The sequence below is a fragment of the Microcoleus sp. S1D4 genome, assembly GCF_036700765.1.
In the GTDB taxonomy this organism is placed as follows: domain Bacteria; phylum Cyanobacteriota; class Cyanobacteriia; order Cyanobacteriales; family Microcoleaceae; genus Microcoleus.
Genome location: NZ_JAUBPP010000004.1, coordinates 1 through 57,671, shown reverse-complemented (window position 1 = coordinate 57,671; position 57,671 = coordinate 1). Strand labels below are relative to the sequence as shown.

At 46.1% G+C, this 57,671-nt stretch carries 48 protein-coding genes and 4 pseudogenes (1 of these 52 running past the window's edge); 19 read left to right on the top strand and 33 right to left on the bottom strand.

Annotated elements, in window-relative coordinates; all coding sequences use genetic code 11:
• From QT998_RS05855 to QT998_RS05845, 3 genes are all read left to right on the top strand, one after another.
• Positions 1-79: the final stretch of a bifunctional pantoate--beta-alanine ligase/(d)CMP kinase gene (locus tag QT998_RS05855; protein WP_333117817.1), read on the top strand. Its footprint begins 1,544 nt before the window's first position; only the last 79 of its 1,623 coding nucleotides appear in the window; the start codon falls outside the window, past its left edge; it ends in the stop codon at positions 77-79.
• A 967-nt stretch (positions 80-1,046) separates the two neighbouring features.
• Complete coding sequence (locus tag QT998_RS05850; RefSeq protein WP_333089159.1) at positions 1,047-1,982, top strand: polysaccharide deacetylase family protein; 936 nt, start codon at positions 1,047-1,049, stop codon at positions 1,980-1,982.
• An 82-nt stretch (positions 1,983-2,064) separates the two neighbouring features.
• Complete coding sequence (locus QT998_RS05845; RefSeq protein WP_333089160.1) at positions 2,065-2,193, top strand: hypothetical protein; 129 nt, start codon at positions 2,065-2,067, stop codon at positions 2,191-2,193.
• Positions 2,194-2,209: 16 nt separating this feature from the next.
• Here the strand turns inward: QT998_RS05845 and QT998_RS05840 are convergent, their stop codons facing one another.
• A complete protein-coding gene (locus QT998_RS05840) occupies positions 2,210-3,274 on the bottom strand; it encodes an NAD(P)/FAD-dependent oxidoreductase (RefSeq protein WP_333089163.1) in 1,065 nt (354 codons plus the stop codon).
• Between the two features lie 359 nt (positions 3,275-3,633).
• On the opposite strand from QT998_RS05840, the gene QT998_RS05835 reads away from it, so the two are divergent.
• The gene (locus QT998_RS05835; protein WP_333089165.1) at positions 3,634-4,479 is read left to right on the top strand and encodes a YaaW family protein; all 846 of its coding nucleotides are present in this window, start codon (positions 3,634-3,636) and stop codon (positions 4,477-4,479) included.
• 53 nt (positions 4,480-4,532) lie between these two features.
• Positions 4,533-6,074 carry an O-antigen ligase family protein gene (locus QT998_RS05830; protein ID WP_333089167.1) on the top strand — a complete coding sequence of 514 codons (1,542 nt, stop codon included), beginning with the start codon at positions 4,533-4,535 and terminating at the stop codon, positions 6,072-6,074.
• Positions 6,075-6,235: 161 nt separating this feature from the next.
• Here QT998_RS05830 and glmS read toward each other — a convergent pair whose 3' ends face one another.
• The 5 genes from glmS to QT998_RS05805 form a co-directional block, all read right to left on the bottom strand.
• Entirely contained in the window at positions 6,236-8,179 is a 1,944-nt protein-coding gene (glmS, locus tag QT998_RS05825) for a glutamine--fructose-6-phosphate transaminase (isomerizing) (RefSeq protein WP_333089170.1), read from the bottom strand.
• Between the two features lie 161 nt (positions 8,180-8,340).
• On the bottom strand, positions 8,341-8,586 hold the full coding sequence (gene psaC / locus QT998_RS05820; RefSeq protein ID WP_015175986.1) for a photosystem I iron-sulfur center protein PsaC: 246 nt from the start codon (positions 8,584-8,586) through the stop codon (positions 8,341-8,343).
• 596 nt (positions 8,587-9,182) lie between these two features.
• Positions 9,183-10,397 (bottom strand): chloride channel protein, encoded by a 1,215-nt coding sequence (locus tag QT998_RS05815; RefSeq protein ID WP_333117815.1) that lies wholly within the window; start codon positions 10,395-10,397, stop codon positions 9,183-9,185.
• 338 nt (positions 10,398-10,735) lie between these two features.
• A complete protein-coding gene (locus QT998_RS05810) occupies positions 10,736-11,641 on the bottom strand; it encodes a CoB--CoM heterodisulfide reductase iron-sulfur subunit B family protein (protein WP_333117814.1) in 906 nt (301 codons plus the stop codon).
• Positions 11,642-12,022: 381 nt separating this feature from the next.
• On the bottom strand, positions 12,023-12,238 hold the full coding sequence (locus QT998_RS05805; RefSeq protein WP_333089175.1) for a hypothetical protein: 216 nt from the start codon (positions 12,236-12,238) through the stop codon (positions 12,023-12,025).
• A 105-nt stretch (positions 12,239-12,343) separates the two neighbouring features.
• Between QT998_RS05805 and acpP the strand changes: the two genes are divergently transcribed.
• From acpP to QT998_RS27420, 3 genes are all read left to right on the top strand, one after another.
• Complete coding sequence (gene acpP, locus QT998_RS05800) at positions 12,344-12,598, top strand: acyl carrier protein (RefSeq protein ID WP_194068168.1); 255 nt, start codon at positions 12,344-12,346, stop codon at positions 12,596-12,598.
• A gap of 97 nt (positions 12,599-12,695) precedes the next feature.
• Positions 12,696-13,949: a beta-ketoacyl-ACP synthase II gene (gene fabF / locus QT998_RS05795; RefSeq protein ID WP_333089177.1), complete on the top strand. Its 1,254-nt coding sequence runs from the start codon at positions 12,696-12,698 to the stop codon at positions 13,947-13,949.
• A 209-nt stretch (positions 13,950-14,158) separates the two neighbouring features.
• Complete coding sequence (locus QT998_RS27420; RefSeq protein ID WP_442921536.1) at positions 14,159-14,497, top strand: papain fold toxin domain-containing protein; 339 nt, start codon at positions 14,159-14,161, stop codon at positions 14,495-14,497.
• Here the strand turns inward: QT998_RS27420 and QT998_RS05790 are convergent.
• The 6 genes from QT998_RS05790 to QT998_RS05765 all read right to left on the bottom strand — a co-directional run bounded on the left by QT998_RS05790 (position 14,428) and on the right by QT998_RS05765 (position 19,918).
• Complete coding sequence (locus QT998_RS05790; RefSeq protein WP_333089179.1) at positions 14,428-15,207, bottom strand: DUF6816 family protein; 780 nt, start codon at positions 15,205-15,207, stop codon at positions 14,428-14,430. The genes QT998_RS27420 and QT998_RS05790 overlap by 70 nt on opposite strands.
• A 178-nt stretch (positions 15,208-15,385) precedes the next feature.
• Positions 15,386-15,793, bottom strand: coding sequence for a ChuX/HutX family heme-like substrate-binding protein (locus QT998_RS05785; RefSeq protein ID WP_333089181.1), 408 nt, complete (start codon positions 15,791-15,793; stop codon positions 15,386-15,388).
• Between the two features lie 144 nt (positions 15,794-15,937).
• The gene (locus QT998_RS05780; RefSeq protein WP_194010207.1) at positions 15,938-16,891 is read right to left on the bottom strand and encodes a PhoH family protein; all 954 of its coding nucleotides are present in this window, start codon (positions 16,889-16,891) and stop codon (positions 15,938-15,940) included.
• 623 nt (positions 16,892-17,514) lie between these two features.
• A complete protein-coding gene (locus QT998_RS05775; RefSeq protein WP_194010206.1) occupies positions 17,515-18,006 on the bottom strand; it encodes a KH domain-containing protein in 492 nt (163 codons plus the stop codon).
• Complete coding sequence (rpsP, locus tag QT998_RS05770; RefSeq protein ID WP_194010205.1) at positions 17,942-18,229, bottom strand: 30S ribosomal protein S16; 288 nt, start codon at positions 18,227-18,229, stop codon at positions 17,942-17,944. Before rpsP ends, QT998_RS05775 begins: the two co-directional genes overlap by 65 nt.
• Positions 18,230-18,583: 354 nt before the next feature.
• Positions 18,584-19,918, bottom strand: coding sequence for a D-alanyl-D-alanine carboxypeptidase (locus QT998_RS05765; protein WP_333089189.1), 1,335 nt, complete (start codon positions 19,916-19,918; stop codon positions 18,584-18,586).
• Positions 19,919-20,398: 480 nt separating this feature from the next.
• On the opposite strand from QT998_RS05765, the gene plsX reads away from it, so the two are divergent.
• The 7 genes and pseudogenes from plsX (at position 20,399) to QT998_RS05730 (ending at position 26,823) form a co-directional block, all read left to right on the top strand.
• Positions 20,399-21,448, top strand: a complete 1,050-nt coding sequence (gene plsX / locus QT998_RS05760) for a phosphate acyltransferase PlsX (protein WP_194010202.1) — start codon at positions 20,399-20,401, stop codon at positions 21,446-21,448.
• A gap of 158 nt (positions 21,449-21,606) precedes the next feature.
• Positions 21,607-22,608, top strand: a complete 1,002-nt coding sequence (locus QT998_RS05755) for a beta-ketoacyl-ACP synthase 3 (protein WP_333089191.1) — start codon at positions 21,607-21,609, stop codon at positions 22,606-22,608.
• A gap of 544 nt (positions 22,609-23,152) precedes the next feature.
• On the top strand, positions 23,153-24,034 hold the full coding sequence (gene fabD / locus QT998_RS05750; RefSeq protein WP_194010200.1) for an ACP S-malonyltransferase: 882 nt from the start codon (positions 23,153-23,155) through the stop codon (positions 24,032-24,034).
• A gap of 402 nt (positions 24,035-24,436) precedes the next feature.
• Positions 24,437-25,015: pseudogene (locus QT998_RS05745) on the top strand (IS607 family transposase).
• A pseudogene (locus QT998_RS27415) lies at positions 24,993-25,040 on the top strand (hypothetical protein); the annotation flags it as partial. The pseudogenes QT998_RS05745 and QT998_RS27415, both read left to right, overlap by 23 nt.
• A 327-nt stretch (positions 25,041-25,367) precedes the next feature.
• Positions 25,368-26,134 (top strand): annotated as a pseudogene (locus QT998_RS27410) (RNA-guided endonuclease InsQ/TnpB family protein).
• Between the two features lie 50 nt (positions 26,135-26,184).
• A complete protein-coding gene (locus QT998_RS05730) occupies positions 26,185-26,823 on the top strand; it encodes a lysophospholipid acyltransferase family protein (protein ID WP_333089192.1) in 639 nt (212 codons plus the stop codon).
• Positions 26,824-26,901: 78 nt separating this feature from the next.
• Here the strand turns inward: QT998_RS05730 and QT998_RS05725 are convergent, their stop codons facing one another.
• The 11 genes from QT998_RS05725 to QT998_RS05675 all read right to left on the bottom strand — a co-directional run bounded on the left by QT998_RS05725 (position 26,902) and on the right by QT998_RS05675 (position 40,469).
• Positions 26,902-27,438 (bottom strand): GAF domain-containing protein, encoded by a 537-nt coding sequence (locus QT998_RS05725; RefSeq protein ID WP_333089194.1) that lies wholly within the window; start codon positions 27,436-27,438, stop codon positions 26,902-26,904.
• A gap of 422 nt (positions 27,439-27,860) precedes the next feature.
• Positions 27,861-28,451 carry a YdcF family protein gene (locus QT998_RS05720; RefSeq protein WP_333117810.1) on the bottom strand — a complete coding sequence of 197 codons (591 nt, stop codon included), beginning with the start codon at positions 28,449-28,451 and terminating at the stop codon, positions 27,861-27,863.
• Positions 28,452-29,140: 689 nt separating this feature from the next.
• Positions 29,141-30,025: an RNA-guided endonuclease InsQ/TnpB family protein gene (locus QT998_RS05715; RefSeq protein ID WP_333117808.1), complete on the bottom strand. Its 885-nt coding sequence runs from the start codon at positions 30,023-30,025 to the stop codon at positions 29,141-29,143.
• A complete protein-coding gene (locus tag QT998_RS05710) occupies positions 30,018-30,464 on the bottom strand; it encodes a transposase (protein WP_333117806.1) in 447 nt (148 codons plus the stop codon). Before QT998_RS05710 ends, QT998_RS05715 begins: the two co-directional genes overlap by 8 nt.
• A gap of 172 nt (positions 30,465-30,636) precedes the next feature.
• Positions 30,637-31,467: a GUN4 domain-containing protein gene (locus tag QT998_RS05705; RefSeq protein WP_333089199.1), complete on the bottom strand. Its 831-nt coding sequence runs from the start codon at positions 31,465-31,467 to the stop codon at positions 30,637-30,639.
• Positions 31,468-31,618: 151 nt separating this feature from the next.
• The gene (locus tag QT998_RS05700) at positions 31,619-32,761 is read right to left on the bottom strand and encodes a sensor histidine kinase (protein WP_333089201.1); all 1,143 of its coding nucleotides are present in this window, start codon (positions 32,759-32,761) and stop codon (positions 31,619-31,621) included.
• Positions 32,762-32,914: 153 nt separating this feature from the next.
• The gene (locus QT998_RS05695; RefSeq protein ID WP_333089240.1) at positions 32,915-35,575 is read right to left on the bottom strand and encodes a GAF domain-containing protein; all 2,661 of its coding nucleotides are present in this window, start codon (positions 35,573-35,575) and stop codon (positions 32,915-32,917) included.
• 708 nt (positions 35,576-36,283) lie between these two features.
• Entirely contained in the window at positions 36,284-37,417 is a 1,134-nt protein-coding gene (locus QT998_RS05690; protein ID WP_333117804.1) for a glycosyltransferase, read from the bottom strand.
• A 13-nt stretch (positions 37,418-37,430) separates the two neighbouring features.
• On the bottom strand, positions 37,431-38,072 hold the full coding sequence (locus QT998_RS05685) for a DUF4291 domain-containing protein (RefSeq protein WP_333117802.1): 642 nt from the start codon (positions 38,070-38,072) through the stop codon (positions 37,431-37,433).
• 198 nt (positions 38,073-38,270) lie between these two features.
• Positions 38,271-39,422 carry an NAD-dependent epimerase/dehydratase family protein gene (locus QT998_RS05680; protein WP_333089210.1) on the bottom strand — a complete coding sequence of 384 codons (1,152 nt, stop codon included), beginning with the start codon at positions 39,420-39,422 and terminating at the stop codon, positions 38,271-38,273.
• Positions 39,423-39,878: 456 nt separating this feature from the next.
• Positions 39,879-40,469, bottom strand: coding sequence for a chromophore lyase CpcT/CpeT (locus QT998_RS05675; RefSeq protein ID WP_194010190.1), 591 nt, complete (start codon positions 40,467-40,469; stop codon positions 39,879-39,881).
• Positions 40,470-41,592: 1,123 nt separating this feature from the next.
• Between QT998_RS05675 and QT998_RS05670 the strand changes: the two genes are divergently transcribed.
• The gene (locus QT998_RS05670; protein WP_333089212.1) at positions 41,593-42,810 is read left to right on the top strand and encodes a sensor histidine kinase; all 1,218 of its coding nucleotides are present in this window, start codon (positions 41,593-41,595) and stop codon (positions 42,808-42,810) included.
• Between the two features lie 325 nt (positions 42,811-43,135).
• Here the strand turns inward: QT998_RS05670 and petL are convergent, their stop codons facing one another.
• Entirely contained in the window at positions 43,136-43,237 is a 102-nt protein-coding gene (petL, locus tag QT998_RS05665) for a cytochrome b6-f complex subunit PetL (protein ID WP_194010188.1), read from the bottom strand.
• 80 nt (positions 43,238-43,317) lie between these two features.
• On the opposite strand from petL, the gene aroB reads away from it, so the two are divergent.
• Positions 43,318-44,412, top strand: a complete 1,095-nt coding sequence (gene aroB, locus QT998_RS05660; protein WP_333117800.1) for a 3-dehydroquinate synthase — start codon at positions 43,318-43,320, stop codon at positions 44,410-44,412.
• A gap of 340 nt (positions 44,413-44,752) precedes the next feature.
• On the opposite strand, the gene QT998_RS05655 is transcribed toward aroB, so the two are convergent.
• Positions 44,753-45,559 (bottom strand): tetratricopeptide repeat protein, encoded by an 807-nt coding sequence (locus QT998_RS05655; RefSeq protein ID WP_333217949.1) that lies wholly within the window; start codon positions 45,557-45,559, stop codon positions 44,753-44,755.
• Between the two features lie 159 nt (positions 45,560-45,718).
• Between QT998_RS05655 and QT998_RS05650 the strand changes: the two genes are divergently transcribed.
• Positions 45,719-46,558 carry an SPFH domain-containing protein gene (locus tag QT998_RS05650; RefSeq protein WP_194068148.1) on the top strand — a complete coding sequence of 280 codons (840 nt, stop codon included), beginning with the start codon at positions 45,719-45,721 and terminating at the stop codon, positions 46,556-46,558.
• Here the strand turns inward: QT998_RS05650 and folP are convergent.
• The 4 genes from folP to QT998_RS05630 form a co-directional block, all read right to left on the bottom strand.
• Positions 46,549-47,418, bottom strand: coding sequence for a dihydropteroate synthase (gene folP, locus QT998_RS05645; RefSeq protein ID WP_194068147.1), 870 nt, complete (start codon positions 47,416-47,418; stop codon positions 46,549-46,551). The genes QT998_RS05650 and folP overlap by 10 nt on opposite strands.
• Before the next feature lie 179 nt (positions 47,419-47,597).
• Complete coding sequence (locus QT998_RS05640) at positions 47,598-48,158, bottom strand: Uma2 family endonuclease (RefSeq protein ID WP_194068169.1); 561 nt, start codon at positions 48,156-48,158, stop codon at positions 47,598-47,600.
• A gap of 269 nt (positions 48,159-48,427) precedes the next feature.
• The gene (gene tpiA, locus QT998_RS05635; RefSeq protein ID WP_194010184.1) at positions 48,428-49,153 is read right to left on the bottom strand and encodes a triose-phosphate isomerase; all 726 of its coding nucleotides are present in this window, start codon (positions 49,151-49,153) and stop codon (positions 48,428-48,430) included.
• A 68-nt stretch (positions 49,154-49,221) separates the two neighbouring features.
• A complete protein-coding gene (locus tag QT998_RS05630) occupies positions 49,222-49,407 on the bottom strand; it encodes a PCP reductase family protein (protein ID WP_194010183.1) in 186 nt (61 codons plus the stop codon).
• A 420-nt stretch (positions 49,408-49,827) separates the two neighbouring features.
• On the opposite strand from QT998_RS05630, the gene QT998_RS05625 reads away from it, so the two are divergent.
• A complete protein-coding gene (locus QT998_RS05625) occupies positions 49,828-50,574 on the top strand; it encodes a uracil-DNA glycosylase family protein (RefSeq protein ID WP_333117797.1) in 747 nt (248 codons plus the stop codon).
• Between the two features lie 759 nt (positions 50,575-51,333).
• Here QT998_RS05625 and QT998_RS05620 read toward each other — a convergent pair.
• From QT998_RS05620 to QT998_RS05605, 4 genes and pseudogenes are all read right to left on the bottom strand, one after another.
• Positions 51,334-55,149 carry a GAF domain-containing protein gene (locus QT998_RS05620; RefSeq protein WP_333117795.1) on the bottom strand — a complete coding sequence of 1,272 codons (3,816 nt, stop codon included), beginning with the start codon at positions 55,147-55,149 and terminating at the stop codon, positions 51,334-51,336.
• Positions 55,150-55,397: 248 nt separating this feature from the next.
• Positions 55,398-55,568 (bottom strand): hypothetical protein, encoded by a 171-nt coding sequence (locus tag QT998_RS05615; RefSeq protein ID WP_333117794.1) that lies wholly within the window; start codon positions 55,566-55,568, stop codon positions 55,398-55,400.
• 126 nt (positions 55,569-55,694) lie between these two features.
• Positions 55,695-57,074, bottom strand: a complete 1,380-nt coding sequence (gene psbC, locus QT998_RS05610; protein ID WP_333117793.1) for a photosystem II reaction center protein CP43 — start codon at positions 57,072-57,074, stop codon at positions 55,695-55,697.
• A 156-nt stretch (positions 57,075-57,230) separates the two neighbouring features.
• A pseudogene (locus QT998_RS05605) lies at positions 57,231-57,671 on the bottom strand (photosystem II D2 protein (photosystem q(a) protein)); the annotation flags it as partial.

The window sequence follows — 57,671 nt, the reverse complement described above, 5'->3', positions numbered from 1 at the left end:
GACTGCTGACGAAGTGATCGATCGGATTGTCGGCTTGTACAAACAGAGAATCGGCCCCCCACTCACAAAAAGACTTTGATTGATATATAGCCTTTCAATCTCTCATATGAGGTACTATCCGGTATAGGGCATAGGGCATAGGCCTCCGTGGGCATAGGGCATTGGGCATTGGCCCGCGCAGCGCATAGGGCATTGGCCCGCGCAGCGCATAGGGCATTGGGCAAGGCTTCCGTGGGCATACCTCACCACGCTTGAGAACCGCTATAGGTGCAATATTTGAAGTTGAATCAACTTGTAGCGTCAGGAAAAGAGAAGAGTCCGCCTCGTGAGTCCCCCAGAATATAACGAAGACAGTCCAGAATGCTAGTGTCACCTTGAAATCAACTTGTAGGGTGCGTCAGGTGCAACGATCGATATAATTTCGGCTTTCGTGTCTGACGCACCCTAGTAATTGTGCTTAGGAATGAAAATTTAATAACTTAAGCGATTGGCTCGTTACCAGGAAGAGCCTGGTAATGCAGATAGGCGAGGCTCTGCCTCTCTTTAGCCCTGAGCTTCTGGAGAGAGAGAAGTGTGGCAGATGTTTAAGTTATTAAGTTTTCGATCCTTATTTGATGTCGGGTCAGATTACCATAAAAAAAGCGGTTCGTAGTGCGGACTTAAGTCCGCAACATGAGATCGTACTACATGGGACACGCGCGATCGAATCTTATCGCTGTAAACCGTTGATTGGAGACGATATTAAGCATGAGGACTCTTAAACCGGGTTTAGATCTAGTTTTTTAGTTGAGAAACCCAGATTTTTCAAATAAACCCGGTTTAAGAGCGTAAATCCTGTTAAAATTTCGCCGATTTTTATTGGTTTGGTGGCTTTTTGTACACAAGTCTTAAATTTTTTTATCCTGTCGGAGTTCTGCGCGATCGGTTATTTGCAGTATTAGCATTTTTAGACGCAATCCGATTTAAGATAATTCTCTTAAGTGGATTACTAGGACATAGACATAAAATCTCAAATTAACTGTGCAAGGTGCGAAGGAGAGAATGACGTGACAAAATTGAAACGGCTGTTGAGGCGGCGCAAAAATTTAATCGTTGCTTTTACGGCCGCGGCCGCCAGTTTTTTACTGGGCGTGACGTTGCCAATGAACTTGCGGGCTACTGGGCCAGTGACACCGATGCAGTCGCAAGTGTTGGCGGTATCCGAACCCTCAGAACAAAAGCCGATCGCCAATGTTAACGGAATCAAAGGGGCGATCGCCAGTCGAGTTGAGTTTTCCCAAAAGGCGATCGCCTCTTTGGAGGAAAAGCGCTTTCAATCAAGCCTGCCCTCCGAGTTGAAAGGTGCAACCATCCGTCAGGCGAAACTCGACTCGCGGCACAAAGCGATCGCCCTGACATTTGACGACGGCCCCTGGCCGACAACAACTACACAAATCCTAGATATTCTCAAGAAAAACAATATTAAAGCTACATTCTTCTGGGTAGGAAGGTATCTGCACACTTATCCCGAACTTGGCAAACAAGTAGTGGCTGCAGGTCACGCGATCGGCAACCACAGTTGGAACCACCAATACATTAAGTACAACAAAAACAGTGCAGCTCGGGAGATCGATCGCACGTCATCGTTAATTGAAGAATTGACCGGGGTAAAAACATCGCTTTTCCGCCCGCCGGGAGGCATTTTAAACAATGGATTAGCAGCTTACGCACAGAAGAAAAATTATACAATTGTGATGTGGTCGGCCGATTCTTTAGATTGGCGGAGTGCTACGCAATCGTTGATGGACAACGTACTGCGGCAAGCAAGTTCCGGCGGCATTGTGTTGATGCACGACGGCGGCGGCAATCGATCAAAGACTGTACAAGCTTTGCCCAATATTATTGCTAAATTGAAAAAGCAAGGGTACAAATTTGTAACGGTTCCTGAGTTATTGGAGATGCAAGAAGAAGAGTTAAAGGAGCAAAAAACAGCAAAAAAATAAAAAATTGGGAGAGTGGAATTAAGCGCCATTTTCCCTTTTTTTGTAAGTAGTACGATCGATTTTTCAGAAGGATGCCTATCCTGTGCCACACAAATCGATCGACAATCGCTATGCTGTAACAGAGCATCAGTTCGATCGCGTACCAGCTATGACTGCAGAACCCAACCTAACATCAAGCTTAATTTTGATTGTCCTCCCAGCCGCGCCTTAATTTCGGTGTTAATCACCTATTGAAAGTTTGCATCTAACGGCAAATTCTGTAACTGAGAATTTATCCAAGCAGCCGCCGCCACTCCCGATCGCAAAGCAGCATCAATTTGACCTTCGCCGCACAAATCCCCCGCACAAACCAGCGGCAAAGTCCCTGCCGCAGGCAAACAATCAACAGGCAAAGGATTTCGACAAAAAGCATAGCGCCAGCGGTGAACTTGCAACCATTCCGGCTGATTCAGCCAAGGCATTAAATATTCAGAAGTGCGATCGAGCAATTCCCCGCCAACAGTATTCAAATCACTAGCTTCTAAATAACGTTCCGCAAAATTAGCGCTGCTGTGAACCACAAACACAGGCTGCTGCGGATTGATTCGCTTGCTGCTGTCGAGGCCAACCCAAGCTAAATCAGAATCATCGGGAAAAGAAACAGATTTCCACTGCGGATTGAGATCGCTCAACTCTGAATTTCGTGCTGCAGGATAGCCAGCCATAACTGTAATGCAAGGGTCGTACTCCACAGAACGCAATTTGTCAATAGAATCAGGCGACAAACCGATTTCCGAATCCAAAAACATTAAAGCTTGAGGAGCAGGAATTGCTACAACCACAGCCTTAGCAAACAATTCTTGAGGTATCTCTAAATTGTCGTCCGTAACTTCCAGAGAAAGATGCCACATTTGATTGTCGGTACGAGCAATAGCTTTGACTCGGCGGCCGTACCAAATATCTAAACCCTCTGCGATATACTTACCGACAGTATTCATCCCAGCAGGTGCGACATAATAAGAACAGGGAATAGCAGATATTTCTCCTTGTCGGAATTCTGCCACACTATCCGTCCAGAGTTTCAGGATCTGTCGATCGACCAAAACATCAATTAACGCCTGCACCGCCTCTCCCTGCGGCTCCAGATAGCGAGCCCCGTGATCGGCCCTAGCGCCCTGTACGCGGCGAGTAGCGACTCGTCCGCCGGGGCCGCGAGATTTCTCAACAACAGCCACAGAATAGCCAGCGAGGCGCAACTGCCGAGCGCAAATCAGCCCCGCCATCCCCGCACCGATCGCCACAACATCGAACATAATTAGTCAGTGGTCAGTTGTCAGTGGTCAGTTGTCAGTTGTCAGTTGTCAGTTGTCATTAATAATTAGTCAACAGTCAACACTCAACAGTCAATACTTATCAGTTTAAAGCTGCGGGGGAAGTTTCTGTGCAGTGTTTCAGTTTGCGGCCAAACCCTGAGAGCCGTAGCACAGGTTGCAAGCCCAACGCCATCGCCCTGCACCAAGTAGTAGAATAAGGGACAGCAGGAATCTGTGATTGAGATTAGCTTAAAAAAAATGCCACTGCAGGCAAATTCCCAACCCCGATGGTTGTCAAGCAGCAACAATCTAAAATCTAAAATCTAAAATCTAAAATAACTTTAGCGGAGGGCAAAATCTTGGACGAACTCAGAGCAGCATTAGAATTGACAACAGAAGAAGAATTGCAGCAACTAACAGAACTCTTGTTCAGCCGCAAGTTTAACCCCTTAGATTACGTGCAAACCCCCGCACCCACAGACGTACAAAGCCGCGATCGCGAAGCATGGCTAGACGCCGTAGAACAGCGGTTTCGGTATCTTGCAGCCGACGGGGTGACGGTACTCAGAGGGCGAACCGAACAAGTAACCTACAGACAAGCACTAATTCAAGTTTGTCGCTATCTCAAAATTCCTTATCCCAAACAGTTGTCAACCACCGACTTAGAAGCCGAAGTATTTCTGCATTTAATGGGCCGCGCTTGGAAGCGCTTACCCGCCGACGAACAGCAAGCGCTAACACTGCGCGTACAGCGAGCAATTGTTGATTCTAAACTCTCCCAACCCCTGCCAATTTCTGCAGAAAAAGACCCGCTGGGTTTGCTGTTCAAAGGTGGCAGCGCTTTAGCTGTGAGTTCTATCTTAAAACCCATGTTGCTCAAACTGATGGCCAATCAATTTGCGCTGCATTTTGCCACCTATCAAATGGCCAGACAAGGAGTGCTTGCAGGGAGTGCAACCGCAGCCACCCAGTTTCAAAATTATGTCGCAATTCAGGCGGCGCGGCGCGGGATGGCCGTCAGTGCTGCTCGTTACGGTGCGACGCGGAGCGTGTTTTCGCTGCTCGGCCCGGTGATGTGGACTTGGTTTGTGGCGGATTTGGGTTGGCGATCAATTTCCACGAATTACGGGCGGATTATCCCGACCATTTTTGCCTTAGCTCAAATTCGATTAACGCGATCGGAATGCGCTTGGGAACTAGCCTAACGATTTTGGATTGAAGAATTGAAGAATTGAAGAATTGAAGAATTGGAGTGTGAGTGAATATAAAAAATCGGTGCAAATTAGCTGTTAAACAGACAGCAAAAAATATCAAATCTCGCCTCCAAAAACATCCCGACAGCCGCTTGGTAATTCCTTGGAATTTCGCTCAAATCGGGATGCTGATTTTTCCCTTAATTCCAATATTGGGAGGTTTAGGAATATTCTTAGGATTGGCGGGTACTTGCAAACAAAAAATCCGCCAAATTAGCCGCCGCCCGCTGAATCGAGGATTCGCCATCCTCTTTGCGGTGCTAGTCATCACAACAATTTTTGCTAACAACCGCATCGATGCTGTTTTAGGCTTGTGCAATTTTTGGCCTTACTTTATATTTTTTGCCATTTTCAGCAGTTTAATTCAAACTCCTGCTCAGTTGCGACAAATGTCTTGGACGATCGCAATTAGTGCAGTGCCCGTAATAATTTTAGGTTTGGGACAGCAATTTTTAGGTTGGAGTGGCATCGATTTATTGCAGCCTGTTTTTGGCTGGGTACTCGAACCCAAAGGCAATCCCCCCGGCCGCATGGCTTCTGTATTTATGTACGCTAATATTTTAGCTTGCTATCTGACAATTGCTCTTATTTTAACACTCGGATTGTGGATGGAAGAAGTCAGTTGGCAGTTGTCAGTTGGCAGTTGTCAGTCGTCAGTTGTAAGTCGTCACCAATTCGCGATGCCCAATTCGCGATTCCCAATGCCCACTACCCAATTGCTATTTCTAAGTTTGGCTGTGCTGGGAAATGCTGTTGCTTTGATTTTTACTAATTCTCGAAATGCGTGGGGATTGGCTGTTTTGGCTGTTTTGAGCTTTGCATTTTATGCGGGTTATAAAAAAATATTAGCTGCGGTATTTAGTGGGGTTGGTGCAGTGTTTTTGTCGGCGTTTGGGCCGGAACCGCTGCGACAATATTTACGAAGAATTATCCCGGCTTTTTTCTGGGCGAGACTTACCGATGAGATGTTTCCAAATCGGCCTACTGGTACTTTGAGAACTACTCAGTGGGAGTTTGCTTGGTCGATGACTCAGCAGCGTCCTTGGACTGGTTGGGGACTGCGAAATTTCACTCCTCTCTACGAAGCTCAAATGCACGAATGGCTCGGTCATCCTCACAGTTTGATATTGATGCTGACTGCGGAAACGGGAATACCGGCAACGCTTTTATTTTTGGGTTTAGTTGGCTGGGTTTTGGCTAGAGGTGTTTTGTTGTTGATGAATTGGCCTGTTTCTGCTGCGGACATCCAACAAGAGCAAATAGCAACAAAGGAAGTAGGGGAAAATACTTTATTGCTCAATCAAAACTCTCTAGTTAACAGCACAATTCAGGTATTTTGTCAAGAAGAAAAAACGGACGATCGCCTAATTTTCTTCAGTTATTTATTAGCCTTCGCCGCCTGTACGCTGTTTAACACTGTAGACGTGACGCTGTTTGATTTCCGAGTCAATACAATAAGCTGGTTGCTGTTAGCGGCGATTTGCGGAGTTGGGAATTGGGAATGGGGAATTGGGCATCGGGCATCGGGAATAGGGCATCGGGAATAGGGCATTGGGCATTGGGAATTGGGCATTGGGAATTGGGCATTGGGCATTGGGAATTGGGCATTGGGAATTGGGAATTGGGCGTTGGGCATTGGTAACAGCCAACAGCCAACAGTCAACTGCCAACTGCCAACTGCCAACTGCCAACTGCCAACTAACTTCCCTTATTCCACCGTCACCGACTTCGCCAAATTTCGCGGCTGATCCACATCCAAACCCCGACGTGCCGCAATGTGATAGGCCAACAATTGCAGCGGAATTACTGTCACAATCGGTGACAACAATTCATCCACCAAAGGTACCGGCAAAACGTGGTCAAAAATCTCGGCTTCCGCTGCGCCCTGCTTCGGGGTAACGCCAATTAAACGTGCGTCGCGCGCCTTGGCTTCCTGAGCGTTGGAAAGCACTTTTTCGTAGACGCTTCCGGGCATGGCGATTGCCACTACAGGCACTTTAGCATCCAAAAGGGCGATCGGGCCGTGTTTCATTTCTCCCGCCGGATATCCTTCAGCGTGAATGTAGCTAATTTCCTTCAATTTCAGCGCCCCTTCCAAAGCAATCGGAAAGTTAATTCCCCGCCCCAAAAATATAAAATCTTGGGTATCGGTAAACTGGTGGGACAATTCCTCTACATACTGTTCTTGAATCTCCAAAAACTTCTCAATTTGCCCTGGCAAATGGCGCAAACCAGCAATAATTTCTGTCAATCTCTCCGTGCTGATTGTTTGTCGCCGGTGCGCTAAATCCAAAGCTAATAAATAGAATGCCATCAACTGAGTGACAAAAGTTTTAGTGGCAGCCACACCAATTTCAATACCGGCGTGGGTGCTGATTACGTGCGGCATCATGTGGGCGATCGAGCTTTCTGTTCCGTTAGTAATGCCCAACATTCTCGCGCGAAATTTATCGGTAAAACCCGCACGGCGCTGCTGTTCCATCCCCAAAGCAGCCAGGGTGTCCGCCGTTTCTCCCGACTGCGTTACCCCAATAATTAAAGTATTTGCTGTCAGCGGTGCCGGTGCGTAACGGTACTCAGAAGCGTACTGCACCGCAGTAGGAATATTCGCTAACTGTTCCAACAAATATTTGCCAATTAGCGAGGCGTGCCAGCTCGTTCCGCAGGCTAGAATTGAAATTTGTTCAACATCGGCGCAAAGTTCTTCGGGCAAGTTGAGATTGATGGGAGAGCCCAGATTTCCCGGCTGCCAATCGCTGTCTAAATAAGCATCCAAACAAGCTCGAACTACGGCTGGCTGTTCGTAAATCTCCTTGTGCATGAAGTGTTTGAAGCCTTGTTTTTCGACTAAAACCGGACTCCAACCAAGGATGCGCGGGCTTTTTTTCAGCCTTTCCCCTGTAAAGTTGTAAACTTCGACTCCCATTGGAGTTAGCCTAGCCAATTCGCCATTTTCCAAGGACAAAACGGTGCGGGTGTGAGATATTAAGGCCGGCGTGTCGGAAGCGCAGAAAAATTCACCAGCACCAAAGCCGATAACCAAAGGAGCTTGCTGTCTGGCAACAATTATTTCGTCTGGAAAGTCGGCGCAAATCGCAGCGATCGCAAAAGCTCCTTCTAACCGATTGACAACCTTGGAAACCACTTCCAAAAACGACAAATCAGCAATTTCCTCTGCTGTGGGATCTTTTTCTTCTTCCTTCTGCCTTCTGCCTTCTGCCTTCTGCCTTCTTTCTTCCGCAAAAAAATCAGCTATTAAATGAGGAATAACTTCTGTATCGGTATCCGAGACAAATTTATGTCCCTTCGCTGTCAATTCTTTCCGCAACTCGCGATAATTTTCGACAATTCCATTTTGAACTACCGCAATTCGCCCACTATTATCTAGGTGAGGGTGAGCGTTATATTCCTCTGGTTTGCCGTGAGTTGCCCAGCGGGTGTGTCCGATGCCGATGGTAGCCGGAGAGTCTATCTCTGCTAGCTTTTCCCGGAGGTTGTGCAACTTGCCCTTTGCTCGGATGCAGGTAATTTCTCCTTCGGAGATGGTAGCCAGGCCCGCTGAATCGTAGCCCCGGTATTCTAGTTTCTCCAATCCTGCTAGCAAAATCTCGCTTGCTGTTTGCGTGCCGATATAGCCAACGATTCCGCACATTTAAGGTAAAACTCCTGCTTAGCGATCGCCATAAAACCCAAGTTTTATCATTTTTAGCTTCTTCGTGCCACAAAATGCAGATTTTGCGACTAAAAGAGAGGGGGCAATTTAATCGCCCCCTCTATACGTGCCCGTAATTCGATCGGCGTGTCGATCGATATTTAGTAGGCTAGACCCATACTGCGAGTAGTTTCTGCTCCCAGGTAAACCCGGATGCTCAGAAAATCGGTAGGGCAAGCAGTTTCGCAACGCTTGCAACCTACACAGTCTTCTGTGCGCGGAGATGAGGCAATCTGAGCCGCTTTGCAGCCATCCCAGGGCACCATCTCCAAAACATCAGTCGGACAAGCGCGGACGCATTGAGTGCAGCCGATGCAGGTATCGTAAATTTTGACTGAATGAGACATTGAATAAAGGCTCCCAACGAGTCACTAAAAATTTGCTAGCTCTGCGGATTAACAGATTTGACGGCGACGTGCCACCGCTATAGCCTGCACAGAGAGTTAAGCGTTAGTTTACCGCAGTGGCTGGAAGCACTTCCCCAAAAAGCGACAAAACTTCACAGTTATTCACGCTTCCAGTCCCATAGAAGTAGCTTGAAGAGCGCCCTAGGGAGCTTGCGTGCCCGAGTTCCAGCACTAGGGTATGATTGCGATCGCCGGATTCGGTCTTAACGTGACCGGGGACAGCACTACGGTATGATTTCGATCCGTCGGATTGGATCAGAGCAAAAACTCAAATTCTGACTGCCAAACCGTGCCAATCGATCGACTCAAAGCCGAATTCCTCGAAACTTGTATCCGTTTTTAGGCGGACTCGGCGGAAACAGTGGCTTTTGTGAAGATAAAAAACCGCAAATTGACGAATATCAACGGCGAGATGTTGTTTAATGCAAACATTTTATTTGTAATGGCATAAACTTTGAAGCCTTGAGACTCTAAACTCTCAATTTGCAAGCATTGCTTACCGCTACACGAGCTATAAGAGGAATTGTACCCGTTTGTCAATCTACTTTACGCTGTGAGGCAATGAAGGGAGATCGAGGAGCCAAGAAGAAACCCACGAGACTAGCAAATAGAATCGGTGTAAAAGTGCTTAACCCTGTCAACTTCGCGAGGAGCAGAGTTGTACTAATTGGAGTGCGAGTAACCGTTGAATTCAGAGCAGCCATTACACAAATCATTGCCAAAGTCTCATTCGATCCGATGGGATTCATGATGGTGATTGCCTTTCCTAAACAGGCTCCTATAAAAAATAGCGGAATGATTATTCCCCCTCGCCAGCCCCCATTGATGGTCACACTAATGGCCAATACTTTAACAACAACTAAAGTCAAGAGAAATGTCAAAGAAAAGTTTCCCTCAACAATTTTTTCTATTTGATGTTCCCCAAAGAAACGTGTGAGCGGAAAGTAAGCTGAGAAACCACCAAGTGCTAGTCCGGCTAAAGTAGTTCGCACATAAATGGGACTGCGTATCGAATCAAACAAGCGACCAACACTGCGAAATACAGCGATAAAAAACCACCCCATAATCGCCCCTACAATTCCATAAGCAATCGCTGCGCCAAAGTCATAAAGGCTGTCCACATTGTACTGAGGAAAATTCCAGGTAGGCCCAAGTCCAAGCTGAGTAATTGCGACAAAGATGGTGTAACTTGCACAACTTGCCACTACCGCAGGCAATATTGCTTCAAAATACTCTACAACATTCTGATGATGCAGGATTTCTAAAGCAAAAAAAGTACCGCCTAAAGGAGCACCGAACAAAACTGTAAACCCAGATGCCATACCAGCAAGACTCAAAGTTCGTAGTGCTTCTCCGCTTAAATTAAAACGATCGGCTAACCAGGTACCAATTGAACCTGTGACTTGCACCATTGGCGATTCTGGGCCAGCACTGCCTCCACTGGCAATACTGAGTAGCGACGACAGAATCATCGAAGGATTTTCATTCATTGGTAATCGCCCACCCTTGAGATGAATGTTGTCAATAATCAACCCAATTTCTCCAGGATTTCCCAGCCAATGAATGATCAAACCGATGAGCAAACCAGCAAGGGGCATGACGATTAGTAGAGAACCTCCACTAAAATTTTCAAATCCCCGCATCAGGTAAGACAAACATATCCAATAACTTGCAGCAAATAAACCACAAATTATTCCTAGCATTGCCCATATTAATACCGAACGTGTGAGATTTATTGGGTTTCGTTTCATTGCTTGTTCCTTGTCTCTAACTAGGAAGTTAGGAAGTCTTAAAACTATTTTGTATAATAGTATACTGTTTTTTTGTCTGTATCTTGTATTGACTCAAAAATGTATGAGCCCGATCGGGCTTTCGGCTCGCGGGCTCTGTATAATTCCGATCTAACCGGATTTGATTTGAGTAAAAACTCAAGTTTTTATGCTAATTTCCCAAACTGGTGCAACAGTTGCAAAGGCTTGTTATTTGAGATTCTGGCTTTTAGCAAAATTTTGGGTGAGCCAGATCCTATACCAACTGTTGCAATTTTTTTGATAATTAGTATTGCTGCAAACTGGTGCAAATCGATCGACTAAAAGCCTAATTTTTCTAACACGGGCTTTGTGGAAACAATATGCCGATCGAGTCCTAGTTTTTTTGGTTCCACGCCCAAAGCCAAAGCCACCAATTGCGGCAAATGCAGCACCGGCAAACCCAATTTGCGATCGATAGCTTTTTCCACCTCCGGCTGTCGCGAATCCAAATTTAAATGACAAAGCGGACAAGGAGTTACCATACAATCAGCGCCATTGTCAAGAGCATCTTGAATGTGTTTTCCAGCCATCTGAAATGATTGGTTAGTGGCATAACTCGCCAGCGGCCAGCCGCAGCACTGTGTCCGCCCTCGATAGTAAACGGGAGTTGCCCCGATCGCCCGAAATACATTTTCCATCGATTCCGGTTGGTGCGGGTCATCGTAAGCCAAATGTTCCTGAGCTCGCAGCAGATAGCATCCGTAAAAAGACGCGCACTTCAAACCGGAAAGCTTGCGGGTGACTCGGTTCTGCACTTCCTCCAAACCGTAATCGGCAACGATCGCCCACAACAGATGTTTTACCTCCGTACTGCCTTGATAAGGCGAACAGCCTTGTTTTTCGAGCAAACCGTTGACTTTTTCGAGGTAAGGTCGATCGGTCTTTTGGGATTGCTTGAGGCGATCGTCCACATGACCGATTACCCCTTGACAAGTGCTGCAATGTGTGAGTAAAGGCAAATTCAGTTGCTCGGCCAAAGCAATATTCCGGGCGTTGACAGTATCTTCCAGCAACTGCGAATCTTCCTTAAAAGTACCAGAACCGCAGCAGGAAGCTTTTTTGAGTTCCACCAGCTCAATGCCCAAGGCTTGAGTCAGCGCTTGGGTAGACTGGTAAAGTTCGCGGGCGGCCCCTTGGGCTACGCAACCGGGAAAGTAAGCATATTTGAGAGTTGGGGATGGCATAATTGTTTCTGCTGGGGAGACAAGGCAAGGGACAAAAAAGGAGGGCGATCCTCTTCGAGGGCTGCGCTAACGGATTTCCTCTCCACAATTACCGCATCAGAGGCTAGCTAGGGGTGAATTGTCAGCTTTTCTCAAGAATTTTCAGACCGATTTACCCAAAAGATGCAACTGTAAAAAAACTTAAAACCCGTATCCAGCAGTAATCCCAATCTCAAATATCAAATCTCAAATGGTATGAGTAAGTTGCTACTATAGCCTTTCGAGATCTCATTTATGAGGTACTATCCGGGATAGGGCAGGGCATCGGGCATGGGGCATCGGCCAAACAGGGCATCGGGCATAGGGAATGGGCATAGGGCATGGCACCACGCGATCGAACCGCTATAGATTGAAATTGTATATTTCGATGACTTTAGCAAAAATCATCTCCCCATCTCCCCCTCTCTCCCCATCTCCCCATCCCCCCCTCTCTCCCCATCTCCCCTCTTCCTCTCTCCCCATCTCCCGATTTCCCCATCTCCCCATCTCCCCATCTCCCCATCTCCCGATTTCCCCATCTCCCCATCTCCCGATTTCCCCATCTCCCCATCTCCCCATCTCCCCATCTCCCTCGTGTCACTTAGAAAAGCGGCAACCCTTTCTCCTGCCGATCCCCCTTTCGGATAAGATTAGATACGCAGCAACCAATGAGGACAGGATGTTATGAGTCAAGACGACATTTTTGCCAGAGTCAAGAAAATTGTGGCCGATCAACTCGAAGTCGATCCGAGCGAAGTCAAGCCCGAAGCCAACTTTGCTAACGATTTAGGAGCAGATTCCCTAGATACTGTAGAGCTGGTCATGGCTTTGGAAGAAGAGTTTGATATTGAAATTCCCGACGAAGCAGCCGAAGCAATTACCACGGTTCAAGCTTCTGTAGATTTCATCAGCAGCAAACTTGCAGCTCCAAAAGCATAAAATACCTGTCTTTTCCCCTAAGAGGAGAGAAATTTAAAAACTAAAAACTCCTCTTTTGTTCTGCGTTCTGGGTGTTTAATTTTTTGAAACTGAAATCATGACAAATTTAGAGCGTAAGCGCGTTGTTATCACGGGTCTCGGCGCGATTACACCGATCGGCAATACCTTGTCCGAATATTGGGACGGTTTGCTGGCCGGGAAAAATGGCATCGGCCCGATTACTTTGTTCGATGCGTCGCGGCACGACTGCCGGATTGCTGGAGAGGTGAAGGGTTTTAACCCACACGACTATTTAGAGCGCAAGGAAGCAAAGCGGATGGATCGCTTTGCTCAATTTGGGGTATCAGCGAGCAAACAAGCTCTAGCTGATGCAAAGTTTGAGATTAACGACCTGAACGCAGAACAGGTGGGTGTCATTCTTGGCACTGGCATTGGCGGGCTGAAGGTTCTGGAAGACCAGCAAGAGATCTATTTGACTCGCGGCCCCGATCGGTGCAGCCCGTTTATGATTCCCATGATGATTGCGAATATGGCCGCGGGCCTGACGGCGATTCAAACGGGTGCTAAAGGTCCAAACTCTTGCACTGTGACAGCCTGCGCTGCTGGGTCGAATGCCGTGGGCGATGCGTTTCGCATGGTTCAGGGCGGTTACGCGCAAGCGATGATTTGCGGTGGTACGGAAGCTGCGGTGACACCTTTGTGCGTGGCGGGTTTTGCGGCGGCGAGGGCGCTTTCGACTCGCAACGATGACCCGACTCATGCTTGCCGTCCGTTCGATCGCGATCGTGATGGTTTTGTCGTCGGCGAAGGCGCTGGCATTCTGATTTTAGAAGAAATGGAGTACGCTCTGGCGCGCGGCGCGAGAATTTACGCAGAAATCGTTGGCTACGGTTTAACCTGCGATGCGTATCACATGACATCCCCAGTACCGGGGGGCGAGGGTGCCTCGCGGGCGATCGCTTTAGCGCTCAAGGATGCTGGTTTGACACCGGATATGGTGAGTTATATCAACGCCCACGGCACGAGTACGCTTCCCAACGACTCTACTGAAACGAAGGCGATTAAGAAGGTTTTGGGGGAAAGCGCTTACAAAGTAGCAATTAGTTCTACCAAGTCAATGACCGGCCATCTTTTGGGCGGTTCTGGGGGAATTGAGGCGGTGGCTGCGGTAATGGCGATCGCCAATGACAAAATTCCGCCGACAATCAATCTGGAGAATCCCGATCCAGAGTGCGATTTAGACTATGTTCCGCATACAAGTCGCGATCTAAAAGTTGATGTGGCGCTGTCGAATTCCTTTGGATTTGGCGGCCACAACGTGACGCTGGCCTTCAAGAAGTTTGTTCCGTAACCGGAAGTCAGAAAGTCGCAAGTTAGAAGGTGAAAAATTAATTTTTCACCTTTTATTTTTTTGAGATCAATTTTAGATTGGGCGCACTGCGACGAAGAAACCAGGTTTTTCACCAAATCTGCTGGCTACAGCGAATTATTTTCGTCAAAAACCCGGTTTCTGGCCACCCGCGCGTAAGTCATAAATTTGTTGGCATTGGGGGGATATGAGTGAAATTACTGCTGAGCAAATACTGCAAATTAAAGCTATTTCACTATGAAAATTTTAAATGTGTTGAGTGTGGCAGCAATATCAAAGATTACTTGACAAGTCAAGGAATTCATGGAAAGCGCATAAAAATGTACACAGGAGAGGCAATAGTTTGGAACGGCAACATTTACGATCGTAGCGTGCCGGGAGAGGCTATTTCAGTGAATGGTTGTCATGAAGGAATCGCTATTATCAACAACATAGAAACTATTTTTGACAACCATTTAGCTTATTCTGCCGGCAATAACTCCAGCCGATATCGGTACAAAGCGACAGGATGCCCCCCAGCAGCAAAATAATCCGGGTCTTGCGGCGACAAATAAATCGCTGTTACCTGATCTGCCTCGATTCTTTTACTCGCAGAATCGCCTTTTTCCCCGCCTCCAACCACTCGATAAGCCGTTGTTGTTTCCACCTCGTTTAAATAAATATCCGTCTCTCCCCGAAATACTTGCTGAGAAATTTCTGCAGACACAAACTCATCGGGATTCGACGTTTGGGTGCCGCGACTGGTAACAATCGAGATTAGTTGGCGATCGCCTTTGAGTATGGTAATCTGGCGGTTGGGATTGTTCGGATCGACTTTCACCGAAAGTACGCCGCCGTCGCCTAAATAGGCTTTGGCGATGTTCAAACCGTTAAAAGTGCGATCGGCCACAATCTTCTTAGCTAGCTTAGATTTATAATTAGAAAAAAAACCAGTATTTATTTCTGGTTGAAATCGCACTTTAAATAATACTGGCTGCTGCAAATACTGGCGGTTGCTTTCAAATCCGGGCGTGACAATATTTGGCGCTAAAGGAGCGGCTAAATCTACTAAAGTGCTAGCAACATTCCACTCGCCAGCCATCCAGTCTGGATACACTAAATCTCCCTTAGCAGCAGCAATAGCAGGTTTGCTTTCCCAATGGGGAAAACTGGAAATGCGATCGCCCAAAACTCCCGCCTGCGCGCTGCTACCCCACAAAATTAACGCGCAAACCAAACAAAAACCCCAAATTAATTTCATACTAAATGATATTCAAACAGCTAATTATATTTTTTAATCAAAAAGGTTCGTAGTGAGGAGTTTAGTCTTAATTTTTGCGAACTAAATTCCTCACTATGAACCTTTTTTAGTCAGGAGTTTTGGGCTGTTTTACAGACTAAAGTCCGAACGATCGAACCTTTTTTATTGTTGTTTAGCTTTAAAGTGTTTCAACCGGTGCTGGCTCCCAAACTTCACCGTATTGTTCTTTCAATTCGTGCCAATTTTCTACTTGTCCCGGTTCATATTCTCCCGGCTTTCCCCACTGCAAAAATGCGCTCAAAGCAGCATCATTTTGTTCGTCTAAAAAACGAATTGCATAGGTGGTGAAATTGCCTCTTTTTGCCTCACCAGTCTCAAATTTTACTTGTTTGATTTTGTCCATATTCAAGTGAAATTCAAATATTTCGGCGTGCATATTTGCATACTTACCCTTGGGCAACTCTGCGTAAAACAGCTTGTGTATTGAACCGCGCACTTCCAGCACTGCGGCGCTGCTAGTCACGATTAAACGCAGTGTCCCCAATTTTTCGCAAGCTTCTAAGAATTCTTTAAGAGTCGCAGTCATATCACTTTGGGATTTTGGATTTTGGATTTTGGATTAAATCGACAAGAAGCAAAGGTTAGTTGGAAAGCAGGAAAATTAATTAGATAAAAAAGGATAATTCTTTGTTCTTCCTTCTTCCTTCTTCCTTCTTCCTTCTTCCTTCATTCATTTTTCGTACATTTCGTAAGCAGCGACAATCCGCTGTACTAACGGGTGTCTCACCACGTCCGCTTGAGTGAATTCGCAGAAAGCTATGCCTTCAACGTTTCCCAGAATATTTTGAGCAACTGACAATCCCGACTGTTGGTGTGCGGGCAAATCTGTTTGAGTTAGATCACCGGTGACTACCATTCTCGATCGAAAGCCGAGACGAGTCAACACCATTTTCATTTGAGCCGGAGTCGTATTTTGAGCTTCGTCCAAAATGACGAAAGCATTGCTGAGAGTGCGCCCCCGCATATAAGCTAAAGGAGCTACTTCGATCAGGCCTCTTTCCATTAAATCGGCCATTTTGTCGGGTTCGATCATTTCTTGCAAGGCGTCGTAAAGCGGACGCAAGTAGGGATCGACTTTTTGCTGCAAATCTCCGGGCAAAAATCCTAATTTTTCGCCAGCTTCTACGGCTGGCCTGGTTAAAATCAGCCGTTCGTATTGCTTGCTTAATAGCGCTTGTACGGCGAAAATGGCTGCTAGAAATGTTTTGCCAGTACCCGCCGGGCCGATGCAAAATGTCAGGTCGTGGGTGCGTACTGCTTGGACGTACTGGCGCTGCTTGAAGGTTTTGGCTCTGATTTCTTCGCCGCGGCGGGTTTTGGCGAGCACGTCTCGCTGCAAGTTTTGTAAATCTTCTTGGCGGTTGCTATCCAAAGCTTGGCGCGCTGTTTGGATTTCTACTCCGGTAATGGTTTTGCCGGCTTTCCAGAAGTCGGAGAGCGATCGCACTAATTGATGACACAATTCTACTTGAGTTTTTGTGCCAGAAATCAGCAGTTCTTGCCCTCGCATTACCAGGTTAGCGCCGGTTTGCTTAGAGATAATTTTCAAGTTTTCTTCTTGATTGCCGGCCAGCGAGATAGCGCTTTGAGTGTTCGGCAACTCAATTGTTAGTTTTTCAGTCATGCCAGCATGAGCTCCTCCAAATAAGCAATTGTAGCAGTGGATAGCAAACAGCAAACAGTAAACAGTTATGTATGGGAATCAAACCATTTATCTGTAACGATTATAGTTGTGATTCGTGAGGTTATATCAATTCCGGTTGCACACCTCATGATGTTAACGGTTAACGGTTAACAGTCAACTGTCAACAGTGAATTTACTATTCTGATGCTAACAGATTTGATAGATATTATTTACGTTCGCGCCAGATTTAACGGTTGCTAGAAATTTTAACTATCGATGGTTAAATTAGCTGGCTTTGGCGAACAAAAAGACGCCAGGTACTAAGTTTTACCTAGTATCTAAGGCGTCTTTTCTGTTTAAATGAATGAGTTTGGTGCTTGGGGCACAAATCAAATCTCCCTTCTTTGAAGTCACACAACTTGAGATTTTAGATTGTAGATTCTTCGACTTCGCTCGCGAACAAGTTTTAGATTTTAGATTTACCTGATGCTGCTGAAATTTGAGATTGAAAATTTTAGATTTGTGTCCGATCGCAAAATCGGCAATCTAAAATCACAGGGGGCTTGTAATACCAAGCCTACAACAGGCAATCTAAAACCTAAAATTGTTTTTGGATTTTGCAGTTAATAACCGGGAGTATTTCTGCTCGTTCTAAACGTAGGTGTGTTAGTACGGCGAGGTTGTTCTCTCGGAGCTCTGCTAGGTAAGGGAGTAGGCGAGGGAGGCGAAGTTCGGGGTCGGAAATCTCCTCGATCGCGCATACCGCGATCGCCCCTAGGTGGCCCGGAGCCTCGATCGCCTCCTTCGCTATCGTATACGTCTAAGTAGAGCGACTGACCTACAGTTTGCGCCACCGCTTCGAGGGTAGTTCTAATTGCCTGAATATTGCGTCCGCCCCTACCATAAACCCGCCCCTTGTCAGGATCTTCAAAAGCGAGCCTTACCCAGACGCGAGATTGGCGGGGGTGCAGTTCGCAATCAACCCGCAAAGAGTCCGGCGACTCCAGAAAAGGTGCAATTAAAAACTGTATCAGTCCAGCATAGTTAGGGCTAGCTGACTGCTGTTGTGCTGCTGGACTCAACGTTGGCTCCGGCTCCGACTTGTTCAAATACATTAGCTTTTCTCAGGATGTCACGCACGGTGTCAGTTGGCTGAGCGCCTTGTTGGAGGCGCTTGACAATCGCTGGAACATCCAGCCTGGTTTCGTTATTTCTGGGGTTGTAGAAGCCGAGTTCTTCTAGGGGACGGCCGTCGCGGCGGGTAGAACTGTTCATCGCTACAATCCGGTAGCTGGTCTCGCGTTTTTTCCCGTATCTTTTCAATCGCAGTTTGATCATCTTCTTGCACAATAGTCCTGGCTCAATTGTGACATACTCCAGGCGAGAAATCTCACATTATGCTCTGGGGCATTCACCGCAACTGTTGACTGTTGACTGCTGACTGCTGACTGTTGACTGCTGACTGCTGACTGTTGACTGTTGACTGCTGACTGTTGACTGCTGACTGCTGACTGTTGACTGTTAACTGTTAAGAGGGCTGACTGTTGACTGTTAACTGCTGACTGTTAACTGTTAAGAGGGCTGGCACTCTTGGCACCGCCCCTACCTACCTACTGACTACTAACTACTAACTACTGACTACTGACTACTGACTACTGACTACTGACTACTGACTACTGACTAAGGACTTCTTCAACCTCCAAGCAAAATATCGCTGCGATTTGCCGCCCCTAGGGCCGGTCTGGCACCGTCTATATGCGGTGTGATTGCTATAGGTAAAGCCGTTGCAGTGCCCCACTGCTGCACCAGCTTTTGCAAAAATATATCTTGCTGCTCTCTCAAAGAGTCCCAATCGGTGCCGCGATTGATAATTGCAAACCAAACTAAGCCCCGATCGCGCGTGGGTATGGCTCCGGCCAAAGCAATCACCGTGTTCAAAGTACCAGTTTTCACCACAGCCGATCGCGGAATGTGTCGGTGTTCTAGAGTTCCTTTATCGCGCCCGGACACCGGAAACAAGTCAGCAATCGTCAGCCCTGTAGTCTGAAGGTTGCGCCCGATCGCCTGCATCATCGCGCAAGCCGCCCTCGGAGACATTTGATTTTCGACTCCCAAGCCCGAACCGTTAATTAATTGCAGTTCCGCCTGCGGCACCCCAGCAGCCCAAGTCGCTTGTTGCTGAACAACTTTTGCCCCGCCCAAATTGTCGGCCAGCATTTGGGCAATTTCATTGTCGCTGTGGACATTCATCTGCTTGAGAATTTCGGCTAAAGGAAGCGATCGGCGCTTCAACAGCAAACGCCCGGAAGCAGGAATTTTTTGAGCGATCGGGCTGCCGGCGATCGTTACTTGTGGCTTTCGGGTGCCCGGAGCCATCTTAGAATAGATTGCCAGCAGGTCTGGCGACCAACTGCGACTATCGAGAGCTTGTCGCATACCCTCCCCCGCAACCAGAGGATCGGACTGGTAGTTCATGGGAAAATTGCCAGTTACCACCAAATTTCCCGCCACGCGATTGATACCCATTTGATTGAGAGCATTACCCACCGCGATCGCCTCCTCCCACACAAACAGCGGATCGCCCCCGCCAGCGATCACCAAATCCCCCTGCAACACCCCATTCCTAATGGGCCCCGTTCCCCAAAACCGCGTTTCAAACTGATGATCCGCGCCCCAAGTTTCTAGGGAAGCCAGAGAAGTCGCAATCTTAGTCAGGGAAGCCCCAGGCATCAGCACCGTCCCCTGCTGACTTACCAGCGGCAGCATTCCCGCTTGCACCCAAATTCCCTGATTGCCGTCGATGAGATGCTTCGCCTTCAAATCTTTTAAATATTCCTGCACGGCAGCTTCTGCGGGCAAGTCTGAATTTGCCGCATCTATTTTCCCAAAAGCCAGCTCTTCGGCCACCACTAACCCGGGCATCCCTCCCCGCCAAGCCAGCACCGACACGGCGTTGGGTGCGGCACTGCGTACCCCAGCCATGTCCAGCCACAGAGACATGATTCCCGAGCTAAATAAATCCAGCATTTTTTACTCCTAAGTCAGTCAGTCGATTTTAGATTTTAGATTTTAGATTTTAGATTTAGTCCACAACTCAATCTGGGAGATTGAACAAAAGTCTAAAATTGTGGGCGGCTCACCACGAGTGGAAGCAAGTATCCGTTTTTCGGCGGGGCGCACAGTAAACTATTCGGTTGAGTTTTTCAATTTGCAGTCAAAAAAGTAAAGTAGGGACAAAACAAGCTCTCTCAGAGTAGTCGGTATTGACAATTGTCCGATCGGGCGCGAGCAGATTTTAGTGATTTATTCGCTTTTCTGGATTCAGACTCCAGATCCGCAAAAAACCGATACCCTGCGCCCGACTGCTGAAGTGAATGCTCCCAAAATTTTAAAGCCTAGTTCCTCCACCCAGATTCAATACTGCAAGTCAATCTAAAATCTAAAATCTAAAATCTAAAATCGACTGACTTCCTGGTAAAATTTTTAATGTTTCTCAAACATTGGTCAATGGGATCGACACGCGCAAGAATTGCAATAGACGCTATGGGTGGGGATCATGCCCCCGCCGAAGTTGTAGCTGGAGCGCTTAAGGCACAGGAAGAATTAGGCGTCGAGATTTTGCTGGTGGGCGACCCGCAGCAAATAGAAGAGTCGCTACGTCTTCAAGACGCGATCGGCCGCGTCTGCAAAGGTCAGCTAGAAATCGTTCCTTCTGAAGGAACGGTGGAAATGCACGAAGAACCTTTAAGTGCCCTCAAACGCAAACCCAAGGCTTCGATTAACGTAGCCATGAACTTGGTAAAGCAGCAGCAAGCTGATGCTGTGGTGTCGGCCGGTCACTCCGGCGCGGCGATGGCTGCGGCCCTGCTGAGGTTGGGGCGGCTACCGGGAATCGATCGCCCTGCGATCGGTGCGGTTTTGCCGACAATGGTATCGGGCAGCTCCGTACTCATTCTCGATGTTGGCGCTAACGTGGACTGCCGCCCTAAATTTTTGGAGCAGTTTGCTCTGATGGGAACTATTTACAGCCAGTGCGTTCTGGGCGTAGCCGAACCAAAAATCGGTCTGCTCAATATTGGCGAAGAACCTTCTAAAGGTAACGACGCGGCGGTACGCACCCATCAATTATTGGTGGACAATCCTCACATTCCTTTTGTAGGCAATGCCGAAGGCCGCGACGTGCTGTCGGGGAAGTTCGACGTGATTGTCTGCGACGGGTTTGTAGGCAACGTGTTGTTGAAGTTTGCCGAAGCGGTGGGCGAAGTCGTGGTGCAAGTGCTTAAGGAAGAATTGGCAGCCGGACTCAAAAATCAAATTAGTGCTCCCCTCCTGCAAGAAAGCCTCAAGGGGTTCAAGCAGCGGGTAGACCACGTTGAACACGGCGGCGGTTTGCTGTTGGGCGTTGCTGGAGTTTGCATTATCAGCCACGGTTCGTCTCAAGCTGCCTCGATTTTTAATGCCATTCGTTTGGCGAAAGAGGCTATTGACAACCAAGTGCTGGAACGAATTCGCTCTGAAAATCGCGAAACCGCTCTGGAACAAGAAGCTGTCAATTAGAGGCAGTAAGTAGAAATTAAAAATTAAAAATGTCAAATTAAACAATCTGTTTTACTCGCTAAAAAAGTAATTTCAGTAGTTTAAAAAAGAAGTTTAATTTGTAATTTTTAATTTTTAATTTTTAATCTTTGAACTGAATAGCGAGTAAATGGAGAGGAATGTTGCAGCAATCAGGGTTGGGTATTGCCGTCACGGGTAGCGGTTCTTGTACACCGCAGGTTTCCCTTGATAATAACGGCTTGAGTCAGATAGTAGAAACTTCTGACGAGTGGATTGCGGCGCGAACGGGTATTCGATCGCGCAGGTTGGCGGACGATCGCACTTCTTTGTGCGATTTGGCAACCGAAGCATCCCGAAGGGCGATCGAAATGGCAGAAATTTCGCCCACAGATATCGATTTGATTATTTTGGCCACCTCAAGTCCCGACGATTTGTTTGGTAGTGCAGGCAAAATTCAATATCAGTTAGGCGCAACAAAAGCTGTGGCTTTTGATCTGACAGCAGCTTGTTCTGGTTTTGTTTTTGGTTTAGTTACAGCCTCGCAGTTTATTCGGACAGGGGTTTATCAAAATGTTTTGCTAATTGGAGCAGATATTTTATCTCGCTGGGTGAATTGGTCGGATCGGGGTACTTGCATTCTATTTGGAGACGGTGCAGGTGCGGTGGTATTGCAAGCTTCCGAAGTCGATCGCTTTTTGGGATTTGAAATTCGCAGCGACGGCACGCAAAATGCGTCTCTCAATTTGGCTTTCAACGCCGAATCAAAAGAATTAATTGAAGGCGTGAATATCGGAGTAGGCGGGTTTGGGCCCATCACAATGAACGGTCAAGAAATCTATCGTTTTGCGGTAAAAAAAGTGCCGGAAGTCATAGAAAAAGCTATGTTTCGGGCAAATGTCAGCGCGGCAGAAATAGACTGGCTGCTGTTGCACCAAGCCAATCAGCGGATTCTTGATGCAGTTGCTCAAAGGCTGAAAATTCCCCCGGAAAAAGTCATTAGCAATTTGGCAAATTACGGCAATACCTCAGCGGCTTCAATTCCGATTGCTTTAGACGAAGCCGTGCGTCAGGGTAAAGTTAAAGCAGGCGAGACTATTGCTGCTGCTGGTTTTGGTGCTGGTTTGACTTGGGGGGCGGGGATTTTTCAATGGGGAAGGTAGTAGGATTTTAGATACTTCGGCTTAGCGAGCATACGAGTTTTAGATTTTAGATTGTAGATTGGGGAATTACTGATGAACTATGGGTTGGGATCGCGGGCCTGCGGTTTCATTTTTTTAGGTGGCTGGTATAATATTTGGCAGATTTAAACTTGCCAAGCGTGATTTTCGGGAGTGCGACGATTGAAAAATAAAAATTCTTTACCTTTTTAATAGGTTGTAAATAGGGTAATGCGCGCACAAAGCCGTACATTCTCCGACCGGAATTCTGGAAAAGTGTATGCTGCAATTGAAAATCCTCTATTTTGGGTTCGACTTTCCCCTCGTGGCAGGTGGAAAATTACGCTAGGGCGATCGATCTGAACTAAAGTAGCAAAAAAATATAAACCTAGTAAAAAGCGCAGTTATATGTTATAATTGTGAGTCGCTAGTAGATAGTTCGTGAACCGAAAGATAGCGGATACCAGCAAGCGAAATTAAAAGCGGGAAACAAAGAATTTTTGGAATCACTTTCTTAGCAACCACCAATTAGCAGATTACCGGAAAAATGACTAAAACAGCATGGGTATTTCCCGGACAAGGTTCCCAGGCGATCGGGATGGGTGCAGATTTATTAAACTTGCCAACAGCCAAAGCCAAATTTGAGCTAGCCAAAGAAATTTTAGGCTGGTCTGTCCCAGAAGTTTGCCAAAAAGAAGAAGCAAAACTATCTCGCACTCTCTACACTCAGCCTTGCTTGTACGTAATAGAAAGCATTTTGGCAGACTTAGTGCGAGAAAAGAGCGATCGGCCAGCAGTGGTGGCAGGTCACAGTTTAGGAGAATACGTTGCCCTCTACGCAGCAGGCGTGTTTGACTTTGAAACGGGATTGCGCTTGGTCAAACGTCGCGCCGAACTCATGGACACAGCCTCCGGTGGCAAAATGGTGGCTTTGATCGGGTTTGACAGGCAGCAACTAGAACTGCAAATTCAATACAGCCAAGATGTGGTACTCGCCAACGACAACAGCGAAGCACAAGTTGTGATTTCTGGAACTCCAGAAGCAGTAGAAGATTTGCTTGCCAAAATCAAAGTCAAACGCGCCGTTAAATTGAATGTTTCTGGTGCGTTTCACTCTCCGCTGATGGCATCAGTGGCATCAGAGTTTCAACAAGCCTTAAAAGCGGCAAGATTTTCGGATGCTAAAATGCTGGTGCTCTCGAACTCAGAACCGACAGCGACTACCAGCGCGGCGACTTTAAAGCAGCGGTTGAACCAGCAGATGACTAAAGGTGTGCGCTGGCGAGAAATTTCGCTGCAATTGCCGCAACAAGGAATCGATCGCGTATTGGAAATTGGCCCCGGCAAAGTTCTCACAGGTTTGATCAAACGGACTTGTCCGGATCTAGACTTGGTAAATGTGAGCAGTTTTGCAGATGTACCCGCTTAATCGATTGTTAACGTTTAATTAAGTCGCAGGCTCTAAAATTGAGTTCGTTGGCCCGAAAAGTGGCGAAAAATAAATAGCACAACAGGCAAATTTTACTGCGGCTTGTTGTGCAAAGCCGGTACGGGCGATCGAGAAGGCTCGAAAATATCAATTGAAAATCTACGTTGCTAACCCCTTGGAGTGGGTTTTGTTTGTGTAGAGGCTGCTTCCAACCGCAGACAACCGGGATATTTTTGCTTGAGTTGATACCGCTGGTGCGCCACCAGCATCCTAAAAACCTCAAAATACTGTTCAATTTTGATTGCTGAACTGTTGAGACAAAGTAAATGATTGCCTAAAAAATCCTGGTAAATCCTTGTAAAGCCGGGTACTGTATATTGAAAAGAAAAATACCACCTAGCGATGACCAGATATGTCACACCGCCAGAAGCTTGCAAAATCCTGCAAGTCTCAGACAAAACCCTTAGCAACTGGGAACTTGCCGACAAAATATCAGCAATCAGAACCCCGTCCAACCAGCGACGCTACCACATCGACAGCGTTCTTGGAACCGGACACGACCGAATTACGGCCATCTACGCCAGGGTCAGTAGCGACAAACAGCGAGAAGACCTCGACAGACAAGTCAGCTATCTCCAAAGCCTCTATCCTTAAGCTAAAGTCTTCAAAGACATCGGAGGCGGACTCAACTTCAAGAGAAAAGCACTGCTTGCCCTTTTGGGACAAGTCATGTCAGGAGATATCTCGGCAGTTGTGGTCGGACACCAAGACAGACTGTGCCGGTTCGGCGGCGATCTTATCAAATGGATCTGCGAGTAAAACAATTGCCAAATCCTGGTTCTCAGTAGAAATGAGTTGTCTTCAGAACGGGAGATGGTTGAAGATATCCTTGCCATCATCCACGTCTTTAGTTGCCGACTCTATGGCCTCCGAAAATACAAATCTGCTATCAAAGAAGATTCGAGTTTACCCGGAAGCTAAGCTAGCAGCGAAATGGAGGACTTGGCTATCAGCAACTAGGTGGTGTTACAACCAAGCAATTGCTATTCTTAAAGACGAAAGAATTGGCAAATACGATTTAAGAAAGAAGGTGATGAACTCGGCTCCTAACTGGGTATCCGAACAGCCTTACACTCCGCGACAAATGGCAGTATTTCAAGCCTTTGAAGCGCACAAAGCTGCTAAACAAGTCAAAGGAATGGCAAAGTTTAGAAGCTGCTTCGACACATCTCAGACTATCCGATTCCAAACATCTAACTGGAAGTTAGGTACTTTTTACCCAAGGTCTACCAAGGCGCTAAGCTTTAAAACATCAGAACCAATCGTTGAGGTAATGCAGCATGAACCAACACTCAGCTTGATTAACAGGCAGTGGTTTGTCTGCTATGCAATTGACGCACAAGGAATAAAGCCAATCAATAGCGATTTGGCTATCGCGTTAGATCCGGGTGTTAGAACTTTTCTTACCGGTTTCGATGGCAGTGATTTTACCAAAATAGGGAAAAATGATATTGGTCGCGTCTATCGACTAGCAAGACATCTCGACAAATTAATGTCGCGAATTGAGGCAAGCAAAGGAAGGCAATTCAAGCGACTGAGGTATGGCCTGCGAAAGTCAGCAGCTAAGATTAGGCTCAAAATCAAAAACCTAGTCAATGAATTGCACAAAAAAGCTGCAAAATATCTTGCAGCCAAGTACAAGTTAATTTTCCTGCCAACCTTGAAACACAGCAAATGGTTAAAAAAGGCAGTCGCAGGTTGGCAACTAAAGCCGCTAGAGCGATGGTCACATTGAGTCATTATCGTTTTCAACAAACGTTGAAGCATCAAGCCGCCAAACACAGTGGTATTGTAGTAGACGTAACAGAAGAGTATACATCGAAAACTTGCTCAAAATAGGGGCATATCCACGCTAAATTAAGTGGAGCTAAAATCTTTAAATGTCCAGAATGCGGACATACCCTTGAAAGGGATAAAAATGGCGCTTTTAACATTTTGTTGAAAGCATTGAGAGATACCTCCTTGACGGGAGAGCTTGCTGCTTTTTCTGTCTTGCCATACACGGTTATTTCTGGCTTAGTCCGGGATTTACCGGGTTAAATGTATCTGATAAGCTAATATTCGATGTAATTTAAAATCTTAGGTTTTCCGTGAGCAAAAGTCGCGAACCAGTCGAAAGTCTACTTCTCTACTATTTATTCAAGTGGTCAATAGTCAGCCCCATGCTGCACCTTTACTTTCGGGGCCGCATCTACGGTGCCGAAAACGTTCCAGCAGAAGGGCCGCTGGTAGTAGTCAGCAATCACGCCAGCGATTTTGACCCGCCAATTTTATCTAATTGCATGAGGCGGCCTGTCGCATTTATGGCGAAGGAAGAATTATTTAAAGTTCCTATCTTGAAGCAGGCAATTACGCTTTACGGTGCTTATCCAGTCAACCGGAAAAGTGCCGATCGCAGTGCAATTCGATCGGCTATCAACTCTTTGGACAATGGCTGGGCGACTGGTGTATTTTTGCAAGGAAGTCGCACGCCCGACGGCAGAATTACTGAACCAAAATTAGGTGCTGCGCTGATAGCTGCTAAGGCTAAAGCCCCGCTGTTACCTGTTAGTTTGTGGGGAACTCATGCGATTTCCATCAAAGGTTTGCTAGTACCGCAACCGGTGCCGTTAACTATACGAATTGGTAAAGTAATTGAGGCGCCCGGTTCGTCGGATCGCGAGGAGTTGGAAGCCCTGACTCAAAGATGTGCAACTGAGATTAATGCGATGCACGATTTGGGCCGCTGATATGCTTGCCCTTGTTCGATCGTTCGGACTTCAGTTTTTTCTTTTGAGCGGACTCGCATTCCACACTACAAACCTATTTTATGTCGGTTGCGCGCCCTTAACAAAAGCAACAGCCAAGGGCGAAATTTTTTCTGTAACTGCTGCAATAAATTGGTGGTCAGAGTCAGTCCAGACTCTGGGGCGATCGAAAATACAAGGCTGCAAAACCCCCCACAACAAGCCATCAACACAAAGGTGAGCGTGAATCAAAGCACGATGGCCGAACTGTTTTGCTTCAAAATCTTTGTTGACAACTTCAGGATTTGCTGTTTCGACATCCTCAACAAAAATCGACGGCTCAGCTCGCAAGGCTGCTGCAAACAAAGGGTCTTCTTCCCCTAAAGATTCCGGTTCTTTTTTCCATTCGACAGTGGTAACATCGGGATAGTTCGAGTTGCGACACCAGCAGTAAGCTGCTTTACCTGTTTTGGTTTCAGGATTGCGGAGATAAAGAAAAACGCGATCGCATTTTAACACTTCACCTAAAGCCGGTAGCAAAGCTGAAAAAACAGCATCCGCAGTCTTGCTGTTACTAAAAATTTGCTCCAAAACTTGCGGCATAATTATGTCAGTCATTAACTTTGGCGATTGAAGTTCATCTACTAATTTTAAACTACTATTTCTCTTTTATGTTTTGCTTTATATCGTTTCCGGTTGGATCGGAATGATTTAACCGCAGAGAACACAGAGTACACAGAGTCCGAGAATATATATCTGAATCATTCCCGTGTTACCGGATTTGATATTATTCCGATTTTTTGTGCTTTTCTCTGCTCTGATTGCACATTTTTCATTAGCGTTTTCGTGGTTTGTTAAATTGCGCTATAGGAGACAAGTGTAAAAAGATTTAAAGCTTGCTCAATCCTGACTGACGTTTGTTTGAAAAACTTACGCATCGGAGTCAAGAAACCGGGGTTGTTTGACTTTTATTGAAGGTTTTAAACAAATATTGTGGTGAGAAAACTCGGTTTCTGGCTACCCGTGCATCCCAGAGTAATTTATTCAATTCTGGCTTGGCTGAAGTTAGCACCGGTATAACCCGTTGTCAGCCAAAGAATGGCTCTAGCGCCGTCGCGAACAGCTTTTTCTACCGGTTCGGGGGTTCGCCCAGATGGAACTGCTACAGGCTTAAAACTAATGCCTCTACTGCCGAGCACGATTTCGCCGATAATCTCGGCTCGCCGCATATGATCGTCAGAAGTAATGAGATAGACGCTCTCAATCCCTCTAGCTTTCAATTCATCTACCAGCGTGGTAAAATTTGTTACCGTATCCACCGCTCTGTAGTCTAAGTGCAGGCGATCGGACTTAATGCCCGCTTCTGAAAACACCCATTCGGCGAACTCTGGATTGCTGCCAGAAGACACCCAAATTGGCAATTGAGGATGCTTCTGAGCAAATTTTGCCGCAAACACCTCTCGCTCCGTAGCCCCACCTAGAACTAGCAAAGCTTGGGGTTTCATAAATTCGCTTTTAAGCTGGAGATAGCCAAACCAACACGCTATCACCAGCCCGACGAGGAACCAAAAACTGCATGAAGTTCTCAAACGCTTGTAACGCCGCGTGTTTGAATTGATTCTTAACCACATCTAAACCTATAAAAATTTTGCATAGCTGACAAAGGAACCATAACAAAAAATACCGCACGTACAACCCACTAACAGGAATTTAAAATTAAGAATTTAAAAAAGGGTCAGGGGATTTTAGATTTTAGATTTTAGATTTTAGATTAAATAATTGAATCTATGGCTTGTGTTGGGCCTGGAAGTGGCGATTTTAGATTGAATAATTGAATCTATAACTTGTACGGGTCGCCCCGTCAGGTGAATTGGTTAGCGGATACGCACAACAAAAGGGCAAAAGCAGGCTTTACCCTTGTGTTTTTGGCGGTTATGGATTTTTGAACGGGACTGGCCGGGTTCGAACCGGCGACCTAGCGCTTCAGATTTGTGTGAGTTTCCCCACTCTCTGGACTATTCCTTCACCATAGGCTTGCAGCCTTTAGGTGGTGGCCGTATGTTTAGGAGGTTTTATTGTGTTTTACTTCCTAAAGCCAGTCTCTGCACCTTCTTTACCTAAACTTAGATAAAGCTTGGCTCAAGATTACCTTATCTGCCGTCAGACTTAGGCTTCCTTGAGTTTGACCACATTCACTCCCAGAGTTTCCTCGCAGGGTGCCCGATTCTTCAGGAGGCGCTTGCTCTATCCATCTGAGCCACAGCCCCAGTTGCTGAACCGTTTTGATTATAGCAGCTTCTTGTCAATTGTCAACTACCCATCACCAAGCGGAGTACCGCCGGAGGTGTGGGCTTGTATCTGAGCTCCACCGCAATTCTGAGAATCTAGAAAGAATCTCAGCTTTAGTTTCACGGCCCGACACATCAGGGGATGCTGACAAACTCCCCGTACTCATCCAGTCTTGCCGGACAAGCAACGCTCTCATTGCAATATTTCGCGCACCAATCAAATCAGCATGAAGCTCATGACTACAACATTCGCATCGAAACAATAGTCCTTTGTTTGGTCTATTAGCATCCGAAGTATGTCCACATTTAGAACAACTTTTCGATGTGTAATGAGCCGGAACTTTCGTTGCTAACGAACCATTTAGGTTAGCTTTGTAGTCAATATACCCGTGCAATTCGGAGTATGACCATTTAGCTTTGTTTCGATTAGCTAGTCGTCTCTTCTTGCTTGCCTTATTACCCGATTTTGTTCTAGTCCTGTCCCGGATTCCGGTGAGGTTTTCTAGTCCAATCAGGCTGTTAGGTTTGGCAATATCCTTACTGATTTGGTGGTTTACATCAGCGATAAACCGTCTCTCTCTCCCAGACAAAGCGATTAATCTTCGCTTCGCTGAACGAGTGTCTTTACGCTGAAGAGTCATCCGTGCTTTATGGTAGCGGTTAGCTTTATGTCTAACATCTGAACCTGAGTAGAATTTAGACTTATTTTGTAAGTCTGTTTCTACCGCTAAGTAGCGCATACCTACATCAACACCAGAGACTCTAGTTATTTTCAATGGGTTAATTTCAGGTGTTTCTACTTCACTACTTACCATCAGGTAATATATTTTGGAGGAACGCTGATAGACAATTTTAGCTGCTCCAATCCTTGCGCCATTGGCAATTAAGTCTAAATGCTTGTTGTAGCCATCATACAAAACTACTATTCGATCGACCTTGGAGAGTGATGATGCTCACTCGCCTTTCGGTTTTAAAAGAGTAGTCGCGCTGATAATTTAGGGTGCAAGTTCGAGAGATGTATTTAGGGGCTTTGTCTAACCCTTTATATCGTCTCTTGGTGTAGCATGAAGCAATAGCATCGTTAGATTGTTTTACCTTAGTCCACAGAGTTTTGTAGGTTCCAGAAACTTGTCTGGGTACGTTGCAAGCCATTTGGGCTCCAAGTCCAAATCTCACCCGCAATTCGTTGTAGACGGCTTTTTGCAGCTTAGCACCATTGCTGGTTTTACCTGCGTCAAAAGCGACTTGTGAAGTGTAATTCAAGGCATCTCGGTAGGCTAAAGTAGTCTGAGTCACCAAAGCTTTTTGGTCGGTAGTCAGGTTTAGTTTTAGCTTGGCGGTGATTACTTGGGACATTTTCTTCACAAACTCTGGTGTTATCGTATCTCGTGAAAACTCATATTGCAATAGCGGAAATCAAAGATTTGCTCGGCAGTCAGGCCTCACGCGCATTCCTCCCGGCACTCAACGGAGTACAGTTAGAGGGCCCGACTCCTGCTGTCTAGTTGAGTTTTTTAATTTTTGATAATTATCGATCGCCCGCAGCCATTCTCCCGACAATGCGGGCCAAGTTTTCGGCTGCGGTGAGTGTGCCCGCGCCGTAACAAGCGCGCTGTCTCCATGCGGTGACGGGGAGATGTCCGGCGGGGGCATTTTCTCCCCACGAGAGCTCGCTGTAATATTTCCAATTTTCCTTGACTCGCCAGCCGACTCGATCGCACAATTCTGTATATTTCCCCCCAACACTTTCCCAAATCTGCTGCTGTACGGTCAATCCGAACCGCCCGCTGCTGTATTGTTGCCAAAGTTGGTCGATCGTGCGAAGGTCTGTAAGAGGAAAGGCATCAATATCGGCTGCACTCAGCCAGCCTTCATCTTCCCTGACAGCAATTTGCAGCAAAATTTCCCAAGTGTGTTCGTCGGCTTTGCGCCATTTTCCGGTTTCTAACAGCTTTTTGAGTTGTCGGTAATCCATCCCCACTTCAGAGATAGCCGGAGTTTGGTCAGGTATCGCGCCAATTTTTTCTTCGAGTCGGAGTAAAGTGTCGGCTATGAATTCGGGGTTTAGTTGTTCGAGGCGGTACAGAACCCATTCTAACTGAGATTGAATGTAGGTGCGGGCGATCGCGCCTTGCTGTAATTCCTGTTGCAACTCGTCAAATCTGGCTGACCAATTTTGTTGATTGCGGGCCGATTCCCACATTTTTTTTGCCCACTGCAATCTAACTTGTTCTTGTTTTAAATAAGTTTTGGAAGGCTTAGGGCGTTGCGGGTAGGGAGTCAAATCCCAGCCGCAAATCGAGCAAAACTCGGCTTTTGCTTCTGTGTATTGGGCACCGCACACTGGACAGTTAGACATATTGCCATAAATTCGGTTGCCAAGTAATTATATGACATCGGGTAAATTAACCATAATTCGATTAGGTACGCAATTTGCAACCTACAATTACAGTTGATATGTAGTAATGTCGGCATTTTCCATCCAAAAAGTTAGAGTTATTTATACCGCTCTAACAAGGCAAACGAATAGTAAACAAGCTACCTTTACCCAACTCTGATTCTACATGAATTGTGCCACGGTGAGCTTCGACTATTTGGCGGCAGAGATGCAGTCCCAAACCCGTGCCCGATGTCTTGTGAGTTCCAGAGCTAAACCTTTCAAATAACTTGGTTTGTTCTGCTGCAGAAATGCCAGGGCCGGTATCTTGGATTTGAATAATTACCCAGGCCAGCGGTTGATTTTTGAAGCTCGTATAAGCGGGGGAATTTGCCGCTTTTAAGCTGACATCTATGGAGCCGCTGTCGGTAAATTTGATTGCATTTCCGATTAAGTTTGTCAGCAAGCGGTGCAGCTCCAAACGATCGCCCGGATACTTCGCAATCGGAGCACTTTCTGCACTTTCGCTCAAGTCTAAATTAACCGACAAATTTTTGACATCGGCTAGGGGAGCGAGTTCTTCAGCTACTTCGGTAATCAACTGGCGCAAGTCCACGGGAGCGAAACTGAGGGATTTGCGGCCTGCTTCGTAACGGTAGACTTCCAGCAGCATATTTACCAGCGCGATCAGGTTTTTGTTGCTGCGAACCATTGTCCCGAAAGCGTCGCTCATCTGAGGGGAGATTTCTCCCAAAGCTCCCTGCTGCATTAAAGTTAGCATTCGATCGGCAGCTACGAGGGGCGTCCGCAAGTCGTGGGCGAGTCTGGAGACAAAATCTTCGCGCTGGAGGGCGATCGAATTTCGTTCGTCTACGCTGTGTTTTAGCCGCAGGAGCGATCGCACCCGAGCTAGCAGTTCGTCCATTTCCACCGGTTTGCGGATAAAATCGTCTGCTCCCATATCCAATCCTTGGACTACGCTGGCGCTGTCGTGAGCCGTAATCAGTAAAATTGGGATAAAGGGCAATTCCTTGTTTTGTCGAATGCGCTTGGTGACTTCGTAACCGTCCATTCCCGGCATCATTACATCTAGCAATACCAAATCCGGGGCGGACTTGTCAATTTGGCTCAAGGCAGAAAAGCCGTTATCAGCCGTGCTAATTTCGTAACCTTCTTCTTCAAGGATTGTCTGCACCAATAAAACATTATCTGGTGCGTCATCTACCACCAGAATGCGATCGGCTTTTGTGGCATTGGGAACAGATAAATAGTTCATTTAATGGTTGGCCTTGAAATAAATACTAACTTTTTTAATGTGGCATGATATCCATTTTTTCATATTTTTATACTTATCAACTCTGTCATAAGGAAGATATCAAAAATTATTCTAATCTTTTTAGATTTTAACACTCGGATATGATACAGTAGACTATTTTGTTGTCATAGTATGAACGCCGTCCCAATCGTCGGGCGGGGCTACTTCCAAATAACTGAGGGATCGCTGTAGATGAACTTCCACAGGTCGATCGCCCGGTCGCATCGCTAAAGCCGCTTCAAAATAACTAATAGCTTTCTGAAAATTTCTAGCAATATAAGCATACCGACCGTTACTGTAAAGTTCCAAAAACCTTTCGGTTTCGCAGTCAAGGGGATCGGTACTATTTTGCAGCAGCTCGTAAATTCCCACAGGCTGATTTTTGCCCTTAACTCGCACCTTATCCAACTCTCGCACCCAAATTCCTTCGCGGCACAAATTGTAGGTAAATTCACTCAAAATAATATCGCAGCCGTACTCTTTTGTAAGCTGTTCCAAGCGCGAACTCAAGTTTACTGCATCGCCGATTACCGTGTAATCCATCCGTTTTTCCGAACCAATATTGCCGGAAACGACTTCTCCCGAACTAATCCCTATTCCGAAACGAAACGGAACTTCCGTGGGGCGAGAATCATTAAACTCTTTCAAACGCCTCCGCATATCTAAAGCCGACTGAACCGCCATCCAACCGTGACTTTCGGGAGGATTCAGCGGCAGCGGCGCGCCGAACACGGCCATTAAAGCATCGCCGATAAACTTGTCTAAAGTACCTTCGTAGTGGAAAACTGCCTCCACCATCGTCTCAAAATATTCGTTTAGCAGGGATACCACATCCGACGCTCCCAAATTTTCAGTCAGCGTTGTGTAGCCGCGAATGTCGGAAAATAAAATAGTAACGTCTTTGCGTTCGCCCACCATCAGGGCTCCTTCGCCCAGGGCCATCACTTTATCTACAACTCCGGGAGTCAGATAGCGGTACATCGTATTTTTCATCCGCTTTTCGCGGCTGATGTCTTCGAGTACCACTAAACCGCCGCGCACGCCGCCTTCTGGATTGATCAGCGGGTTAACTGTCAAATTCAAACTGCGTTCAATTAGTTTAATTTGAGATTTCTTGATGGGTAAGGGACAATAAGGGTGATTCCGGGCAGAATTCGGCAGCGAAAATAGAGATTGGGAGTTAGCTAATTCTGCTAGAGCTACTTCTTCGGTCCAGGCCGTGTTTTCGCCCCAAGCGTAATATAAATTCGGATCTGTGCGATCGGGCACGGCCAAAATATAGCTGTCTTCTGCTGTTTCTTCTGCGGATGCTGCAGAACAAAATGTTTTTTCCACCAACAGTCCCACGGTTAAACTTTGTTCGGGAACGTAATGTCGGGCTGCATGGTTGAGACTATCTTCGAGTCTAAATTGCAAATTATCGATCGGCAAAACTTCCCAAACATAACGATCGATCAGTTTTTCTTCCCAAATCTGGGGATGGTGTTTGCCTTTGGCTTGATTTGGGGGACAGCCCAACAATTCTAGCGCTGCTTCGTTAATTGTGACGATCCGCCCCTGCAAATCGGTAGAAATCACTGCATCTGACAGACTTTGCAGCATATCTTTTTGATACTGCTTTTCCACCATCACGTTCTGAAACAGTTGAGAATTTTGCAGCGCCATTCCGGCTTGGGAATTAAACGCTCGCAAAAACTCTTCATCGGAAGCGGTGAAAGTGCCTTGATTTTTATTAATTAGCTGAGTTACCCCGATCAGCTCACCTTTAGCGTTATGCACAGGCATACACAAGACAGTCCGAGTGCGGTATCCGGTTTGCTGGTCTGTAGATGGGTCAAAGCGGGGATCGTCGTAAGCATCTGTAATGTTTAGGGGTTGACCGGTCGAAGCCACGTAACCGGCAATTCCTTTATTGGCCGGAATGCGAATTTCGACGATGGTTTTACCGTCGGCTTTGGCGACTTTTGTCCAGAGTTCGTTGGTTTCCCGATTTAATAAAAATAGCGTGCTGCGATCGGCCTGCATCAAGTCGCGAGCTTGATCCATGACTGCGCGCAAAGTTGTTTCCAAGTCAAGACTTTGACCTAAAGTTGTGGTGGCTCTCAAAAGCGCGGCCACTCCTCGCTGATTGCGGGCGACAACGTAGAAAGATTGACAGCTTTCGAGAATAATCCCGATCGAATCTGCAAAAGCCTGAAACTGCACTTCGTCTTCTTCGTCAAAGGGGGCATTGCCAGCTTTATTCAGCAGTCTGACCACCGCTACGGGTTCGTTTTGGCTCTTGCTGCTAAAAATCGGCATACAGAGGATGGTCTCGATTTGATACCCCGGCGGTTCGTCTACTTCGGAATTAAAATGCTCGTGCGATCGAGCTTCTGTGACATTTATCGATTTTCCGGTAGTTGCTACGTAGCCTAAAATACCTGCATCCATAGGCAAGCGAACTTCTACATCTTCGCCCGTGAGCGCGTGGGCTGTTTTGTGCCAAAGTTGATTTTTGCTGGAGTCAACCAAAAAAATTGTTGTCCGGTCTGCTTGCAGAATTTGACCAATTTTGACAGTGAAGGCATCTAACAGTTGCTCTAAGAGAGTTTCTAGCGCGTCATTGTTGATCAGGTCCATCGCCCGGATGAATTGCTGAAATTCTGCCGTGATAAAGTCCAGCAAGCACACTAATTCAGGAACTGGCAGGCTCTTAACACGGGAGGTTAATGCCCCCATAAAATTGACTTGAGTCAGTGTAGCCAGAACGCTACCAGCATTGGAGAATGTCATGATTAAGTGCTTGCTCAGAGGGGTAGACAGACCTGCTGGTCGATCGGTGCTAGATTCTGCGGCGGTGCCAACTTTTAAGTTGTTTGCTCCAAAAGCCTGCACTTGGTTGTAGCTTTGAGGGATCGCGAGTTTATTTTTTGGCCGCAACTTCAGTTGGCTTTTTAGATATGCTCGATCGATCGTTTTTTTTACAACATCGATACCAATTTGGGTTCGTGAATTAAAGCTGAACTTGAGTGAGGAACACTGCCAGCTTCAAAATTAACTTGCAGGCTGGTGCGATCGAGCGCGGGCAATGTAGATTTGACGCTATGTAAGGGGGCTGCTACGCAATCTGACTGCTTTAGCGCCTTCGGCTACCGTATCCGGTCTGCTGAATGGCGGTATTTTGTCACGGGCGAAGCATTCCAAATGCTACTCATAGTTTAATGGTAAACGCAACAACAGGATAGCTACAGCAATTAAAGCCGCCAAAAATTTCGATTCGATCGATCTTGGAGAAAGCGGGTTTTCGCTACCAACGGGCGATCGGGCGGGCGATCGTCAGTCGGTAGCAAAAAGCACAACAGCTTCTAACAGAGGAGTCCGATAGCGTCCGGTGGATTAATCGCAATAAATCAGGTTCGTAGTGCGGACTTGCATACGCACGCGCGAACCTGCTCGATCGAGAAACCAGGTTTTTAGCATCACCAGCATTGACTGCAAAATTCACGCAGCAGAAGGCATCGACTGGGCAAATACCACCGATTGATAGTAGCGCCGCAGTTGTGCGGTGGCAGCGCCCCAACCCCAGCGTTCAGCTTCAGAGCGAGCGTTTTGGCGCAGAGTTTCCCGTTCTTCGGGATTCGCAAACAGGCGCTTTGTAGCAGCCAGAGCTCCTGCTTCATCATCCGGGTCAAATAAATAGCCGTTAACCCCATCGGTGACGATATCGGGAATTCCGCCGCTGCGCGCCGCCACTACGGGCGTTCCTGCAGCCATAGCTTCTAGGAGCACCAAGCCTAGGGTTTCGGTGCGGGAGGGAAAAATGAAGGCATCGGCAGATGCGTAAGCAGAAGCTAGTTCTTGCCCCTTGAGGTAGCCGACAAAATTAGTGGGGGTGTCAGCAAAATATTGTTCGAGGGTTTGTCGGTGCGGCCCGTCTCCCACGAGGGCGAGGCGGGCACCGGGAATCGCGGCGAGGACTGGTTTAATCGACTCGATTTCTTTTTCGGCACCGAGGCGGCCGACGTAGAGTAGTAAGGGGCTGTCTGGGTTATTTTCAGACAAGCGCGATCGCATTTCTGGACTTGCCAATTCGGGGACAAACATTTCAGTATCAACGCCCCGCTGCCACAAGTCTACCCGATCGATCCCGTGATTTCTGAGTTCCTCCACCATTGCTGTAGAAGTGCACAGATTTAATTCAGCTTGATTGTGAGCACCTTTAAGCAATTCCCACAGCAAAGGTTCGAGCATTCCAAAACCGTAGTGGTGTAAATATTTAGGTAAATGCGTGTGGTAAGAAGCCAAAATCGGAATATTAAACTTTTTGCCGTAATATATGCCGCCCAACCCCAAAATAGCGGGATTGACAACATGAATAATATCCGGTTTAAACTGCTCTAATTCGCGACCGACAGCCGGAGAAGGAAGTGCCATTTTCAACTCCGGGTACATCGGCAAAGGCAAACCCTCCACACCGTAAACCCTAGCGCCTTTGTATTCTGTAATCCCGTAATCTGGAGAAAAAATCAGAACTTGTTCGCCCGATCGCTGCAAATGATCTACAGTGTGAATCAGGCGCGTGACAATGCCGTCTATTTTCGGCCAAAATGTTTCAGTGAACAGAGCAATTTTCATAAAAATAAGTCAATTAGAGAACCGATAATCCTAGCCTTTGGCAAACATCGGGGTCAGTAACAGGATACACTGTCTCGCGGGGAGTAAGTAATTCCGAGCGATCGGCTTTTGTATTGTAGTGATGCTGTTGCTGCACGAATTCGGAAATATCCTGAATATTCACAATCCAATCTCGCGCGTAATTAGCTAAAACACTGCCGCGCAAACCCAGTTGAATTGCCCGCCGTTCTAGTTTTGCTCCACTTGGATGATGATCCGGATCCCATTGCAGCCGTACAGTAGAACTTTTAACAGCTTGTTGCCCTTCTTTTTCGCTTCCGTACAATGCTGAAACGAACTTAGAACCAACGGCAGATGCTAAAATTTCATCAAAAGCCGATCGCTTCAGCCAAACAGCCAGAATTACTTCTTGTCCGGGTTTTGTTCCCCATCCCGATCGATACATCATCCATAAAAAGTTCGGCTTAATCCAACTCATGCGGTTCAGACTGAATTCACCGCCAAAATAACCGTGTTTTGCAGCAAAAAGACCGATCGCCGGACGGTAAGCTTGGTAAACTACAACAGTATTATCGTCAAATTGCGCCAGAATGTGACGACCTGTTTTCGGCAATTTACTCGCTTGATTTAAATAGGATTCTGTTAGCAGCTTCATCACCAGTAATTACGAGATATAATTATTTTTAAATTAACCGCAGAGGACACAGAGGACACAGAGCAACAGAGCCAAAGATAGAGGGAAATCCATTCATAACTTGTAAACCCTTCTCTTCCCTTCTTTTCTCTTCCTTAGCGCCCTTTGCGCCTTCGCGGTTCGTTAAAACAACTCTCTCCCCCAACTAGAAACCCAAACTTACCTGTGCCAAGAAACCTTCGGCAAAATCTGGTTTTTATCGACGCGGTGCTGATATTTTGTAGCAAAATTCAACAGAGAATCGAGCAGCGAATCTGAGAGGTAGTGCGGTTGCAAGCCGAGCTCTAGCAAACTGGTGTTTTTGGCATTGAAATAATGTTCTTCTTTCTCGACTCTGGGATTTTCGATGTTGTTGATTTCTACTTTTAATCCCATTGCCGTGCCTGCTTTTTGCACCAACAAGGCTAAGTCGCCGACGCTGAATTGTTCGGTGAATTGATTGAAAACGCGGAATTCTCCGGCGGCGGCGGGGTTGGCGATTGCTAATTCCACGCAGCGCACTGTATCCCGAATGTCTAGGAAGGTGCGGGTTTGTCCGCCGGTGCCGTAAACTGTCAGGGGATGACCGATCGCAGCTTGGATGCAAAATCTGTTCAATGCCGTACCGAATACTCCGTCGTAGTCCAAACGGTTGATTAACAGTTCGTCCATGCCGGTTTCTTCTGTGAGCACGCCGTAGACTACGCCCTGATTTAAGTCGGTGGCTCTTAAACCCCAGATTTTGCAAGCAAAATGGATGTTGTGGGAGTCGTGGACTTTTGACAGGTGGTAGAAACTGCCCGGTTGTTTGGGATAGGGTAGTGTATCTTTGCGGCCGTTGTGCTCGATCGTAATGTAGCCTTCTTCAATGTCAATATTCGGGGTGCCGTATTCGCCCATTGTCCCGAGTTTCACTAGGTGACAGTCGGGGAAGTCTTCGCGGATGGCGTACAGCAGGTTGAGTGTCCCGACGACGTTATTGACTTGGGTGAGGACTGCGTGTTCGCGATCGATCATCGAGAAAGGTGCCGAACGCTGTTCGCCAAAATGGACGATCGCCTCTGGTGCAAATTTTCTCATGCTTTTGCTGAGAAAATCGTAGTTGGTGATGTCACCGACGAACAAGTCGATCGACTTACCCGTTAAATCTTGCCATCGCTGGAGTCGTTGCTGAATCGGCGCGATAGGAGTGAGGGTGTCGCTGCACAGTTCCAGATCCCAGTGCCGCCGCACGAAGCTGTCGAGGATGCCAACTTCGTGACCTTTTTGAGAAAGGTAGAGTGCGGTTGCCCAACCGCAATAGCCATCGCCACCAATAACCAGGACTTTCATTAAAATAATGGGTAGAAACCCCGTCCTTCTAGGACGGCTTTACATCAATTTAAATCCCCTCGCGGGGTGGAAGGGTATGGTTGCCCCTCCGATGAGGTATGGTTGCCTCAAACTCCCATTTCTGGGGTAAAGTTAGCTTCGCCAAGGTTTGGCGTGCTTTTTAGACTTGCAGCACTGTTTCTGTTACCTGGAAACTGTTTAACTGCAAATGACAGAGCGGAAAACTAGCTACGCATTCAAGGAGTGTCGTGACTCAAAAAACTCAGTCAGTTAAGACTTAGGCTGGTCAAGACGGCTTTTGAGATTTCTCTTCCAAGCCTCACGCCTGATAGCTGAGGTTCCTGACAAATCAACGGTGAATCTTGCTTGCCAATACTGGGTTAATGTACCAGGTAATGGTGCATTGTGAACCTTTAATCGAGCGCGATCGGCCAAAACATACTCTGTTTTTCGGCATTAAACCTGAATTTCGTCGGCGAAACTGGCGCGCCTGGTGAATTCAAAGGGGCCCGCCAGAGCTCCCCAGACGTGGGCGTCGGTTTCTGGGTCGCGCCCGCGATCGTGACTGATAAACTTGTCTTGGTCGATTTCGAATTCGCTGTCTAGATAGGTGTTTTTGCCGTTTCTGACCACAGCGCACCCTTTTCCGGGTTCGACAACGCCCTTGAAGCTGCTGCCCGTCCAGTGGGTCAGAAAGGTGCAGCCAGGGAGCAGTTTGAGTTGTGCTGTTTTGATTTCTTGCAGCCGTTGGGGTTCGCGGGATGCGCCGTAGAATTGTGCTTCATTTTCGATCGCATAATTTTCGATGTCAATGCGATCGTCCGCCGGGACTAATTTTAACACTCGCACTCGGTACGGAGAGTTGATCTCGATGTCGTAGGCTTGTTCTAGATAAAGACTTACTCCGTCCAATATCTCCACGGGTAATGGTCTCATACAGACGCGGATGTGCGCGAAAAAAGGCGGATTTTCAAAGGCTTGGGCTTGATTGCTGAAGTCGGCCGCCATCCAGCGGGCGAGGGTGACTATATCGGTGGAATGAGACATATCTATTTTAGATTTGGGATTTTAGATTTTGGATTGGGGGGAGTAGAAGTTATTTTAGATTAAAGCGAGAGCGATCGATTAGCGATTTTAAATTTTAGATACTTCGGCTTGCTGCGGCTAGGTTCAACACAAGTCGCTATCGTACAAGTTTTAGATTTTGGATTGGGGTAGTAGAAGTTATTTTAGATTAAAGCGAGAGCGATAGATTAACGATTTTAAAAACTTCAGCTTGCTTCGGCTTCCTTCGACTTCGCAGGCTCACAAGTCGCTCACTAAAAGGCGTGAATGTAGAAGTTGAATATTTTAGATTGAGGGAAATATAAGTTATTTGAGATTAAAGCGAGAGCAATCAATTGATAATTTTGCTCTCCCACTTATTGACAAATTTAAGTCTATGGATTTTCTGTTTTTTCAGGAAATCTTAATCAATCAGTAAATCAATGAAACACAAGACTTGAGTTGTATAAGTTTAGATCTAAAATTGAACGGCAGGTTTCCCGCGTACAGACACAGATGGACGCAGATAATTTAAGAATTATTTGAAAGCGATTGAGTACAAATCGAGTCTAAAATATAATAAAACTTACCCACGGCTGTCATCACCTGTATGTTTTTTCCGAAATACTTTTGGGGATCATCTGTAGTTTTACATTTGTAGTGCTGTGTTGCGATCGAGTCTTGGATCGCTGTGCTGTGCGAGATAGCACTCAAAAAAAAATGCTTTGCGATAGAAATGAGATGCTCCCTACTCTCGTTAAAGGCTACTTCAACGACAAAAATCCGGTTTTTTAGGTATTGATGCGTAAGTCATATACAATATCGAGATCCACTCATTTTTTTTTCCAGTCTGCTTGCGATGCTTTGATTGCCAATGTTACACATAGAACTATTCGGTTCGCTAATTTTGCTAATTTAACCAAGCTTCGCAGATGTTTTCTCATTAACATAGCTCCGCTCTCATTAACAGCTCTGTGGCAGATAAATATCAATTGCATTTATAGCAATCATCAAAAAAAGTGAATTGTAATGGCGACACACATCGATTATCAATTACCAAATAAACCAATATTTTTTTCTTTAAAAAGAACTAGCATAGGCTTTTGTGTAAGGAAGATTTAAATTGATGAACGTAGATTTTTTATTTTTAATTTCATTGTTATTGATTGCGTTGGGAGCAGGATTTATGCTCTTGTCAATCATCAAAACTCAAAAAATCTTAGATTTACTAAAAGAACACAGTGGCTACCTAGCTTGGAAGATACTGCGGTTTTTGATGGTGTTTTTTCTACTGGGATATTGTCTAGCTTTATTCTTACTTATTAATCAACAGTGGCAATTCCTTCCTATTTTGATTGGCTTAGTATTTTGCCTGGGTTCACTATTTGTTCTGCTTAATGTTAATATCTATCATTACACGTTCCAGCAATTATTAGCAACACGAGTTACTCAAGAGGTTTACCGTCGCGCTCAAATCGCAACAGAGACTACCTTAATTGAGCTAAAAAAAACTCAAGCAAAGCTGATTCACAGCGAGAAAATGTCCAGTCTCGGACAAATAGTGGCAGGTATAGCCCACGAAATTAACAATCCCATTGGTTTTATTCACGGCAACCTTAGACATATCGAGGAATATACTCAAGTAATACTGCATCTGATACAGCTTTATCATAAATACTTACCACACCCTCCTACTGAAATTAAAACTGAACTAGAGGTGGTGGATTTTGATTTTGTGAAAAAAGATATTACCAAAATATTACAGTCTATGAATGTCGGCACTACCCGAATCAAAAATATTGTATTGTCGTTACGTAACTTTTCTCGTTTAGATCAAGCTGAGTTTAAAAAAGTCGATATTCACGAAGGAATTGATAGCAGTCTGCTAATTTTAAGTCATCGCTTGAATGCTACTTCTACCCGCCCGCAAATTTCAATCGTCAAAAAGTATGAAGCGCTGCCAAAAATTGAGTGCTGTGCGGGACAATTGAACCAAGCATTTATGAATATTATCGCTAACGCTATTGATGCAATTGATGAAAGAAGCGATGGAGAAAATACTAATCAACTTGAAACAAAGGTAGGTAAGATTACTATTCGGACATCTGTAGTCGATGAATTTATTCAAATTGCGATCGCCGATAATGGATGTGGCATACCAAAATCGATTCAAGGGCAAATATTCAATCCATTTTTCACTACCAAGGAAATCGGTAAAGGTACAGGAATGGGACTATCTATTAGCTATCACATTATTTGCGAAAAACATCACGGCCAGCTAAATTGTTACTCAATTCCCGGAAAATTAACGGAGTTTACAATTTTGATTCCAATCAAAATGTGAGGGTTGGTATGCCGTAATATAGCTTTTTTCAAAAAGGTGAGGAGTTGAAATTATAGATGTTTAGGTTTCGCTGAGTACGAGTTATAGATTCTTTGACTTTGTTCGCGAAGCCGAAAAATTTAAAAGTTGTACAGCGAAGCCGAAGCATCTATAATCTTTTTGAGAAAGGTTATATCTTAAACCTCTTGTCGAATTGCGCGATCGACTGAAGTATTGGCGGGCTAAATCTAGAGGAAAAGTTCAAGATTTTTTGCACGAATACTTCGTCCGATCGCACATTTTACCAGAAATTTAATGTTCTGGTTTTTACATCGAAGTTAGTAAATTAGATGAGTTTGACAGCGCGCAGACCAAACATGAGCACTGTGGCCAAGCCGACCATGCCGCCGAAAATCCCAAAATAAGCTATTGCTCCGGTAAGACTCATTGCAATTTCTCCCAAACAATCAATAAGAAGACATACACTAAGAACTATAATCTATAATCTAATATCTAAAATCAATAAATATGCACTCAGTGATAAAAGTTGACTTGGGGCCGCAATCTTACAATGTTTGCGTGCGATCGGGCGGTTTAGACGAACTCGGCAGTCGGATGGGCGAGATAAATTTGGGTAAAAAAGTGCTGCTGGTCTCGAATCAGTCGATTTTTCGGCACTACGGGGAAAGAGCAACAGCGGCCCTCGAATCTGCAGGTCTGGAAGTTAGTAGCTGCATCTTACCACCGGGAGAACAGTACAAAACTTTAAATTCGGTACAGAAAATTTACGGTGCGGCTTTGGAAAACCGCTTAGAACGTTCCTCGACAATGGTCGCTTTGGGCGGCGGGGTTGTGGGCGATATGACGGGTTTTGCGGCGGCGACTTGGCTGCGGGGAATTAATGTCGTGCAGGTTCCGACTTCGCTGCTGGCGATGGTTGATGCTTCTATTGGCGGGAAAACGGGGGTAAATCATCCTTTGGGGAAGAATTTAATCGGGGCTTTTCACCAGCCGCGTTTGGTTTTGATTGACCCGGATGTGCTCAAAACTCTGCCGGCGCGGGAGTTTCGTTCGGCGATGGCGGAAGTGATTAAGTACGGGGTGATTTGGGATGCGGAACTTTTCGCGAAGTTGGAGAATTGCAAGCGTTTGGATCAAATGCGCTATGTGAAGGCGGATTTGTTGGCGGAAATTTTGAGCAGGTCTTGTCAAGCTAAGGCTGATGTGGTAAGCAAGGACGAGAAGGAATCTGGTTTGCGGGCGATTTTGAATTACGGTCACACGATCGGTCATGCTGTGGAAAGTTTGACGAATTACAAGGTCATCAATCACGGGGAAGGTGTGGCAATTGGTATGGCTGCGTCTAGCCGGTTGGCTGTGGAGTTGGGTATGTGGGACGCTGAGTGCGATCGCCGCCAGTCTGCTTTGATTGAAAAAGCGGGTTTACCTGCCAAGTTGCCTGCTGGTGTGGATGTTGAGGAGATTTTGAATACTTTGCAACTGGATAAGAAGGTGCAGGATGGTAAGGTGCGGTTTGTGCTGCCGGTGCGTTTGGGCGAGGCTGCTGTGAGCGATCGGGTGGACGGAGATGTAATTTTACAAGTTTTGAGGGAAATGCTTTAAGAAGTCATTAGTCAGTAGTCATTAGTCATTAGTCATTAGTTAGTAGTTAGTAGTTAGTCGTTAGTCGTTAGTAGTTAGGGCGGGCTGAATAAGTAGTCCTGCAAAATTAATTACACAATATTTCACGTGAAAGCCTTACCTAGCAAGGAGTTTTTATGTAATTAATTTTGTGTAGTTACTTAAGTCGGAGAAACCTCAAGATCGATCGCACATTCAATCAGCCGACGAGCATAATTAAGATTGGTTCGACAGTTTTGAATCCAAGTTTTCAGAGTCACAAAACTTACATTCAGAACTGTCGAACCGGGTTAATTCCAGGTAGATCGGACAAGGTACGGTTTTAGGAACCGCTCGACTGCGAATTCATTTCTTCCAAAATTCGATCGACTTTAGTAGCCGCTTGAGTTCTGCCCTGCTTGATAAATAACTCCTTAGCTTTTTTGAGACTGGCTACTGCTTCGGCTTGCTTTTCCTTGTCTCCTTGCTGGTACAAACCGACTCCTAAATTGTTTAAAGCATCGGGATATCGATCGTTAATTTTAACTGCTTGTCTCCACTGCAAAATTGCCTCTGGCAACTGCCCTTGACTTGCCATCGCCACGCCTAAATCGTTGTAAGCTTTGGCGTGCTGCGGGTTGACTTCAACTGCTTTTTGGAATTGGACGATCGCATCGCTCATTTTACCTTGCCCGGAAAGCAGATTTCCCAGCTTATAATAAGTATCAGCTTGTTTCGGATAGCGAGCGATTATTTGTCGGTACAAAACTTCGGCATTGACCAGATTTCCTTGACCGTAGAGGTCGTTGGCAGTTCTCAAACCCACCGTGTAGCCTTTACCTACAACTTGGCACTTTTTCTCGGAATTGCCTTCCTGCTTGCAAATCCTGAGTTCGTCTCCCTTCATTTCGTAGGATATAACTTCGCGCACGGCAGGCCCCCGGCGCGGTGGCTGCGAGTTCTGCGACTGCAAGTTTTGCGAGAGTTGCAGGGCGATTGGTTCAGCTTGTACCGGTTGGGCTACTGCAATGTGGCAGATTCCTGCACCCGCCAAAATGCTTGGGGCGATCCACTTTAAAGGTTTGAACAAGCGAAACTCTCGATCGTTTTTCATTTTGGTGGAAATGTGTTTTTGATATCCTGCGGTCAAATCGGGTACGTTAAGTCCGGCACATTAAGTCGGAGGCAATACGAGTAACTGTTAGAACTTATTAACAGTCGTGATATTTTAGCACTGTGCGGCTGATTTTGAGTTAAATTAGATTATATTTCCGATCGATTCTCAGTCAACCTTAGCAGGAAAGTAGAAATGGGGCCGTCTATTCTCACCATGCTCGTTACGCTCATCCTCGGCTACACTCTTAACTCAAGCGTCAAAATAATCAGCGGCGGGGATCAAGCTTTAGTCGAACGTTTGGGTCAATACAAGCGAACCCTCCAGCCCGGATTCCACTTTATCAGTCCTTTGGTCGAAAAAGTAGTCTGCGTGGACACAACCCGCGAACGAGTTTTAGATATTAAACCTCAGTCAGCAATCACGGGAGATAATGTGGCCCTTGAAGTCGATGCCGTTGTGTATTGGCGGGTTGTAAATTTGCAGAAAGCTTATTATGGAATCGATCAAATTGAAAATGCGATCGCCAACTTAGTTTTAACGACGTTTCGCGCCGAAATTGGTCGATTACCCATGCAAGACATCTTGGGTTCCCGAGATGACATGAATAAAAAGTTACTCAAGAAGTTGGACGAAGCTACCGAAACTTGGGGCGTTAAAGTAATTCGCGTAGAAATTCAAAGCATTACACCTCCAAAAAGGGTGCAAGAAGCTATGGAATTGGAGCGGGCTACCAAGAGCGAATGGCAAGCAATGGTCAATAAGGCGATCGGCACTAAAGAGTATATGAGACTTTTAGTTGAAGCTTTAGACTCCCATCCCAATAGCAAGCAAGTTTTGAATTACTTAGTAACCGAAAAATACTTAGACGCTCAACAAAAATTAGGCGAAAGCGACAACGCCAAAATTTTGTTTATGGATCCGAGAAACATGACAGAAGCTCTCAACGAATTGATGGGTTCTATGCCGGATATCGAGCCGCACGCTAACGGGGGAGAACTCAAACTAATCGACCAATCAACCGCTCAAGATTGATTTCTGAAGATAGCGTCGGCCACCAGACAAACATCGTGCATTTCTCTGACATCGTGAACTCGCAAGATATCTGCCAAATTTGCGATCGCACCTGTACAAGCCGCCGCTGTCCCCCAAATTCTTTGTTTAGCTTCCGGCTGCTGCAAAATCTGACCGATGAAGCTTTTGCGAGATACTCCCACTAAAATGGGACAGTCCAAAAAACTAAATTTTGGCAACTGTTGCAGAATTTCCAAGCTTTGACTGTAAGTCTTAGCAAACCCAATACCGGGATCGATAATTATCTGAGATTTGTCAATTCCCGCAGCAACTGCTGCCGCAATTCGGCTCTCTAAAAATCCCCCAATTTCCCCAATTAAATCCCGATAGTCAGTTAGTTTTTGCATCGTCTGGGGAGTTCCCCGAATGTGCATCAAAATTATCGGCACTTTCAACTGAGCAACGGTTGACAGCATTTGGGAGTCAAAAGTTGCTCCCGAAATATCGTTGACAATATCAGCTCCGGCCTCAACAGCAGCCCGAGCAACCAGCGCTCTGGTAGTATCTACCGAAATCGGAACTGACCCAAAAACATCGGTTTTTTGTCGCAGTATTTGTACGAGAGGTATCACGCGATCGAGTTCCTCTGAAGAGGATATTTCTGCTGCACCGGGCCGCGTAGATTGACCGCCAATATCAATAATATCTACGCCAGATTTTACCATATTTTCAGCTTGCGCTAAAGCAGATTCTATGGTATAGAAATCGCCACCATCGCTAAAACTGTCAGGGGTAATATTCAAAACACCCATTAAATAAGTGCGTTTTCCCCACTCGAAAGCTTTATTTCTAATAATAATTTGGGCTGAGTTAGGTGTCATGGCGAGTGAGATGTTAGATTCGAGATTTTAGGTTGGATATCCTGTCCGGTAGATTAGCATAACAAAAACGTTTGGTAGTGCGGACTCGCATTCCGCAGCCTGAAAGCGGACTCGCATTCCGCACTACGAACCATTTTTTAAAATGAGGTTTTTATAAAGTCTGATATGTCCAAGATTCTTCAACCAAAACTCAACCAGCTAAAAACATTATCAACGGTCAATTCTAACTCAATTCCATTAATAATTGGCAACCGATCTGTACCTCGGTACAATTCTACTTTTTGTCCGGGAAATACAGCTAAAATACTTTCTTCCTCTGGAGCTAGCAACCAACCCAACTCAGTACCCTGTCGCGAAGAGTGCAGCAATTTACCAAGAACTTTTGTTTGGCTTTGGTTTGGGGATAAAATTTCGATCGACCAATCTGGATTAATTTCAAAGATGTTGGCAATTCTACCCGAAGGCAAAAAAGGAATTCTTTCCCATCGGAATACTGCTATATCTGGTACGATCGCCATACCGCCAAAAGTGCAGCGCAATTCGGGAAAAGCCTTAGCAATTTTGCGAGTTTGCGCTACTCGATCGATAGTCTCGCAGAGTGCGCCTCGAAGTATGCTATGTTCGCCTTGAGGCATGGGTTTTTGAAGGATTTCTCCGTCAATAAATTCTGAGGCTGGTTCAGTTTCAGGAAGTTTGAGGAACTCCTCTAAAGCGGGTTTGGCTTGCACGATCGCATTCATGGAACAATTCTCTCGATCGGAGAAATACTCAAAGGCACATGACAATTATAGGCGATCGCTCGAACGTCGTATTATTGATCGTCCTCAAATAAGTCCAGCCGTTGACATCAAGGGAATTGAAAGAAGCTGGTAGCCCAAAAGGTGGTTAGTTGCCCCATCATCAACTGGGTACTGGAAGATTTTGGGGTAACTCGCAAAGATTGTCATTTCTCAACATCAAAACGCCTCGTACAACCACCAATTAGCAATTACCAATTAGCACATACTAATTATTTATAATTGACAATTCGAGCAAAGCTCGCAGCTTCCAAACTCGCACCGCCTACCAAAACTCCGTCAATCTCAGGCATCGCCATAACTTCATCAATATTCTCACCTTTAACAGAGCCGCCGTACTGAATCGGCACGTCAGGATTAGTCAATTTAGAGCGAATCAAACCAATAACTCGGTTAGCTTCCTTGGTTTCGCAAGTATCGCCAGTGCCGATCGCCCAAATCGGTTCGTAAGCTATTACTAAGTTATTTTGGTCAACACCAACCAAATCCTCAGCCAACTGAGAGAAAATATGAGCTTCTGTTTCCCCTAAATCCCGCTGCTGCTTCGTCTCTCCCACGCAGAGAATTGGAATTAAGCCGTATTTCTGAGCAGCTTTCAGCCGCAAATTCACCGTTTTGTCAGTTTCCCCAAAATATTGACGGCGCTCGCTGTGGCCGACGATGACGTAGCGAACCCCAATTTCTGCCAACATTAGCCCGGAAATTTCGCCAGTAAAAGCTCCCGACTCTTCCCAGTGAACATTCTGAGCACCGAGTCTGATGCGGCTACCGTGAAGGTTTTTCGAGAGGGCGCTCAAATCTGTAAAAGGAACGCAAAGCACGACTTCCCGTTCCTCTGGGGTTTCCGTCAAGCAGGACATGAATCCTTGAAGAAACTCTAGGGATTCTGCCCTAGTTTTGTACATTTTCCAGTTGCCAGCTATAACAATTTTACGCACTACTTTTTTAAATCCTTGTCCTTACAACGCAATATATAGTCTAAAGCTTTAGGGTACATTTCGATCCCTTATTGCCCAAACTCGATGCGAGCTTGCTCAACTAAGTCAACTGTGACTACATCGGTTTCGGCGGTGCGGGCCAATTGCTCGATGCGGACGCGGGCTTGTCCCCGGACAAAATAGGGAATATTTTTCAGCTTAGCCTTGGCTTGGGGCGTCCATTTTAAATCGTCTGAGAATTCGGAATCTGGCATGGCGTATGGGTCGATCGATTGCAAGCGCTCAGTTTGCTATTTTGAAAACAGCCTGTATGACTGAATTTACCATGTTCAGGCGCGGGCGATCGAACTGGGCTTGACTCGGCGGTTAAAACCGAGACTCTACATCAACAAAGCTAATCGTAGTCAGGGGGCCCGAATCCTTGAGTAGGCGACGAAAATATTCAGCCCCCTGACGCACCCTACAATAACTGCCCAAAAGAAATAGCCGCCACAAAGACGATGATTGGGGAGTGAGCGGTATGTGCTTGTTAAGCAAGACAACAAATCGATGGAGCCACCGAGAGGTTATCTTTGAGAATCAGAAGTTTCTGCTGCGGCTCGTCTCAACCGTTAGACAGCCAGATTCCCTGTTAAACTATAAGAAAGACTGTCTCAGTTGAGACCTCCTTAATAATGTCTGAGAAAAGTTTGTTATATGAAATTACTCACTGCCCTCATGCACGGAAATGTCTCGAATATCCTTCTACAGAAAATCCCTGCCGTGACATAGTTAATTCTCAAAAATCGCTCGATTTAGACAAGTTTCAATTACCTGAACCTTGGAGTGGGCAGATCGAGGAAGCGCCTATTCTTTTTTTGAGTTCAAATCCATCAATTGGTTCTGATGAAGTCTACCCCACTTGGTGTTGGTCAGATAACGATATAAACAATTACTTTAATTATCGTTTTGGAGGAGGGCAAAAGGATTGGATTATCAATGGTAAACAATCCTTGATGAAGGATGGGACATATAGTCGTGCTGTTAAGTTTTGGGCAGCAGTCCGTAAACGTGCGATTGAATTATTGCAACGGGATGTTAATCCAGGAATTGATTATGCTCTCACCGAAATAGTACATTGCAAATCTCATTCTGAAATTGGCGTAGAACAAGCTCAGGATCAATGCGTAAAAGCCTATTTATTGAGGACTTTAGAACTATCAAGAGCAAAAGTCATTGTGGTTCTAGGAGCTCCGGCGCGCCAAGCGATCCAAAGTCAATTCAATATTTCCTCAACAGCTTCGATATCCGAGTCCATTAAAATCGGGGACTATGAAAGATTTTTTGCTTTTCTTCCACATCCAAATGCGCGCAGGTATCGCTCTTTTCTTAGGTGTTTACAAGATGATGAACTTGAAAGTCTACGTGCTTCTTTGCGATAGCATCAAATCATAGGGAGAGACACGGGCAGTCGCACAAGCCCATCTACACCAAGCGTCGCAAGTCTATCGGTGAAGTAATGCTGTAGAAAACAGCGATCGCTAAACCTATTGATATTACTCGTTAAGCAATCTTTGCCACAATACCCTCACTTCTTCCTGATCCAACTCAATCCCCAATGAATATAGAACAAGTAGATGCACCCTGATGACAACCTTCGGCTTTAAGCTGAAGGTTTTTTATTATATCACCAACTCTTCAAAGTGATTCAAACATTGCTGAAAAATCTGGTAACGCCGCACACTCTTCCTCAAATGCTTCCGCATCCCCCACATCTTCAACCTCGTATTGCATAATGCGGCCAGGGGACTGTTAGCTAACCGTAGGGTGCGTCAGGGGGCCCGAATCCTTGAGTAGGCGACGAAAACATTCAGCCCCCTGACGCACCCTACAATAACTCGGGGAGGACAACACTAATGACTGATGACTAATGACTAATGACTGATGACTGATGACTAATGACTGTTGACTGTTGACTGTTGACTGCTGACTGTTGACTGTTGACTGTTGACTGTTGACTGTTTTTAGTGGTCAGTGGTTATTTGTTAATTATTAGTTGTTCGTTCTAATTACCAATAACAACTAACCAATAACAACTAACCAATAACAACTAACCAATAACAACTAACCAATAACAACTAACAACTAATGACTAACAACTAATGACTAACAACTAATGACTATTGACTATTGACTATTGACTATTGACTAATCGGAATCTCGATTACAAACTCAGTACCTTTGCCCAATTGAGAACTACACTTAAAAACACCGCCGTGTTTCTCTACCACAATTTGGTAACTAATTGACAGTCCCAATCCAGTACCTTTTCCCACCGACTTAGTGGTGAAAAAAGGGTCAAATATGCGTTGTATCATAGATTCCGAAATTCCCGGGCCGTTGTCAGAAATCAGAATCACCGCACTAGGAACATTGCCATTAAGTTGACCCACAGCACTAGAGATTTTAATTTGAGGAGTCACAGATTTACCAGAAAGCAACTTTTCCGACTCCAAAGCATCGATCGCATTTCCGATGACATTCATAAACACCTGATTTAACTGTCCCGCATAACACTCAACCAGAGGCAAAATGCCGTACTCTTTAACTAGCACAATATGTGCACTGTCGGGATTAGACTTCAACCTGTGCTGCAAAATTAACAGCGTGCTGTCAATGCCTTCGTGAATATCAACCGCCTTCATTTGACTTTCGTCCAGCCGAGAGAAATTTCTCAAAGACAGAACAATTTGACGGATGCGATCTGCTCCCACCTTCATCGACAATAGCAATTTAGGCAAATCTTCCAGCAGAAATTCCAAGTCAATTTCTTCGGTCAATTCAGCAATTTCAGAACTAGAATCTGGATATTGCTGCTGGTAAAGTTCCAGCAAAGTCAGCAAATTTTCAGTATAATCACTGGCGTGATTGAGATTTCCGTAAATAAAATTAACGGGATTGTTAATTTCGTGAGCAATGCCTGCCACCAGTTGCCCCAAACCCGACATTTTTTCAGTCTGAATCAATTGAGCTTGAGTTTGCTGTAAATCCTTTAAATTTTGAGCAATTTGTGCGGATTGTAGTCTCGTTTGATCCAGCAAATCGGCTTGTTGGATAGCTACACCTAACTGATTGCCAACTTGAGCTAAAAATTTAACTTCTGAACTTTCCCAGTAGCGCGGCCCAGAATGTTGATAAGCTGCCAGCAAGCCCCAAAGTTCCTGTCCCAAAAAAATTGGGGCGATCGCATAAGCCTTCACCTGAAATTGCTCTAAAATACCGACGACACATTCCGAGTGACAAGCTTGATAGATATCGTCAACGGCTAGAGTTTGATTATTGCGATACCTGCCGCCTCGGTGTTGCTGCAAATAAGTATCTTCCCAAACTGTATTGATATCTTCCCCTACCAATTTTTTCCAGCCATCCTTGACAAACTCAGCAACATATTCGCCGCCCCAATCAGGATTAAAGTGATAGACAGCCATTCTATCGACTTGCATAAACTGACAAAGTTCTTGGGTTGCCGTCTGAAAAATCAGGTTCATATCGAGAGATTCTCGAATCTTTGTCACAACTTCAAACAGTATCCGCTGTTGCTCAGATGTCCTCTGGAGGTCGATCGTTTGCTGCCGCGTTTGAGCGAGCAAATCTGCTTGTTCTAATGCAACGCTCAACTGAGCTCCAACTTGCGTCACAAATTGGATTTCCGAAGTATTCCAATTGCGCGGGCTGTCGCATTGGTGCACGCACAGCAAACCCCAAAGTGCGCTGCCATTCATCATTGGCATAATTATTTGCGCCTTAATTTGAAATTGAGCTAAAAGAGCAGTGTGGCAGTCTGAGAGTCCCGCAGTTTCGATGTCTGGCAGCACTTGAATTTGTCCCTGACTGTATTTTTCTGCATACTTTTCGCTAAAGAAACGATCGTAAACTTTCACATTGATTGCTGAATCAAAAGCTGGCAAAACAGCTTCGGCAATAAATTCGCCTTCATTGAAATTTAAATCAGGGTCGAAGCGATAAATTCCAACTCTATCTGCAGTTAAAATCCGCCGCAGTTCTGTCGTTGTCGTGCAAAAAATTTTATCTAAATCGAGGGATTGTCGAATCTTAGTAACCACCTCAAATAGTATCCGCTCCTGCTCGGCTGCCCGCTGCAAATCAACTGCTTGCTGCTGAGTTTGAGCGAGCAAATCTGCTTGTTCTAGGGCGATGCTGAGCTGAGCGGAAATTTGGGTGACAAACTGAATTTCCGAAGATTCCCAGTTGCGGGGAGCCGAACACTGGTGTACGCACAGCAACCCCCAAAGGTCGTTGCCTTTCATTACTGGTGCAACTAAAGTAGCTTTCACCTGAAATTGAGCTAATATTTGCCGAAAACAATCTGGGAGTCCGACCTGTGTGATGTCGGGTAGTGCGTGAACTCGCCCCCGAGAGTAGAGCAGGGCGTATCTTTCTCCAAAGCAATGATCGTGTACTTTGACTGCCATTGCTGACAGAAAATCTGGCAAAACATCTTCGGCAACAAATTCGCCATCCTTAAATTCCGATGCAGGATCGAAGCGGTAAACCCCAACGCGATCGGCATTTAAAGCCCGCCGCACTTCCTGGGACATCGTGTTAAAAATCCTGTTCAAGTCTAGGGATTCCCGCATTTTTGCCACAACTTCAAACAGCACTCGCTGCTGTTGGGTCAACTGGTGCAGTTGATCCGTGCGCTCTTGAACTTGATTTTCTAAATTAACATTAAGTTCATCTATTTGTTGGTGAAGCTGTGAGTGGTTAATCGCCTGAGAAAAACTTCTGCCAAAAGTTTTTACTAATTCAAGTTCTTCAGCATTCCATTTGCGAACTTGGGCGGTTTTTGACTCTTTCCATATTTCAAAAGATATCCGAGATTGGGCGAGCCGCCCGTCGGCATCCAACTGTCCGGCCCAGAGAGTTTCGGTGTCAAATTGTTCTCGAAAAATGCTCAAGTAACCGAATATTTGCTGGCTGGTTCTGAGCGGTACGATTAAAATGCTACGAATTTTGGTCGATCGAAATGCAGGTTGCAGGCTTCTCAAAGTGCTAATTTTGTACAAGTCGGGAATTGCCCAAACTTGTTGCTCGCCGGATTTAAAATATTCGTGCCAGACGCTGTATTGCTCTACCTGCTGGTATTTTGCCGAAATTTGCATCCTCGGCCCGGAGCCACAAGTGTAGACTTTGAGTGTGGGAGTGGAATTGTTCGAGTCGGGCTCTAAACTGGTGATTTTGCTGTCGAAAATGCACAGCCTGCCGCCGGCTCCGGCTAGTGCAGCTACACATTCTGCCAAAGCTGCTTGCAGTTCCATCGCGGGGTGTGAGTGCAGGGCTGCGGTGACGCGGTTGACGGCAGCTTCCCGCTGAGCTTTGGCTTGGGCGAGGGCGAGGAGGGTTGATTGGGCTATGGCTACGCCGAGCTGATCTGCCACCATCTGAACGCCTTGCAGTTCCTCTTCTGCGATACTCCGGGATTCGGAGTGGTGAGATACCAACAACCCCCAGAATTCTGCGCCGTGAAAAATTGGTACTGCCAAGGAAGCTTTGACGCCGAGTGCGCTCAAGTATTCGGCGTGGCAGGGGTCGATCGCCCGAAAGCGCACTCCGTCGGGCAGCAGTTGACCGGAAACCGCGTCGCGGCGGGGACTTTGGCCGAGCAGCCCGGAATCGATATCGGCGATCGATCGCACTTGTAGTTGCGCGAACAGTTGGCGGGCGTGAGAGGGAATATCGTCTGCGGGAAAATGCAGCCCCAATAGCGATGGCAAGCGGTTGTCATTGATTGATTCGGCAATCACTTCACCGCTGCCGTCGCTATGAAATTTGTAGATTTTAACTCTGTCTGTTCCCAAGAAGGATTGAACTTCTGCTGCTGTGGCACCGAGAATTTCTGGCAGTTCTAGAGAGTGGCGAATGCGGTTGGCAATGCGATCGAGTAAATTTGCTCGATCGTAACTTACCTGGACATTTTCGATTTTTAATGAGTCCATTATTAATTTTTTGCTTTCCCAGCAATAAGAGTAAGCGGCTCAAAAGTTTTGTGCGTGTTTAAAAAATTGTCAAGCACAGTTATTTAATCAAAAATATGAATATCCTGAGAACAATCGTCGATTTGTTTTGTACCGCTAGCGAGCTGCCTTCAAACAGCAACTTCTGATGACTTTTTTCAATTTTGTGCGATTAAAACTTTTGTACCTTAATTAAATATAAACTTTGTAGACCCGGCCTTGCAAGCTCTTTACCCGAAAGCATGAAAAATGTCAAGTGTCAAGACTTGCAGAATTATTGATAAAACGGTCGATCGACCGTAACGCCAATTTTTATGCGATGTAGCGTCCTGACAGTTAGGACGTTCTTGATGGCCCAAAGCCATGCAGTCTATTGGTTCTTTCTGGTTCCATCCATCCATCCGTTACATCCCGTACATTGCTCGTTGCCGAATTTCCTTCTGCTATATTTACTCAAAAAAAAGCTCCTGCTTAACCGCAGGAGCTTTTTTTTGACTAGACCATCAAATCAGCGTAAGCTCGATCGATTAGTCCAAGTTAGGCATAGACATCACAGCTTCATTTTCGCGATCGATACCTCTCTCAAAACCAGCAACAGCAGCGCGAGCGCGACCCGCGTGCCACAAGTGGCCGACCAAGAAGAAGAAACCCATCACAAAGTGGAAACAGGACAACCAAGAACGAGGAGACGTGAAGTTAAACGAGTTAACTTCAGTTGCCACGCCACCCACAGAGTTCAAAGAACCCAAAGGAGCGTGAGTCATGTATTCAGCAGCGCGGCGAGCTTGCCAAGGCTGAATATCGTTTTTGATTTTGTTCAAGTCCAAACCGTTAGTACCGCGCAGGGGTTCCAACCAAGGGCCTTGGAAATCCCAGAAACGCATCGTTTCACCGCCGAAAATGATTTCGCCAGTAGGAGAGCGCATCAGGTACTTACCCAGACCGGTAGGGCCTTGTGCAGAGCCGACGTTAGCACCCAAGCGTTGGTCGCGGATCAGGAAGGTCAAAGCTTGTGCTTGAGAAGCTTCCGGGCCCGTCGGGCCGTAAAATTCGCTAGGGTAAGCAGTGTTGTTGAACCAGACAAAGCAGGCGGCGATGAAACCCATCAGGGACAAAGCGCCCAAGCTGTAAGACAGGTAAGCTTCACCAGACCAGATTAAGGCACGGCGAGCCCAGCCGAAAGGCTTGGTCAAAATGTGCCAAACACCTCCACCGATACAAATCAAGCCGAGCCAGATGTGACCGCCGATGATGTCTTCCATGTTGTTGACGCTGACAATCCAGCCTTCGCCACCAAAAGGAGAACGAGTCAAATAGCCAAAAATCACGGCAGGATTCAGAGTGGGGTTCGTGATAATACGCACGTCGCCGCCGCCCGGAGCCCAAGTGTCGTAGACACCGCCGAAGAACATGGCTTTAGCAACCAGCAGCAAGCAGCCGCCACCCAATAAAATCAGGTGATAACCGATGATGTTGGTCATCTGGTTTTTGTCTTTCCAGTCGTAGCCGAAGAATGAAGAATATTCTTCGAGAACTTCCGGGCCGCGAACGGCGTGATAAATGCCGCCCAAACCGAGAACAGCAGATGAAATCAAGTGAAGAACGCCGACTACGAAGAACGGGAAGATATCAATGACTTCACCGCCGGGGCCGACGCCCCAACCCAAAGTAGCGACGTGGGGCATCAAAATTAACCCCTGTTCGTACATGGGCTTTTCTGGGATAAAGTGAGCGACTTCAAACAAAGTCATTGCTCCGGCCCAGAACACGATCAAACCAGCGTGAGCGACGTGTGCGCCCAAGAGTTTGCCGGAGAGATTGATTAAACGAGCGTTGCCAGACCACCAAGCGAACCCAGAGGATTCTTGGTCGCGACCGCTTACATAGGAATTAGAGAGCGTTACCACGCGGTAGAACCTCCAACGATGTTAGTTTTGGGATTTTGGGTTTTTTGTGCCTCGGGCGATCGCGGTGAACCCGCGATCGCCCGAGGCACAGGTATTTGGATTTCCAATTAGAATTTAAAAAACTTAAATTAATCTGAAATCCAAATCCTGATTTTTTTAAAGTGCGTTACCGCGAGGAAGAACTTCTTCTGGGAACATGAAGTTTTCGTGAGGTTGGTCGATCGGAGCCATCCAAGCACGAATACCTTCATTAAGCAGAATGTTCTTAGTGTAGAACGTTTCAAACTCAGGATCTTCAGCCGCGCGCAATTCTTGAGAAACGAAGTCATAGGCGCGCAGGTTTAATGCTAAACCAACGATGCCAATGGAGCTCATCCACAAGCCTGTGACAGGTACGAACAGCATGAAGAAGTGCAACCAACGCTTGTTGGAGAAGGCAATTCCGAAGATTTGGCTCCAGAAGCGGTTAGCTGTCACCATCGAGTAGGTTTCTTCTGACTGAGTTGGGTTGAAGGCGCGGAAGGTGTTTGCACCTTCGCCATCTTCAAACAAGGTGTTTTCTACAGTTGCACCGTGGATAGCGCACAGCAGCGCGCC

Excerpts from the sequence above, each read along its gene's own strand:
- QT998_RS05840 (WP_333089163.1), bottom strand. The coding sequence starts at position 3,274 with ATGTTCGATGTTGTGGCGATCGGTGCGGGGATGGCGGGGCTGATTTGC.
- glmS (WP_333089170.1), bottom strand. The coding sequence starts at position 8,179 with ATGTGCGGAATCGTTGGCTATATCGGCACGCAAACAGCAAGCGAGATT.
- psaC (WP_015175986.1), bottom strand. The coding sequence starts at position 8,586 with ATGTCTCATTCAGTCAAAATTTACGATACCTGCATCGGCTGCACTCAA.
- QT998_RS05815 (WP_333117815.1), bottom strand. The coding sequence starts at position 10,397 with ATGAAACGAAACCCAATAAATCTCACACGTTCGGTATTAATATGGGCA.
- QT998_RS05810 (WP_333117814.1), bottom strand. The coding sequence starts at position 11,641 with ATGCCATCCCCAACTCTCAAATATGCTTACTTTCCCGGTTGCGTAGCC.
- QT998_RS05805 (WP_333089175.1), bottom strand. The coding sequence starts at position 12,238 with ATGGGGAGATGGGGAGATGGGGAAATCGGGAGATGGGGAGATGGGGAA.
- acpP (WP_194068168.1), top strand. The coding sequence starts at position 12,344 with ATGAGTCAAGACGACATTTTTGCCAGAGTCAAGAAAATTGTGGCCGAT.
- fabF (WP_333089177.1), top strand. The coding sequence starts at position 12,696 with ATGACAAATTTAGAGCGTAAGCGCGTTGTTATCACGGGTCTCGGCGCG.
- QT998_RS05790 (WP_333089179.1), bottom strand. The coding sequence starts at position 15,207 with ATGAAATTAATTTGGGGTTTTTGTTTGGTTTGCGCGTTAATTTTGTGG.
- QT998_RS05785 (WP_333089181.1), bottom strand. The coding sequence starts at position 15,793 with ATGACTGCGACTCTTAAAGAATTCTTAGAAGCTTGCGAAAAATTGGGG.
- QT998_RS05780 (WP_194010207.1), bottom strand. The coding sequence starts at position 16,891 with ATGACTGAAAAACTAACAATTGAGTTGCCGAACACTCAAAGCGCTATC.
- QT998_RS05775 (WP_194010206.1), bottom strand. The coding sequence starts at position 18,006 with ATGTATTTGAACAAGTCGGAGCCGGAGCCAACGTTGAGTCCAGCAGCA.
- rpsP (WP_194010205.1), bottom strand. The coding sequence starts at position 18,229 with ATGATCAAACTGCGATTGAAAAGATACGGGAAAAAACGCGAGACCAGC.
- QT998_RS05765 (WP_333089189.1), bottom strand. The coding sequence starts at position 19,918 with ATGCTGGATTTATTTAGCTCGGGAATCATGTCTCTGTGGCTGGACATG.
- plsX (WP_194010202.1), top strand. The coding sequence starts at position 20,399 with ATGGGATCGACACGCGCAAGAATTGCAATAGACGCTATGGGTGGGGAT.
- QT998_RS05755 (WP_333089191.1), top strand. The coding sequence starts at position 21,607 with ATGTTGCAGCAATCAGGGTTGGGTATTGCCGTCACGGGTAGCGGTTCT.
- fabD (WP_194010200.1), top strand. The coding sequence starts at position 23,153 with ATGACTAAAACAGCATGGGTATTTCCCGGACAAGGTTCCCAGGCGATC.
- QT998_RS05725 (WP_333089194.1), bottom strand. The coding sequence starts at position 27,438 with ATGACTGACATAATTATGCCGCAAGTTTTGGAGCAAATTTTTAGTAAC.
- QT998_RS05720 (WP_333117810.1), bottom strand. The coding sequence starts at position 28,451 with ATGTGGTTAAGAATCAATTCAAACACGCGGCGTTACAAGCGTTTGAGA.
- QT998_RS05710 (WP_333117806.1), bottom strand. The coding sequence starts at position 30,464 with ATGTCCCAAGTAATCACCGCCAAGCTAAAACTAAACCTGACTACCGAC.
- QT998_RS05705 (WP_333089199.1), bottom strand. The coding sequence starts at position 31,467 with ATGTCTAACTGTCCAGTGTGCGGTGCCCAATACACAGAAGCAAAAGCC.
- QT998_RS05700 (WP_333089201.1), bottom strand. The coding sequence starts at position 32,761 with ATGAACTATTTATCTGTTCCCAATGCCACAAAAGCCGATCGCATTCTG.
- QT998_RS05695 (WP_333089240.1), bottom strand. The coding sequence starts at position 35,575 with ATGACATTCTCCAATGCTGGTAGCGTTCTGGCTACACTGACTCAAGTC.
- QT998_RS05690 (WP_333117804.1), bottom strand. The coding sequence starts at position 37,417 with ATGAAAATTGCTCTGTTCACTGAAACATTTTGGCCGAAAATAGACGGC.
- QT998_RS05685 (WP_333117802.1), bottom strand. The coding sequence starts at position 38,072 with ATGAAGCTGCTAACAGAATCCTATTTAAATCAAGCGAGTAAATTGCCG.
- QT998_RS05680 (WP_333089210.1), bottom strand. The coding sequence starts at position 39,422 with ATGAAAGTCCTGGTTATTGGTGGCGATGGCTATTGCGGTTGGGCAACC.
- QT998_RS05675 (WP_194010190.1), bottom strand. The coding sequence starts at position 40,469 with ATGTCTCATTCCACCGATATAGTCACCCTCGCCCGCTGGATGGCGGCC.
- QT998_RS05670 (WP_333089212.1), top strand. The coding sequence starts at position 41,593 with ATGAACGTAGATTTTTTATTTTTAATTTCATTGTTATTGATTGCGTTG.
- petL (WP_194010188.1), bottom strand. The coding sequence starts at position 43,237 with ATGAGTCTTACCGGAGCAATAGCTTATTTTGGGATTTTCGGCGGCATG.
- aroB (WP_333117800.1), top strand. The coding sequence starts at position 43,318 with ATGCACTCAGTGATAAAAGTTGACTTGGGGCCGCAATCTTACAATGTT.
- QT998_RS05650 (WP_194068148.1), top strand. The coding sequence starts at position 45,719 with ATGGGGCCGTCTATTCTCACCATGCTCGTTACGCTCATCCTCGGCTAC.
- folP (WP_194068147.1), bottom strand. The coding sequence starts at position 47,418 with ATGACACCTAACTCAGCCCAAATTATTATTAGAAATAAAGCTTTCGAG.
- QT998_RS05640 (WP_194068169.1), bottom strand. The coding sequence starts at position 48,158 with ATGAATGCGATCGTGCAAGCCAAACCCGCTTTAGAGGAGTTCCTCAAA.
- QT998_RS05630 (WP_194010183.1), bottom strand. The coding sequence starts at position 49,407 with ATGCCAGATTCCGAATTCTCAGACGATTTAAAATGGACGCCCCAAGCC.
- QT998_RS05625 (WP_333117797.1), top strand. The coding sequence starts at position 49,828 with ATGTCTGAGAAAAGTTTGTTATATGAAATTACTCACTGCCCTCATGCA.
- QT998_RS05620 (WP_333117795.1), bottom strand. The coding sequence starts at position 55,149 with ATGGACTCATTAAAAATCGAAAATGTCCAGGTAAGTTACGATCGAGCA.
- QT998_RS05615 (WP_333117794.1), bottom strand. The coding sequence starts at position 55,568 with ATGGATGGATGGAACCAGAAAGAACCAATAGACTGCATGGCTTTGGGC.